Below are 57159 nucleotides of genomic sequence, written 5' to 3'. Positions count from 1 at the left end.
GGCTCCGAAGGACCCGGTCGCGTCGGCCCGCCCGGCGCGGGCGACGAGGACGAACTCCCCGCCGATCCACGGGCGTCCGCACCGCTGGGAACCGGCCCCTCCGGCCCCGCGCTCCCCGCACCCTCCGGTCGTCCTCCCGGCTTCTCTGGTCCCCCCGTTCCCGCCGCCTTCCCCGCCGTCTCCCCTGCCTCAGCCATCTCAGTCGACTCAGCCATCTCAGCCATCTCAACCGCCTCAGCCGCCTCAGCCGTCTTCCTCGTTCCCGCCGCCTTCCCCGTCTCCGCCGAGGGCACCGTCAGCCGCGCGACGCCGCACGGCACCTCGGCCGTGGCGTAGGGCAGTTGGAGCACGCCGTCCCTCGTCCAGCACCCCGAGCCGGTCAACCAGCCCGCGGGCGCCGGGAGATGGTCTATGTGCCGCCGGTCCGGGCGCCACAGCCCGACCCAGCTGCCCAGGGGCCCGTCGACGCGCAGCGCCACCCCGCAGCTCTCCGGGGTCAGCACCTGACCCGGCTGGATGGCGAACGGCGTGACCGTGCACTCCGGCAGCCGCAGGAACTCCGGGAAGCGCACCGGGAGCGTGCTGCCCAGCACGCCCCAGCCGAGCCGCTCCTCGCCCGGCGAGGGCGCGTCGGAGCTGATCAGCAGCAGGCCGCTGTCCGGGTCGGCGAGCAGCAGCCGGTCGTCGCTGCCGTCGGCGATCTGCAGCAGCGGCGAGGTCTCCCCGTCCCGCCGCAGGTCGACCACGACCGCCTTGGTGCGGCCGCCGACCTCCCGGTCCAGCGCCAGCATCCGCCCCGTGTGGTCCAGCCAGACCCCGCCCGAGCAGCGCCCCGGGATCTGGGCCACGTGCTCGGGCCCGAACTCGCCGCCCGCCACCAGCCACACCGCGCTGGAGCGCCGGCCCACGGCGAGGGCGTAGGCCCTCTCGCCGCCCGGCGCGGGCGGCAGCAGCCGCAGCCGGGTGTCCCCGTCCGGGCACTCGACCGAGCCGATCACGACCTCGCCGGTGCCGGGGCCGGTCGGATAGAGCAGGGAGAACACGTGCCGCCCCGCCGTCGCCCGGCGGATCAGCACCCGCCCGTCGCCCATCGGCTGCACCTCGGCGCCGGGCTCCTCGGGCTGGTTCGCGGGCAGGGGCACGGCGTACGGCTCCGGGCCGTCCAGTGTCCAGCGCTCCGGGAAGAGGGAGCCGCCGTCCAGGGCGAGGCGGGCGGCGTAGGCGCCGTCCGCGGTGATGGTGAAGCCCGGCTGCGGGGCGCCGTCCTCGGGGGCAGCCTCGGGCTCGATCGCACAGGCCGTCATGGTCTGGTCACCTCCGGCGACGAAACTAGTTTTCGCACGCACACGCGTGGGACGCCGGAGCGTGTGCTTCACACATAAGGGTGGCCCAGGAACGATTCGCCTGAGGAAACGGGAGCCGGTGTGCTGACGGAGGCCCGCGCTTCCCTCACGCCCCGGACGATCCTGCGACCCGGTACGGGCCGGACCGGGCCTCCGCCGGGGGGCGGAACCGGGCTTCGGTGCAGCGGCACAGATCAGGCAGGTAGCCTTTTGTCCGTGCCCCGTCTGTCTGAAGTCATCGCCGCGCTGGAGAACCTGTGGCCCGCCGCGCGGGCCGAGTCCTGGGACGCGGTCGGCACGGTCGTGGGCGACCCCGGCCAGCAGGTCACCCGGGTCCTGTTCGCCGTCGACCCGGTCCAGGAGATCGTCGACGAGGCCCTGAAGCTCGGCGCCGACCTGCTCGTCACCCACCACCCGCTCTATCTGCGCGGTACGACGACGGTCGCCGCCTCGCACTTCAAGGGCCGGGTCGTGCACACGCTGATCAAGAACGACATCGCGCTGCACGTCGCCCACACCAACGCCGACACGGCCGATCCCGGCGTCTCGGACGCGCTCGCGGGCGCGCTGGACCTCCGTGTCGTACGGCCCCTCGTACCGGACCCGACGGACCGCGAAGGCCGCCGCGGCCTGGGCCGGGTCTGCGAACTGGACCACCCGCGGCCGCTGCGCGAGTTCGCCGCGCACGTCGCCGCCCGGCTGCCCGCCACCGCGCAGGGCGTCCGCGTGGCCGGCGACCCGCGGGCCACGATCCGCACGGTCGCGGTCAGCGGCGGCTCCGGCGACAGCCTCTTCGACGACGTACGCGCCGCAGGCGTCGACGCCTTCCTCACCGCCGACCTGCGCCACCACCCGGCCTCCGAGGCCGTCCTCCACAGCCCCCTCGCGCTGCTCGACGCGGCGCACTGGGCCACCGAGTGGCCCTGGTGCGAGCTGGCCGCGACCCAGCTCGACGAAATCTCCGACCGCCATGGATGGGACCTCCGCGTCCACGTGTCCAAGACGGTCACCGACCCCTGGACGGCCCATGCGGCCTCCCCTGATTCGACTGCAGGAGCCCCCAACTGAACGCCGCGCCCGCCGACCAGATCCGCCTCCTCGACGTCCAGGCACTCGACGTCCGTCTCCAGCAGCTCGCCCACCGGCGGAGGTCGCTGCCCGAGCACGCCGAGATCGAGTCGCTGACCAAGGACCACACCCAGCTGCGCGACCTGCTCGTGGCCGCGCAGACCGAGCAGAGCGACACCGCCCGCGAGCAGACCAAGGCGGAGCAGGACGTGGACCAGGTGCGCCAGCGCGCCGCCCGCGACCAGCAGCGGCTGGACTCCGGCGCGGTCACCTCGCCCAAGGACCTGGAGAACCTCCAGCGCGAGATCGCCTCCCTCGCCAAGCGGCAGGGCGACCTCGAGGACATCGTCCTGGAGGTCATGGAGCGCATCGAGTCCGTGCAGGAGCGGGTGCGCGAGCTGACCGAGCGGGTCTCCTCCGTCCAGTCGAAGATCGACGACGCGACCGCGCGCCGGGACGCCGCCTTCGAGGAGATCGACGGCGAGGTGGCCACGGTGACCAAGGAGCGCGAGGTCATCGCCGGCACCATCCCCGCGGACCTGCTCAAGCTCTACGACAAGCTGCGCGAGCAGCAGGGCGGCATCGGCGCCGCCAAGCTCCACCAGCGCACCTGCCAGGGCTGCCGCCAGGAGCTGTCGATCACCGACATCAACGAGATCCGCGCGGCCGCCCCCGACACGGTGGTGCGCTGCGAGAACTGCCGCCGCATCCTGGTGCGTACGGCCGAGTCGGGCCTGTAGGCGCCGGTTCCGTTCGTTCGGGTTCGGTTCGTTGCGCGCGTTTTTGTAAGGGGCTTGTGCCGTGCGGGAGTTCATCGTCGAGGCGGACGGCGGGTCACGGGGGAACCCCGGGCCCGCGGGCTACGGCTCCGTCGTGCTCGACGCGACGACGGGGGAGACCCTGGTCGAGGCGGCCGAGTACATCGGCGTCGCCACGAACAACGTCGCCGAGTACCGGGGGCTGCTCGCCGGTCTGCGGGCGGCCCACGAGCTCGACCCCTCGGCGGTCGTCCACGTCCGCATGGACTCCAAGCTGGTCGTCGAGCAGATGTCGGGCCGCTGGAAGATCAAGCACCCGGACATGAAGCCGCTGGCCATGGAGGCGGCACGGGTCTTCCCGCCGGAGCGGGTGACGTACGAGTGGATCCCGCGGGAGAAGAACAAGCACGCGGACCGCTTGGCGAACGAGGCGATGGACGCGGGCGGCCGCGGTCAGCAGTGGTCGGCGGCGGAGTCGACGGCCGAGCTGGAGGCTGCCGCCACTGAGGCGGCCACTGAGGCGGCCACTGAGGCGGCCACTGAGGCCGCCACCGAGGCCGCCGCCGAGGACGGGGCCGAGGACGAGGCCGACGTGCGGGCCGCGAAGGCCGTGAGCGGTGTGAGCGGTGTGAGCGGCGGTGTGAGCCGGGTGAGCGGCGGTGTGAGCCGGGTGAGCGGCGGTGTGAGCCGTGTGAGTCGTGTGAGCAGCCCGGGGTGGGCTCCGGCCGACCTGGGCGCGCCCGCCACCTTCGTGCTGCTGCGGCATGGGGAGACCCCGCTGACCCCGCAGAAGCGGTTCTCCGGCAGCGGTGGCACCGACCCCTCCCTCTCCGGTGCCGGGCGGGAGCAGGCCGAACGGGCGGGCGCGGCGCTGGCGCGGCGCGGGACGATCCAGGCGGTCGTCGCCTCGCCGCTCGCGCGCACCCGGGAGACCGCCGGCATCGTGGCCCGCCACCTCGGCCTCGAGGTGAGCATCGAGGAAGGGCTGCGCGAAACGGACTTCGGCGCCTGGGAGGGCCTGACGTTCGGCGAGGTGCGCGAGCGCTACCCGGACGACCTGAACAGATGGCTGGCCGACCCGGCGGCGGAGCCCACCGGCGGCGGTGAGAGCTTCGCCGCGACCGGGACCCGCATCGAGGCCACCCGGAAGAAACTGGTGGCGGCGTACCCGGGCCGCACGGTCCTGCTCGTCTCGCACGTCACCCCGATCAAGACGTTCGTGCAACTGGCCCTGGGCGCCCCGCCCGAGGCCCTGTTCCGCATGGAGCTGTCGGCGGCCGCCCTGTCGGCGGTGGCGTACTACGCGGACGGCAACGCGAGCGTACGGCTCTTCAACGACACCTCTCACCTGCGCTGACCGGCGCGGGCCGGGCCCGCGGCACATCGCCTCTCACCCGAGCGCGGCGGCCTCGCGCGCCAGCGCCTCGATGCGTCCCCAGTCCCCGGCGCCGACGGCATCCCCGGGGATCATCCAAGTCCCGCCCACACAACCGACGTTGGGCAGCGCGAGGTACTCGGGTGCATCGGCGGCACCGATCCCGCCCGTCGGGCAGAAACGTGCCTGCGGCAGCGGTCCCGCGAGCGACCTCAGATACGGCGCCCCGCCCGCGGCCTGCGCCGGGAAGAACTTCATCTCCCGCACCCCGCGCTCCAGCAGCGTCACGACCTCCGAGGCGGTCGACACCCCCGGCAGGTACGGCACCCCGGACGCCCGCATGGCGTCGAGCAGCAGGTCGGTCCAGCCGGGGCTGACCAGGAAGCGCGCCCCGGCCTCCACCGACTCCCGCACCTGCTCCGGCGTGATCACGGTCCCCGCCCCGACCACCGCCTCCGGCACCTCACCGGCGATCGCCCGGACGGCGTCCAGGGCCGCCGTCGTCCGCAGCGTCACCTCGATCGCGGGCAGCCCGCCCGAGACGAGGGCACGGGCGAGCGGCACGGCGTCGGCGGCGTCGTCGAGTACGACGACGGGGATGACAGGGGCGAGACCGAGGACGGAGGCGGGCAGGGAGGAGGCGGATAGGGAGGAGGCGGGCAGGGAGGAGGCGGATAGGGAGGAGGCGGGCAGGGAGGAGGCGGGCGGCGGCGACGTCATGACGTCATCGTGCCGTTGAGAAGCATCCTGCGCAAAGCCCATTGCGCATACTGCAACGAGCGGTGAGTGGCGAGCCTGAGCGGTGACGTCCGGGCGGTCAGTGCACCTCGTCCACCAGTACGTCCAGCAGCCACGCCCTGCCCTTCCCCTTCGGCGCCTCCACCTCCACCACGTAACCGAGCTCCCGCAGCGTCGCGACCAGCTCCGCCGGCGTCCCGGGCGCCGCGCCGGCCGTCAGCAGGCTCCGTACGATCCGCCCCTTGGTCGCCTTGTTGAAGTGGCTGACGACCTTGCGCGTCGGCGCGTGCAGCACCCGTACGCTCGCCGTCCGCCCGGCCGGCTCGCCCTTCGGCTTCCAGGCGGCGGCGTACGCGGACGAGCGCAGGTCCAGCACCAGCCCGTCCCCGGCGGCCTCGGGCAGCACCTGAGCCATCGGCGCCCGCCAGTGCGCGCCCAGCGCGCCGAGTCCCGGCAGCTTCACGCCCATCGAGCAGCGGTAGGAGGGGATGCGGTCGTTGATGCGGACGGCGCCCCACAGCCCCGAGAAGACGAGCAGCGAACGCGTGGCGCGCCGCTTGGCCGCGGCGTCGAGCGAGGCCAGGTCGAGGGCGTCGTAGAGGACACCGGTGTAGATCTCCCCGGCGGGCCGGGTCCCGGCGACCGGCAGCCCGGCGTTCTTCGCCACCTCGCCGCGCAGCCCCTCGCTCAGCCCGAGCACCTCGCGCGCCTTCTCCTCGTCCCCGGCGCACAGCTCGACCAGTTCGCCGAGCACCGCCTCACGGGCCGGGTTCAGGCCGGGCAGCGACAGCGACTCCAGCTTCAGCGGGGCGCCACGGCCGGAGGTCGCCTTGCCTTCGGAGGGCGGCAGCAGGACCAGCACGGAAGATCTCCTTCACTTTGAGCTCCGGCCCAGCGTACGGGCACGGCGAGCCTCCCCGATCCGCACGGGACCGGTGGAGAGGCCGACGCCGCGGCAGGGCCGAGCGGGCGCTGCGCCGCCTGCCGAGGGCCCTGGTCGTGTGCCACGATCGGGGGAACGGTTCCCGATCTCTCGGACAGGTGATCTTCCGATGTCCCAGTCTGGCGAGCGACCGAAGGAGGGGCGTGACATGACTGCCATGGCCCACGAGCCGCTCACGCAGGAACAAGTCCTGCTGGAGGGCTTTCTCGCCCTGGACACGCCGGAGGGCTTCCGGGCCGAGCTGATCGAGGGGGAGATCGTCGTGACGCCGCCGCCGGACGGGGACCACGAGGATTGCATCGGGTTGATCGTGAATCAGGTGATCAGGCGTTCCCGGACCGAGATGCAGTTCTCCGGGAACAAGGGGTTGAAGCTGCGGAGCGGGAACGGTTGCCCGAAGGACCACGTGATTCCGGACGGCATGTTCGCTCCCATGAGACTGCGTCTCTACCGGGGCGCCGACTCCTGGATGCCCTGCGACGGCGTCACCATGGTGCTGGAGGTCACCTCCACCAAGCCCCAGGCCGACCGCGAGGCGAAACGGCACTCCTACGCCCGCGGAGGAATCCCCCTCTACCTGCTGGTCGACCGGGAGGCGTCGTCCGTCACGTTGTTCAGCGACCCCGGGAAGGACGACTACCGGGAGCACTGCACCCGCCCCTTCGGCAGACCACTGAGCCTCCCGGAGCCGTTCGCCTTCGACCTGGACACGGCGGACTTTCTCTGAGCCGTCCGGTGTTGCACCCGTAGGGCGGAAGGGGGTGCGGGGTGGAACAGGCACTGTGGACCAGGGCTCGGCTGGGCCGCTGCGGCCCCTCGCTCGACCTGCTGACCGCCCGCTTCGACAAGCACGTCTACGCCCCGCACGCGCACGAGGAGTTCACGATCGGAGTCTGCGTGGGCGGCTTTGAGGTGATCGACTACCGGGGCGGCCACATCCGCACGGGCCCGGGCTCGATCGTGGTCCTCGCCCCCGGTGAGATGCACACGGGAGGCCCCGGCAGCACCACCGACGGCTACGCCTACCGGGCCCTCTACGCCGACCCCGCCCTCCTCACCGACGGCACCCTCACCGACGGCCTCCCGCACTTCCGCGAGCCGCTGATCGACGACCCGGAACTGGCCGCCGCCATCCTCCGCACCCACACGGATCTGCGCGGGAACCCGGACCCCCTGGAGGCGGAGTCCCGCCTCCCGTGGCTGCTGACGGCCCTGGCCCGCCGCCACTCGGCGGCCCGCCCGACGTCCGACCTGATCCCCGGCGCGGACCGGACGGCACGGCTCGTACGGGACCGCCTGGCGGACGAACTACTCAACCCGCCCTCCCTGGCCTCGCTCGCGGCGGACCTGGGCCTGTCCCGCTACCAGCTCCTGCGGGCCTTCCGTACGACGATGGGCATACCGCCGTACGCCTGGCTGGCCCAGTACCGGGTGGCCCGCGCCCGCCGCCTCCTGGAAGCGGGAGGGCGTCCGGCGGAGGTCGCCGCACTCGTCGGCTTCGCGGACCAGGCGCACCTGACGCGCTGGTTCCGGCGGGTGCTCGGGGTGACGCCGGCGGCGTACCGCAACAGCGTTCAAGACGGCAGGCCGTAGCCGGGCGGAGGCTGTGTGCATGACTGCACGCGGCTGGTTCCTGTTCTCCCTGATGGGAGTGGTCTGGGGCATCCCCTATCTGATGATCAAGGTGGCGGTGGACGCTCCGCTGTCCCCGTCCGTGGTGGTGTTCACGCGCTGCGCGCTCGGCGCGGTCCTCCTGCTCCCCTTCGCGATACGCCAGGGCGGCCTGTTCCGCATGGTCCGGGGGCACTGGCTGCCGATTCTGGGCTTCGCGTGCATAGAGATCATCGGCCCGTGGTTCACGCTGACGGACGCGGAACGCGACCTCTCCAGCTCGACGGCGGGCCTGCTGATCGCGGGCGTGCCGATCGTGGGCCTGGTCCTGTCCCGCTTCTTCGGCAACGTGGAACACCTGAGCGCACGCAGGGTGACGGGGCTGGCGCTGGGGCTGGCGGGGGTGGGAGTACTGACGGTCCCGCACCTGACGGGCGGCGATGCCCGGTCGCTGGGCGAGGTCATGCTGACGGTGCTGGGCTACGCGACGGCTCCGCTGATAGCGGCCCGCTGGCTGAAGAACGTCCCCACACTCCAGCTGACGGCCCCCTGCCTGGCCCTGGCGGCCCTGGTCTACGCGCCGGCGGCGATGATGAGCCGCCCGGCGGAGATGCCGTCGACGTCGGTGCTGGTGGCGCTGATCGGCCTGGGCGCGATCTGCACGGCGCTGGCCTTCGTGGCCTTCCTGGAGCTGATCAAGGAGGTCGGCCCGACGAGGGCCACGGTCTTCACCTACGTCAACCCGGCGGTGGCGGTGGCGGCGGGGGCCCTGTTCCTGGGCGAGGACCTGACGCCGACGATCGGGGCGGCGTTCACGCTGATCCTGGCGGGTTCGGTGCTGGCGACGGCGGCGGGTCCGGCGGCCGCCGGACCCGGGGGTTCCGGCGGTCCGGACAAAGCCACCCGCACGCGCCGGGTAGCATGGTCATCACGGCAGACGAGCCGGGCGGACGGCCGCGTGGAGTCCTCTTGACGGAGGGCTTCCCGAGGAACGTCCGGGCTCCACAGGGCAGGGTGGTGGCTAACGGCCACCCGGGGTGACCCGCGGGACAGTGCCACAGAAAACAGACCGCCCGGCGCTTCGGCACCGGGTAAGGGTGAAACGGCGGTGTAAGAGACCACCAGTGCCCAGGGTGACCTGGGCAGCTAGGTAAACCCCACCCGGAGCAAGGTCAAAAGGGAGCGCCTTTTGAAAGAGGGGCGCTCCTGCGGGGACGTCGGAGGGCTGCCCGCCCGAGTCCCCGGGTAGACCGCACGAGGCCGGTGGCAACACCGGTCCTAGATGGATGGCCGTCTCCCCGGCCGCCGCGAGGCGACCGGGCGACAGAACCCGGCGTACAGCCCGACTCGTCTGCCGCTCGTTGTTTCCGCAGGTCAGAGATTATTTCCATCCGTCAGGGCGTTGATGCGGGCGGCGCAGGCCGGGCCGGGGACGGCCGTGGCGAGCCCGAGGCGGTGCGTTTCCGCGACGACCGGCTGTTCGGCCGGCACGACGGGCAGTGCCTGTGCCCTCTTCCGGGCTGCCGCGTACCTGGGCCGATCCGGCCCAGACGGCGCGGGCGAGGGTCGGCGGGCGGTGCCGGAGAGCGGCATCCAGGCCGCGCCGATGTTCTCCTCGACGCCCGTGGCGGGTCAGGTGCGGTGTTCGGAGCGGGCGGGGGTGTTGAGGCCGAGGTGGGCGACGGCCGGGTCGGTTTCCCACCAGGGGCGCATGTGGTCGGCGTCGGTTCCGTCGGGCGTCCGGGCGTCGATGCTCGCGTCGATGGCCCGGGCGGCCCTGCGGTCGTGGTGGCGTGCCTGGCGGAAGACGATGACCAGGTAGGGAACGCCGATGAAGTGGCCGAGGACCCAGTAGGCGCCGCCTCCGGTCTGCTCGTCCAGGCTCAGCGACGGGCCCCACGGGCGGCCGAGGGCCGCGTAGTAGCCGTGGGCGATGCCCGCGCCCACGGCGTAGATCAGGCACAGGCCCAGCACGGCGTTCAGGAGGACCTCGGCGAAGGCGATGAACAGGGAGACGACCGGGGAGAAGCGGCTGGGCACGGGGTCGAGTTGGAGGCGGCTCCAGTAGTAGACGAAGCCGATGGCGAACAGCAGCACGCCGGTGGCGGTGTCCACGGCCTGGTCGCGGAGCATGGCCGGGAGCCAGCCGGTGAAGAACACGGCCCAGGGCAGCCCCATGAACAGCAGTGCTCCGCTGGCCGGGTGGGCAAGGGCCCGGGCGGGGCGGCTGCGCAGTGCCCGGCGGCCCCGAGCCCGTGCCGGGGCCGGGAGGACGGCGGCGGCGAGGGACAGCGGGCGGGCCAGTGCCAGGAACGGCGGCGCGATCATGAAGAAGACGGTCAGCTGCACGGACCGGACCCAGAACAAGGTGTCGGCGTATTGGCCGAGGAACGAGGCGGTGGCGACCGCCACCGTGGCCAGACAGGCGGCGAGGGCGACGTGGCGGCGCACCGGTACGGCTCGACCGCGGCGTCGGGTGGCGCGTACCGCCGCGCTGTAGGCGACCGCCGCGGCCGCGAGCAGGACCAGCAGCGCGGGCTCGACGTGCCAGTCGGTCAGGGCGCGGTGATAGGTCAGCTCAGGAGGCCCGTGGTAGGCGCTCGCGGTGGCCAGGGAAATCCCCGCTCTCTGGACGTGCTGTTCGTGGCCCGGCCCGCAGGAGTCAACCGTACGGCCTGCCCCTGCCGCAAAGGCTGTACCGGTGATCGTTGTCAGTGCCGATAGAGGACCCTCCTTCGCAGGACTTCGCCGCACCGGGTGGGGTCCGGTCCGACCAGCACAGCGCGCACGCCATCCAGCCGGAACCCACCAGCCGTGCCCGGGCATGAGACCGGGCCCGTGGGACGGAGTCCCGGCCGTCCCACGGGCGCACACCGACGCGCAGGTGCACAGGCACAGCGCAGGTGCACAGGCCCAGCACAGGTGAACAGGCACAGCAGCGGTCCCGTATCCCTTCCCGCATGCCTGGTCGACGGCATGGACGGGAACACGGAGACGGAGAGACACGTGCGACAGCACCCCGAGCAGTCACAGCAGCCCCGGCAAGAACGCCGTACTCCGCTCGCGGCCCGCCCGGTTCGCGGCGCCGTGCTCGTGGCGGGCCTGGCCCTCCTCCCGCTGAGCACGGCCTGCGGCAGCGAGGCGGACGACGCCGCGGTCGACGGCGATCCTTCGCAGATCTCCGGGGCCCCGGCCGCCGGTGTCGTGGCACCGGCGAAGGTCGAGGTGATCGCCGCCCTCACCGGCTGCAAGGTCAAGATCCGCACCGAAGCGAAGGAACTGCGGGAAGGGATCTGCCACACCAAGGAGGGCGACTACCTCATCACCACGTTCCCCGAGGAGCGGTACAAGAAGTCCTGGCTGGACACGGTCAGCATGTACCGGGGGAACTACCTGGTCGGCTCGCGCTGGGTGGTCAGCGCCCCGCCGAAGGCGCTGAAGGCGTTCCGCCCCAAGCTCGGCGGCGAGATCGTCCGCATGAGCGGCACGGGCCCGGGAGTCACCCAGAGCCCGTCCTGATCCCCGTGCGCGGGCGGGGGACGGCGGGCGGGGCGGCGGATCCTGCTCGAAGGTCCCGTCCGCCGGGGCCGGTGGCCCCTGGGCCCGCCACGCGCGGCGGGCGGAGGCTGGCGCTGAATGCCGTCCCGGTGCGGGAGGTGGGTCGCGTCATGGGAAGGGCGCCGGTGCTCGTCGTCGACGACGAGCGCAAGATCCGGGACATGGTGCGGGCCTTCCTGGAACGGCAGCGCTACGCCGTACTGCAGGCCGCGACCGGGCAGGAGGCGCTGGACATGGCACTGCGGCTCAAACCGGACCTGGTGGTGCTCGACCTGGTGCTGCCCGACCTGGCCGGGGAGGAGGTGGCCCGCTCGCTGCGGGAGGTCTCCCAGGTCCCGATCATCATGCCGACCGCTAAGACCGGCGAGGCGGACCGGGTGGCGGGCCTGCGGCTCGGGGCCGACGACTACGTGGTCAAGCCGTTCAGCCCCCGGGAGCTGGTGGCACGGGTGGACGCGGTGCTGCGCCGGGCCCGGCCGGGCGGGGCGGAGGGCCGGCTGTCGTTCGACGGCGGTCGTCTGGTCATCGACCCGGCGGGCCGTGAAGTGCGGCTGGCCGGAGCTGAAGTCGCCCTCACCCGCAGCGAGTTCGCCCTGCTGGCGGCACCTCCAGGTGACTCCTTCGCCGAGGGTGAGGCCGATGCCCAGGTGGCGGTAGCGGGCGGCGGGCGCGTACCAGGTGACGTCGGTGCCGGGAACGACGCGGGGGACCTCGCCGATGGCTTCGCCGAGGAGACCGGCGATCTTCTCGCGGACCCGCAGGCGTGCGCCTTGCCCGAAGCCGCGTTCGCCGAGGTGTTCGAGACTCTGGTGGCCGGGGTGGGAGGCGAGCCACCAGCGCTCCACGTCATACAGCGGTCCCACACGCGTGGGGGCGGTGCTCGGACCGAGACGGTCTCGGTGAACTCGAACAGACGGGGGTCTTCCCGGTCGGCTCGGACAGCAGGCGGCGGACGGGACCGCATGGGAGACCGGTCAGGTACAGCAGTCGCAGCCGACCCGGCACCCGTACGCATCCGCGTGGTCGGCCCGCTCGGGTGCGGGCGCCGCCACAGCGATCACCGGTACGACCGTCAGTACCGCCAGGTACCCTCGGACACATCGTCAACGCGGCCCGACGGGCTTCCGCTCCGCCTCGGTGGAGCATCGAAGGACACGCCCCCACCCGCACGAGTCTCTTCGTGCTGCCTGGGGGAAGTCCTTGCTGTTCCGCGCGTCCGCGAAAACGGTCGCCGTCATGGCACTCGACGGTTCGCTGTTCCTGCACCTCACCGACAACTTCGTCCATATGCACGGCTACCGGCCCGGCGCCTCGGAAGCGCGTTCCTGGGAACGCAGCATCCCCGTCCTGGCCGCCGCACTCGCCGACGCCGGTCTGGGCGACGTGGAGGTCATGCTGGAGTACTCGCTCCCGCTGAACAGCAAGCGCGCCGACGCCGTCCTCGCCGGAGTGCACCCGGCCACGGGCGAACCGTCCTACGTCGTGGTGGAGTTGAAGCAGTGGAGCCAGGCACTGCCCCATGAGGACGATCCCACCCTGTGCCATGTCGACGCCTACGCCCAGCCGGTCCTCAACCCCATCGAGCAGGTGCGCCGCTACTGCGCCTACCTCGTCAACTTCAACGGGGCGGTGGCGGAACACGGGCACCGGGTGGCCGGAGTGGCATACCTCCACAACGCGACCGAGTTCGGCGTGACCGGGCTGCGGGAGATCGAGCGTGACGGGTACGGGCTGCTCTTCACCGCGGAACGCCGCGGCGCCTTCCTCGACCACCTCCGGACGCGGCTGAGCGACAGGCACCCCGGGGCCGAGGCGGCGGACGAACTCCGCGCAGGCGCCACGGTGCCGTCGAGACAGCTCATGTCCGTGGCCGCCGAGGAGGTGCGCGAGCGTACGCAGTTCGTCCTCCTCGATGAACAGCAGGTCGCCTACCGCATGGTGCTCAACGCGGTGGAGAAGGCGAAGCACGCCGACCGCAAGGAGGTCGTGATCGTCACGGGCGGCCCCGGCACCGGCAAGAGCGTGATCGCGCTCCAACTGCTCGGCGAGCTCTACCGGCGCGGTATTCCTGCCCTGCACGCCACCGGCTCGCAGTCGTTCACGAAGACGATGCGCAAGGTCGCCGGAGCCCGCAAACGGGAAGTCCAGGACCTGTTCAAGTACTTCAACAGCTTCATGACGGCCGAGAAGAACAGCCTGGGTGCCCTGATCTGCGACGAGGCGCACCGCATCCGGGAGACCTCGGCGAACCGCTACACGCGTGCGGCACACCGCACCGGCAGGGCGCAGATCGACGAACTCATCGATGTCGCGTACGTACCCGTCTTCCTCCTCGACGAGCACCAGGTCGTCCGCCCCGGCGAGATGGGTACCGTGGCCGACATCAAGGCGGCGGCGGCCAAGCGCGGCATCCCCTGCCATGTCGTGCCGCTGGACAGCCAGTTCCGTTGCGGCGGCAGTGACGCCTACCTGCGCTGGGTGGTCCGCCTCCTCGGCCTCGAGCCGGGTGGGCCGGTCGGGTGGGAACCCGACGGCCGCATGCAGTTGCTGGTGGCCGACAGCCCGCGGGAGATGGAAGCCTTCCTCGAAGCCCGCCGGACACAGGGCTACGGCGCCCGTATGTCCGCGGGTTACTGCTGGCGCTGGTCCCCGGAACCCAAGCCCGGCGATCCTCTCCCGCCCGACGTCGTCATCGGCGACTGGGCACGTCCCTGGAACCTGCGCGGCGACCGTGCAGTCTCGGGTGCGCCCCCGGCCGCCCTCTGGGCCACCGACCCGGCCGGCTTCGGCCAGGTCGGCTGCGTCTACACCGCCCAGGGCTTCGAGTACGACTGGTCCGGCGTCATCATCGGCCCCGACCTGGTCTGGCGCGGCGACCGCTGGGTCACGGACCGCACGGCGTCGAAGGACCCGGTCTTCAGGAAGTCCACCCCCGACACCGACGTGGACCGCCTGATCCGCAACACCTACAAGGTGCTGCTGACCCGGGGCATGGTCGGCACGATCGTGTACTCGACGGACCCGGAGACGCGGGAGAAGCTGCGGGCACTGGCGGACGGGACGGCTCGGGAGGCGGTGCGCGCCTGACGCGCCCGGCGGACATCGGCCGAACCGGTCAATGCACGCAGAAGCGCAACCCGCCTTCCACCCACCGCGCCCTGCCGGCGTGCGCCGTTCGCCCTCTGGGACGGCCCGGGTGTGCGGCCGTTCAACACCTACGCCAGCGACCTCCGCACCGCCTCGACCAACGTGCTCGCACGCAGATCCTCGGCCCCCTCGATGATGTTGTTCATGACGTAGCCGAAAGCGATGCCGTGCTCGGGGTCGGCGAAGGCGAGGGAGCCGCCTCGGCCCATGTGGCCGAAGGCGCTCGGGCCGGTCATCGGGAGGTCCTCGGTGGGCAGCATGTAACCGCAGCTGAAGCGGCTCGGGAGGAGTATCACCCGGTCTTTTCCGCGGGCCTGTTCCTCGGTCGCCGACCCCAGGGTCTCCGGGGTGAACAGGCGCACGCCGTCCACCTCGCCGATCAGCGCGGCGTACATGCGCGCCAGGCCGCGAGCGGTGCCGATGCCGTTGGAGGCGGGGATCTCCGCGGCCTGCACCTCGGGCGAGTTGAAGTCGATCTCGGCGGGATCGGTGACCGCGAAGGCCCGGTTGCTGAAGGAGTCCGGGTCGCCCATGGCGGCGATCAGTTCGCGGAACTCCTCGGGAACCGACTCGGCCGGCACGGTGGTCGGGTCGAACTCCGGCTGCCGGTACACCATGCGGCTGACCCGGTGGCGTTCGGTCGCCGGCAGTCCGATGAAGAAGTCGAGCCCGAGGGGGCCGGCGATCTCGTCGGCGAGGAAGCGGCCCGGCGTGCGGCCGGACACCCGGCGGATCACCTCGCCGACCAGCCAGCCCCAGGTCCGGCCGTGGTACCCGTGCGCCGTGCCCGGCTTCCACAGGGGGCGCTGCGCGGCCAGTGCGGCCACCATGGGATCCCAGGCCAACGCATCGTGCAGCGGGACCGGTCGGTCCAGCGTGATCAGGCCCGCCCGGTGGGACATCAGCCAGCGCACCGGGATGTCCGCCTTGCCGTTCGCGGCGAACTCCGGCCAGTACGCCGCCACCGGCGCGTCCAGGTCCAGCATGCCGCGCTGGACGAGCACATGGGCGGCGGTCGTGGTCGCGCCCTTGGTGGCCGAGTAGACCAGTTGCAGCGTGTCCCGCGTCCACGGACGGCCGGTCTCCGGATCGGCGACGCCACCCCACAGGTCCACCACCGGTCGGCCGTGCCGGTACACGCACACCGCCGCGCCGATGTCCCCACGCTCGGAGAAGTTCGCCTCGAACGCCTCGCGTACCGGCTCGAACCCGGTCTCGACCGCACCGTCGATCATCGTCATGCCGTCCATCCTGGCACCGACGGAGGCGGGCCGGCTCCCGGATTCCGAGGCGCCGTCGAGCAGTTGCCCGTCGCCGTCGCCGTCGCTCACGAGGCTCGGCCGGGCAGTCAGCCCGCAACCCTCCGCGTCCGTCCGTGCAGCGTGAGCCAGAACGTCTGCAACGAGTCCTCGGGGCTCCCCGCCTCGAAACGGTTGCGGACCTTGCCGAGCGGGTTCCACACCCGGCCGTCCGGCATGCGTACGCCGACCGGCTGGCCGAAGTAGGCGCGCTGGTCCGCGTCGAAGTCCACCCAGACCGCGCCCGCGCGGCGCACGAGCACCTCACCCACGTACGCGCCGAGGCCGAACAGGGTCTCCCGCACCCGTTCCAGGTCGACCCCGCCCTTGCGCAGCCCGTCGACCAGGAAGTCGATGATCCGCAGGCTGCGCTCGGAGTAGTCCAGCGGCAGCCGGTTGCGGGCGGTGACGCGTGTGACGGCGGACGCGGCGTACGACCGCATCTCGCTCGCGCGCGGGCGTCTGTCGACGTCGCCCATGGATCCGTTCCCCCTTCGCTCGGCTTCAGGGGGAGCTCGGAGCATATTCCCCCTAGCTGACCAAGCGCATACCGGCTCTTGAACATCACCGGTGACGGGCGTGCCGAATCCCACACGGGCAATTCGTGTGCGGCGTACAACCTTTGTCCCTGCCGCGCGTCTCGCGTCCTCGGCCCGAGCCCAACATGCCTGCGGCAGACCTCAGTACGCCGTCCACGGCCCTCGGCGGGACTTCGATCGGTCTTCGGCGAACGTCACCGAACGAGCTCGATGTCCGCTTTGCTCCCTCGCTTGACGGCGGGCGAGCCGGATGTCTACAACCCCGTGCTGGTTGTACACGACCTCTCCCGGACCGTGCGCAGACCGCGCGGCGCACCGCCGCGCGGTCCTGCCGCCCTGCCGTGCCTCCTTGCCGGGCCGGGCATGCGCTCACACCTCCAAGCCGTTTCCCGTCCTTCCTTTCCCCGTCCTTCCTTCCCCCCGTCCTTCCGTTGCCCTCCTTCCGTTCCCCGTCCCCCTGTTCTTCCGTCCCCCCGTTCCCCGTCCTCCCCCCGTTCCCCATCCCCACCCCCACTCCCATTCCTCTGAAGGAGCTCAGCGTGCAGGTCTTTCCCCGGCAGGTTCTGATCACCGCATCCGTCCTCGGTGCTCTGGTGATGACGTCCGCCTGCGGTGGGCACGACGACCGGCAGCGGGCCGCCTCGGACTCGGTCGAGGGGTCGCAGATCCCGGAGGCGGAGGCGGGCACTGCCGACGCCTCCGGGTCCGCCTCGCCGAGCGCCTCCGATTCCGCCTCCGCCGGTCCGTCGCCCTCCGGCAGCGCGTCGGCCAAGGCATCGTCGTCCGTCTCCGCCTCCGCGTCCGGCGGCGCCGCGAAGAAGGCCGGAGGCTCGGTGAGCGGCACGGGCGGGGGGTCCCGCGACGCCGCGGTGGCCCCGGCCGCGCCCGACTTCCCGGTGCCGGTGCAGGTCGGCGACGCCACCCAGTTGATCACCGTCAGGGCCAGCGGTTCCTACGCCACCGTGACCGCCTGGGCCAAGGGCTCCGCCGGTTGGAAGGCGCAGTTCAGCACCAGTGCGGGCCGGGTCGGTTCGCGCGGTGTGACCGACGGGGCGACGCGCCGGCAGGGCACCTACACCACCCCCACCGGCACGTACACGATCACCGAGGGCTTCGGCAACGAGGCGAGCGGCACCGCCATGCCCTACCACCGGGTCACCGACGACGACTGGTGGGTGGAGGACCCCGAGTCGACGTACTACAACTCCATGCACGGGGAGCAGGGCGCGGACTTCCCGCTCACCGAGTCCGGCGACCGCGGGAGTGAGCACCTCGTCAACTACCCGACCCAGTACGCCAAGGCGCTCGTCGTCAACTTCAACCGCTGGCCCGCCACGCCCGGCCGGGGCGCCGGCATCTTCCTCCACGTCAACGGCAGCGGCGCCACCGCCGGCTGCGTCTCCGTCCCACGGGCCACCATGGACCGGATCATGGGCTGGATCACGCCCTCCGCCCACCCCCGGATCGCCATCGGCTGAGCCGAAGGCGGGTCTCCCGCCTCGCCCGGCCGGGCGTCACCCGTGGTCACCGGAGCCCGCTGAGAGCATCTCCCCGGCCGCGCGTTCGACGTCCGCCTCCGACACGAGCACCAACTGTGCCGCCCTGCCCAGCGGTACGAAGCTGTCCGCGCTCGTGACCCGGCGGATCGTGCCGGTGAAACCGGCGTCGACCAGGGCGGTGACGACTCCCTCCGACACCCCTCCGCTGCGGCGGGTCTCGTCGACCACGAGGACGCGGCCCGTCGCTCCGGCTTCGCGGAGGAGGTCGTCGAGCGGCAGCGGGGCCAGCCAACGCAGGTCCACGACACGGCAGTCGACGTCCCGCCGGGCCAGTCGGCGGGCCGCCCGGAGCGAGAGGGGCAGGCCGTTGCCGAACGTCACGAGGGTGAGGTCCGACCCCTTGCCGTAGGTGCGGGCCCGGCCGATCGGTACGTGCCCCGCGGGTGGTGGGTAGGCGGCGAGCCAGGCGTGGTCGCCCTCCTCGTGGAGATCCCGCGTGTGGTAGAGCGCGATCGGTTCGAGGAAGGCGCTGACGGTTCCGTCCACCTTTGCCGCCGCCACGCACGTACGGAGCATCGCGGCGGCGTCGTCGGGGCGGGACGGGGAGGCGACGACCAGGCCGGGGATGTCGCGCAGGGCGCCGAGCGCGTTGTCGTTGTGGAAGTGGCCGCCGAAGCCGCGCTGGTAGCCGTAGCCGGCGATGCGGACCACCAGGGGGTTGCGGTAGCGGCCCTGGGAGAAGAACTGCAACGTGGCGGCCTCGCCGCGCAGTTGGTCCGCGGCGTTGTGCAGGTAGGCGAGGTACTGGATCTCCGGCACCGGGAGCAGCCCGGACAGGCCCGCCCCCAGCGCCAGGCCGAGGATGGACTGCTCGTCCAGCAGGGTGTCGAAGACCCTGGCCGTGCCGAAGCGCCGCTGCAGGCCCCGGGTCAGTCCGTAGACCCCGCCCTTGCGGCCCACGTCCTCGCCGAAGACGACCATCTCCGGGTGGCCGCCGAGCAGGTCGGCGAGCGTGTGGGTGATGGCCTGGGCGAGGGTGACGGGCTCGCCCACGGGCGCGGTGGGTGGTTCGGTCCTCCGGCGCGCCGTCGCCGCCACCAGGCGGGGGCGGCGGGGGGCGATGGGGGCGGCGATCTGCGTGGCGGTGGTCAGCGGCTCGCTCTCCAGGGCCTCCTTGGCCACGGCGGAGACCCGGCCGCCCACCTCGTCGTAGCGGTCGATGACCTGCCGCGGGGTGAGGACGCCGGCCGCGGTGAGCAGCCGGGCCGTGGCCAGGAGCGGGTCGCGATCCAGGTCCGCGGTGACCTCGGACGGCGTCCGGTAGGCGGCTTCGGCGTCCGAGCCCGCGTGGCCGAGGAAGCGGACCATCGACAGGTGCAGGAACGCGGGGCGCCGGTACCTGCGTACATGGGTCACCGCCTCGCACGCGGCGGCGAAGGCGGCCCGCGGATCACAACCGTCCGAGGCGAAGTACGCGAGAGGAGGCCGGGTGCCGTAGGTCTGCCGCACCCAGTCGCGCGGTGTCGGGACGCTGATGCCCAGGCCGTTGTCCTCGCAGACGAACAGGACCGGCATCGGCAGGCCCTGGTAGGCCGCGTGGCAGGCGCTGTTGACGGCGCCCGTGGCGGTGGAGTGGTTGACCGAGGCGTCGCCGAAGGAGCAGCAGACGACGGCGTCGTCCGGCCAGGCGCACGCGGCGCCGAGGCGCTTGGCGCGGGCGATGCTCCACGCCACCCCGACGGCCCGCGGCAGATGGGAGGCGATGGTCGACGTCTGCGGTACGACGGCCAGCTCGTGGCGCCCGAACACCTTGTGCCGCCCGCCGGCGATCGGCTCCTCCGCCCCGGCGGCCACGCCCAGCAGCAGGTCCCCGACCGCGTCGACGCCGCCCGCCTGCCGGGCGCGGGCGCAGTAGAAGGCGCCGGAGCGGTAGTGCAGCAGCGCCGGGTCGGTGGGGCGCAGCGCGAGGGCGAGAGCGGCGTTGCCCTCGTGCCCGCTCGATCCGATGGTGTAGTAGCCGCGGCCCTGCTGCTGCATCCAGCGGGCGGCGAAGTCGGTGTGCCTGCTCTCCAGCTGGGCGTCGAACAGGTCCAGTGCGGTGCGGGCGTCCAGTCCGCCGGAAGGCAGCCGGACCGGCGTGTCCGGAGCCGGTGGACCGGCCACCGCCTCGCGGAAGTGCCGGTCCAGGTCCTCCACCGTGCTCACAGGCGGAAGGAGAGGTCGGGCTCGAGGACGGCCACGTCCATCTGCGCCTTCTGCAGGCGGCCGGAGTGGTCCCAGTTCATCGACTGCCAGCGGGTGAACTGGTCCAGCACCCACTGCCCCGACTGCCGGCTGCCGTTGCCCGACTTGCCGTTGCCGCCGAACGGCAGGTGCGCCTCGGCTCCCGAGGTGGTGTTGTTGACGCTGACCATGCCCGCGGAGACGCCGCGCCGGAACGTCCACACCTCGTGCGGATCGCTGGTGTAGATCGCGGCGGACAGGCCGTAGCCGTGGGCGTTGGCCAGATCGACAGCCTCGTCGAAGGTCCGGTACGTCGTCACTCCTACGACGGGGCCGAAGGTCTCGGTGCGGAACAGGTCGTCGTCCGGGCGCACTCCGTCGACGATCACGGGGTGGTAGAACAGGCCGGCTTCCGGGTCCCCGACGAAGCCCTTGCGCGGGTTGGCGGCCGTGATCCGCCCGACGCCGTCGGAGCCGTAGGTGCGGTGGTGGTCCTTGATCCAGCCGAGGAAGGTCTCGTAGCGCCGCGCGAAGCGCTCGTCGAGCATCGGGCCGTAGAGGACGTCCTCGAACGCGTCGCCGATCCGGGCCGCTCGGGCCGCGGCGTCGAAGCGGGCGAGGAAGTCCTCGTGCACCGACTCGTGCACGACGAGCGTCCCGAGGGAGGTGCAGCGCTGTCCCGCGGTGCCGAATCCGGAGAACAGCGCCCCCTCCACCGCCAGGTCGAGCTGTGCGCTCGGGGTGACCACCTGGGGGTTCTTGCCGCCCAGCTCCAGGCACGGGGTCTGCAGGTGGCTTCCGCACAGCGCGCCGATCTTCCGGCCGACGGCCGTGGACCCGGTGAAGCCGACCTTGTCGACCAGCCCGGCGTCGAGGGAGGTCTCCAGACCGGCGTACGTCTGCTCCCCGTCGGCGAGCACGAGGTTGAGGACGCCGTCGGGCAGGCCGCCTCCGTGCACGAACAGCTCGAAGAGGGCCTTGGCGCTCGCGGCGGCGTACTCGGCAGGCTTCCACACCACCGTGTTGCCGGTCACCAGCGCCGGCACCAGGTACCAGGACGGCACGGCCACCGGGAAGTTGCCGGCGGTGATCACCGCGACCGCGCCCACCGGGTTGCGGAAGGTGAACAGCTGCTTGTCGGGCATCTCCGAGGGCACCGTCTGGCCGTAGAGCCGGCGTCCCTCGCCCAGGAAGAAGTCGCAGGTGTCGATGATCTCCTGGACCTCGCCGAGCGCCTCGGCCAGCGGCTTGCCGATCTCCTCCGTCACGATGCGGGCGAGCCGGTCCTTGTTGGCCTCGACGAGCCGGCCGATCTTGCCGATCGCCGAGCCGCGCACCGGCGCCGGGACGTCCGCCCACGCGCGCTGAGCCGCCTTCGCGGCCCTGGCGGCCTCGGTGAACGTCGACGCGTCCCCGAGCGAGACCTCGGTGACGACCTCGGCGGTACGGCCGGGACCGGGTCGCCGGAGGGTCCCGCCGGGAGCGCCGGCGACCGGACGGCCGGCAACGATCGAGGCGACGGAACGGGCCATGTCTGTGCTCCTTGTCGGCGGGGGTGGGGGCGGGTGCGGGGTGGGTCCGGGGACAGCTGATGCCGGGGCGCGCGGTACGGGTCAGTGCAGGCCGGCGAGGACCCGGTCCAGGGCCCGCAGCGCGACCTCGAGCTCATCCTGGGTGATGGACAGTGCTGGACGGAAGCGCACCGTGCGCCCGCCGCAGGGCAGGGCGATCACATGTTCCTCGGTCCGCAGGCGGCGCACCACCTCGTCGCGGACGGCGCCGTCGGGCAGGTCGAGGGCGCACATCAGTCCGCGTCCCCGCGCGTTGGCCGCGACCGGTGCGTGCCGGGACTCCAGTTCACGCAGTCCGTCCAGGAACCACGCTCCCGTGGCGGCGGCACGGGGCACCAGCCCTTCCCTCTCGATGATCTCCAGGATGCGGCGGGAGCGGACCATGTCGACCAGGCCGCCGCCCCAGGTGGAGTTGATCCGCCCGGAGACCCGGAGGACGTTGTCGGGCACCTCCTCGACCCGGCGGCCGGCCATGATGCCGCCCAGCTGGACCTTCTTGGCGAAGGCGACGATGTCCGGCTCGAGGCCGAGCTGCCGGTACGCCCAGGTGGTGCCGGTGATCCCCACCCCGGTCTGCACCTCGTCGAGCACGAACAGGGCGTCGTACTCGTGGCAGAGCGCCTGCATCGCCCGCAGGAACTCCGGGCGCATGTGGTTGTCGCCCCCCTCGCCCTGGATCGGCTCGGCGATGAAGCAGGCGATGTCGTGCGGGTTGTCCTCGAGCGCCCGCCGCGCCTGCTCCAGGGCCTTCCGCTCGGCCTCCTCGACCTCGGCGAGGTGGCGTTCGAGGGGGAAGCGCACGGCGGGTACGTCGATGCGTGGCCAGTCGAACTTCGGGAAGCGGTCGGTCTTGTTGGGCTCGGTGTTGGTCAGCGAGAGGGTGTAGCCGCTGCGGCCGTGGAACGCCTTGCGCAGGTGCAGGACCTTGGTGCCGAGCCCGGGGGAGCGGCCGGCGGCCTCGTTGCGGCGGCTCTTCCAGTCGAACGCCGTCTTCAGCGCGTTCTCGACGGCGAGTGCCCCGCCCTCGACGAAGAACAGCCTCGGCAGGTCCGGGTCGCCCAGCACCCGGGCGAACGTCTCGACGAACTCGGCGTAGTGCGTGGTGTAGACGTCGGGGTTGGCGGGCTTGTTCGCCGCCACCCGCGCCAGCAGGGCCATGAACTCCGGGTCGTCCACGATGCCCGGCGCGTTGAGCCCCAGCGGAGCGGACGCGAAGAACGAGTAGAGGTCGAGGAACCTCTCACCGGTGCGCGCGTCGACGATCCACGAGCCCTGACTGGTGAGCGGGTCGAGCACCAGCTTGAAACCGTCGGTCAGCACATGCCGGCCGAGTCTCTCGTGCACCTCGTCGGGGTGGACCGTCGACACTGCGGCAACCGTCATGGAGGCACCTACTCTCGATAGCCGTGCACGCCGTGAACCGAAGAAGTTACGTTGCATGTGAGAATTGGCGAGAATATTTTAGATATGGCGCGCCAGAGGCCGCAAGGTTTCGTTCGCTGGAAGATTTCCCCGGCGGCCCGGCGGCCCGGCGGCCCGGCGGCCCGGCGGCCCGGCGGCCCGGCGGCCCGGCGGCCCGGCGGCCCGGCGGCCCGGGAAGGCGAGCGGTGCGGGGGCCGCGACGGCCGGATACGGCACCGCCGTCACCGGGCGGGGTGACGGCGGTGCCGTATGTCTCCGGTGCGGCCCGGCTCAGTGCCGCCTGCGGCTGCGGGCCAGTGCGATGCCGCCTCCGCCGGCCACGATGAAGACGGCGGCCGCTCCCGCGAGGTACGGCGTGAGCGGGGTGCTGCCGGTCTCCGCGAGGTTCGCGTCGTCGTGCCGGCCGGCGGGCCGGGGCTGGTTGTCGGAGCGGGCCGGCTCCGCGGCGGCGGACGGCTTCGTCGCGGACGGCCCCGATGCCGCGGACGGCTTCGCGGCCGCGGACGTGCACTTCGCCTCCGCCAGCGTGACCGTGCCCTCGACGCGCGCGACATTGAGCTTCAGCGGGTCGATGGAGACGTGCAGCCGCAGCGCGGTCGCGGCCGCGGTGCTGCTGGTGGTCTCCGTCTGGGACAGGGCGAGCTGCACCGTGCCGACGCCGGGAGCCTGCACCGTCCTGGTGCCGTGGAGCGTGAGCGGGATCCGCTTGCCCAGAACGGTGATCGGGCCGGGAATCGCCGACGTGGCGACGGGCTTCTCCCCGGCCTCGCAGACCGCGGTGGAGGTCACCTCCTCGACTTCCACCAGCGGGAGCTGCGGCACCCCCGGGGCGTGGACCCGCGCCTTGACGAGGTGCGTGGTCGCCTTGGCCGCGTCGTGCGTGACCTCGGCCCTGGCCTTGGCGACGTCCGCCCGCAGCAGCTTGACGGGCTGCCCGTTCTCGACTCCGTCGAGATTGATGTCGAGCAACTTCTTCTCGGCCGTCGCCGGGGCGTGGACCTCGTTGAGCGAGGTGTTCAGCGGCAGCGGGGTGAGCCCGTCGAGGCGTGAGACGTCCAGGCTGGTGCGCAGGACGGTCGCGGAGGCGCTGCCCTTCTTCGCGTCGGCGGCGTGGGCGGACGCCGCGGTCCCCAGTACGGCCGGCCCGGCGGCGAGGGCGCCGGCGGCGAGCAGGGCCGCCCAGCTGCGAGCGGGTACGGACGGGAGAGAGACAAAGCTGTTCAAGATGAGGAGTCCCCTAGATGAAAACACTTCAGAACGATGAGAAGGCACACCGTGCCTCGGTGCCGCCGAGACGGCACCGGCCCAGCCCATCCTGTCGGCACCGATAGCGGTCAGTCGGCAGCGAAATGCCCATTCGTCACAAAGAGTTGGTTTCGGGTCTCCAGTTCGATCCTGCGGCACCGCCGGTCGAGCTACCTGCCGGTGACAGACGCCTGCTGGTGACAGACGCCTGCTGGTGACAGACGCCTGCCGGTGACAGACGCTTGCCGGTGGTGAGTGCCTGCCGGTGGCGAATGCCTTCCGGTGGTGAACGCCGTCGCGGCAGCCCCGCGCCGTCCGTCCCCGGCCGGTCGGCCGGAGTGCGGAAGCGACGGAACTGCCGCTGCCCTAACGGGAGTTGACGGTCCCCGCGGCTGCCGTCAGGAGCGGCGCGTGCGGCGGGCCGTGTAGAGCGCGCCGGCGCCGAGGGCGATCACCGCGGCGGCGCCGCCGGCTATCAGGCCGACCGGTGCGCTGGAGCCGGTCTCGGCCAGCGGCGGGGTGCTGGCGCTGGGCGAGGGCTTGGGCGTGGCGGGCGGTGTCGACTTCAGCGGGGGGACGTGCGAAGTGGTCGGCGGGGTGGTGGCGGTGGACGGCTTGGTGGGGGTGGCGGGCGGCGTCGTCACCTTGGTGGGAGGCTGTTTGGCGGGCGGCGTGCCCGGGGTGGTCGGGGTGGCCGGGACCGACTGCGAGGGCGTCGGCTTGGCGGGGGTGCAGGGCTTGTCGCCGCCGTTCCACGCGGCGATGAGGTGGTACGGCGTGACGACGTTGCCGGGCTGGTACGGGGCGGGGCCGTGCCCCGGCTCCGACTTGCCGTCGTAGACGGTGTCGTCGCCGTACAGGTCGATCTGCCCGTAGCAGTCGGGCGCCTTCACCGAGAGCTTCTGCCAGGTCTGCCCGGCGCCGTCGGCCTTTGCCAGGTCGGCGGCGGTGAGGTACACGGTGGCGTGGTCCACCAGGGTCTGGTGGCCCGAGGTGTACCAGTTGGAGCCCTCGGTGGTGTATTCGGCCAGCGAGACGGGGTATTTGCAGCCGTCACCGACGGTCTGCCCGGGGGCCAGGCGCACCTCGACGGTGCCGGGGACGGTGTCCCACTGGTGGAAGCCGCCCTGCGAGGTCCAGTCGGCGCCGACCGGTTTCCCGTCGGCGCCGACGATGCGGTACTGCACGGTGGCCGACTGACAGCCGCCGGCGGTCGTGGCGCTCGCGCTGGTCGCCCCGATCAGGGGCGCGGCGCAGGCGAGGAGGGCGGTGGCGGCGAGGGCGGCCGACGTTCTGGAGCGGTGGGAGCGCGTCAAGATCTGCCTCTGTGGAATGGAGAGTGTGGGAGGTGGCTGGGCGCGGGTGACCGCGGTCCCAGGGGACCGGGAAGGTGATGTCTGGTCACTCGCGTCACTGGGCTCACTTCAGCAACAGAGTGAGCAACCTGAATTCTTGTCGTCTTTCACAACCCCCGTCAATCCTTTGCGAGTTCATCACAATCCCAAGTCGGTGACGGTCGTGTGCCTCGGGCCGGTCCCGGTGCCGGTCCCGGTGCCAGTGCGCGGCATCGAAGTCGCGCGAAGATTGCCGGAACCAGGCAATGATGCGGGCGGCCCCGCCATGTGAACATGCTCATGTCCACGGGGGAGAGCAAGGAGAGGCGGTGTGTGCGGATGGCCTGGTTTCTCGGTCTCGGCATGACGGGGGCCGCCCTCCTTGCTCTGGCGCTCGTTCTCGACGGTGTGCTCGAAGGGCTCTTCGACGGCGTCGGCGTGCTGGACGGGCTGTTCGACGGATGGCTGTCCCTTCCGGTGATCGCCGGGTTCGTGTCCATGCTCGGGTTCTCGGGCGCCATCGTGACCGGCACGACCGGGCTGGGCGCGGCCGGGGCCACCGCGGTCGGGGTGCCGGCCGGCGCGGTCACCGGCTGGCTCACCTGGCGCTTCAGCAGGGTCCTGATGAACGACCGCTCCGGGGCGGCGCCCCGCGACGACGATCTGATCGGCGCCTCGGCGTCGGTGGTCACCGCGATCCCCGCCGACGGATTCGGCGAGGTGCTGGTGCGGCGGGCCGGGCAGCCCGTGAAGCTCGCCGCGAGGAGCCCGGTGCCCATCGCCCGCGGCGCCGAGGTCTGGGTGGAACAGGCGCTGTCGCACACGGCGGTCGCCGTGCGCCCGGTCGAACGCTGACCCGCCGAGCCCGCGCCCGCCAACTGCCCACGCTCACCTCCTGCCCGCGCTCACCCCCTGCCCGCGCCCGCTTCCTGCCCACGCCCGTCTCGTCCCTGCGCCCGTCTCGCCCGTCTCGTACCTGCGCCCGTCTCGTACCCGCACCGGTCTTCCGGGCGCGCTCGTCCCGACCGCGCCCGGCGCCGCTCCCGCGGTGTCGTGCGTCCGTACCACTTCCTCGTCCACGTCTTCCTTTTCTTACTTTTCTTCCTTTTTTCCTTGTCTACTTCGCCGTCCCCTGGGAGGGCTGAGGGGAAAACGCCATGAGTTCAGTCGTCATCGCCGTAGTGGGAGTCGTCGTACTCCTCGTCCTGATCGCGCTGGTCGTGATCACCCGTTACAAGGTGGCCGGCCCGAGCGAGGCGTTCATCGTCACCGGGCGGCGCGGCAAGAAGGCCACCGATCCGGAGACCGGCCGGGTCTTCACCGACAACAGCGGGCAGAAGGTCGTGGTCGGCGGCGGTGTGTTCGTCGTGCCGTTCGTACAGCAGAAGTTCAGCCTCGACCTGTCCTCACGGCACATCCCGGTCGCGGTGCGCGGCGCGGTCACCCTGCGCGGGGTGAAGGCCAACCTGGACGGCGTCGCGATCGTCAAGGTCGGCGGCAGCGAGGACGCCATCCGCGCCGCGGCGCAGCGGTTCCTGATGCAGCAGGACGGCATCGTCGGCTTCACCCAGGAGGTGCTCTCCGGCGCGCTGCGCGCGATCGTGGGCCGGATGTCGGTGGAGGACATCATCCGCGACCGGGCCGCGTTCGCCGGGCAGGTGGCGGAGGAGGCCGAGGCGAGCCTGTCGGGACAGGGACTGGTGCTGGACGCCTTCCAGATCCAGGACATCACCACCGAGGGCTCCTACCTGGAGGACCTCGGCCGTCCCGAGGCGGCCCGCGCCAGGCAGGAGGCCGACATCGCCGAGGCCGCCGCCCGGCGCGCCGCCGAGCAGGCCCGGCTGAAGGCCGAGGAGGAGATCGCGGTCGCGCAGCGGACGTTCGCCCTGAAGCAGGCGGAGATCAAGGCCGAGACCGACGAGGCCGGAGCCCGCGCCTCCGCCGCGGGGCCGCTCGCCGAGGCCGCCCGGCAGCAGGAGATCCTCACCGAGCAGGAGCGGGTCGCCGAGCGGCAGGCCGCGCTGACCGACCGTCAGCTCGACACACAGGTCCGCAAGCCCGCCGACGCCGCCCGCTACCAGGCCGAGCAGGAGGCCGAGGCCCGCCGGATCGCGCTGGTCAAGCAGGCCGAGGCGGACGCCCAGCGGTCCCGGCTGACCGGTGAGGGCGAGAAGGCGCACCGTGCCGCACTCGCCGAGGCGGTACGCATCGAGGGCGAGGCGGAGGCGGCCGCGATCGGCGCCAGGGGCGCGGCCGAGGCGGAGGCCATGCAGAAGAAGGCCGACGCGTTCGCCCAGTACGGCGACGCGGCCGTGCTGCAGATGCTGGTCGAGGTGCTGCCGCAGGTCGTCGCCAAGGCGTCCGAGCCGCTGAGCGCGGTGGACAAGATGACGGTGATCTCCACCGACGGGGCGAGCCGGTTGTCGCGCACGGTCGCCGACAACGTGGCGCAGGGCGTCGAACTCCTCGGCTCCACCACCGGAGTCGACCTCGCCGAGCTGCTCAAGGGCATCACCGGGCGGGCCGGGGGCGCACAGGTCGCGGCCGCGGCGAGCGGCCCCGAGGCGGCCAACGGAAAGATCGAGATCAGCGGGTGACGCCGCCCTCTCCCGGCACCGGGCCGCCACGACGGCCCGGTGCCGGGAGTGCGGGTTTCCGGGCTCCGGGGGGCAGGGACCGCCACTGCTCCCGGTCGAGCGGTGCTCACGCGTCCACCCGGGGCGGTGCCGGCCCGGCGGCGGGGGTGGCGCCCGACGGGGTGGCACCCGACGGGAGCCACGACAGCCAGCGGGGCAGGTACCAGGTGCGCTCGCCGAGCAGGGACAGGACCGAGGGCAGCAGGACACCCCGTACGACCGTCGCGTCCAGCAGGATGGCCACGCCGAGCCCGACCCCCATCTGCTTGAAGTCCTGCATCGACAGCGTGGCGAGCACGGCGAACACGGCCACCATGATGACCGCCGCGCTGGTCACCACTCCGGCCGTGCTGCGGATGCCGTGCGTGACCGCCTGCCGGGTGGACAGGCCGGATTCGTGCGCCTCCCGGATCCGCGAGACGACGAACACGTGGTAGTCCATCGACAGCCCGAAGAGGATGACGAACGCGAACAGCGGCAGCCACGACTCGATGGCGTCCACCCCGTGCGTGCCGACCAGCGAGGCGCCCCAGCCGTGCTGGAAGACCGCAACCATGACGCCGAAGGCGGCCGCCACCGACAGCAGGTTGAGCAGGATCGAGACCACGGCGATGGTCACCGACCGGAACGACACCAGCATCACCAGGAAGGCCACCGCCATCACGAACGCGACCACCGGCACGATGCTCCGGCCCAGCTGGTCGTTGAAGTCCATGGAGAACGCGAGGTCACCGGCGACGTACGCGTGGACACCGGACACCGTGCCGAGCGTCGCCGGCACCACGTCGGTGCGCAGCGTCCGCACCGCGTGCCGCGAGGTGGCGTCCGAGCCGTCGCCCGCCAGCGGCACACTGAGTTCCACGACGTTCTGCCGCTGATGGGTGGTGACCTGGACCGGGCGGTTGACGAGCCCGGTGTCCAGGGCGGCGGCGGTGAAGCCGGTCAGCGCCCGGCGCACCGCCGGGGAACGGACGTCGTCGGCCTTCACGACGACCTGGGCCGGACTGGCCCCGCCGGGGAAGGCGGCGCTGATGTGGTGGTACGTCTGGATGATGGAGGTGTCCGACGGCAGCTGCTTGTCCAGGCTCAGCTTCTCGGTGTGGATGCCGAGGACGGGGGCGGCGAGCAGGAGCAGGAACGCCCCGGCCGTCACCGCCGAGACGGCCGGACGGGCCAGCACCCGCCGCAGGATCGCGGCCCACACCCGGCTGCCGCCCTGGGGGCGGCGCAGTCGTCCCAGGCCGGGGGCCCGGCCCCACTCGACCCGGTCGCCGAGCAGGGACAGCAGGGCGGGCAGCACCGTCACCGAGCCCAGCATGGCGACGAGGACCACCAGGATCGTGCCGACCGCGAACCCGTCGAAGAGCAGCATGCCGGACAGGAACATGCCGGACATGGCCACCACCACGGTCAGCCCGGACACCAGGACCGAGCGTCCCGAGGTCGCGGCGGCGACGCGCAGGGCCGCCGCCGGGTCCCGTCCGTTCGCCCGCTCCTCCCGCTCCCTGCGCAGATAGAACATGCAGTAGTCCACGCCGACCGCCAGCCCCAGCAGCAGCACCACCGAACTGGTCGTGTCGTCCACGTGCATACGGTGGCTGATCACCGCGAGCAGGCCGTTGGCGGCGAAGAAGGCGGTCATCGCCAGCACCACCGGCAGCGTCGCGGCCAGCAGGGCACCGAAGGCCGCCAGCAGGATGCCCAGGGCCAGCGGGATCGCCGTCCACTCGGCGCGGTGGAAGTCCTTGAGGATGGTGTCCTGGAACCACTTGCTGCCACTGGCCTGGCCGTACTGCTCGACGCGCAGCTCCGGATGGGCCGTCCGCACCTGCTGCACCGAGGCCAGCACCGGCTGGACCCGCTCGTAGGCGGTGCTCGCCTTGCCGGTCATGGAGAACTCCACGAGCACGCTGTGCTTGTCGGCCGAGACCAGGCCCGCGGTGTACGGGTCGCGCAGGTCGGTCACCTCGCCGGTGGCCCGGAGTCCGTCCGTCAACTGCCGTACCGCAGACCTGAATCCGCTCGCGGTGGCGAGGCCGGTGTCGCTGCGCACCAGCACCATCTCGCCCGCGGGCGGCAGCAGACCGTTCCGGTCCAGCACCCGCCACGCCCGGGCGGTCTCGCCCGTGGCGTACTCCTGGTCGCTCATACGCTGTTGGCCCGCGGCCGAGCCGATCAGCGTGGCCGCCACCACCATGACCAGCCAGCCCACGATGGCGGCGGTCCGGTGGCGGGCGCTCCAGCCGCCCAGCCGCGCGGCGAGATTGCGTCCGGGTGTCATGGCAGCCCCCTGCACGGTCGCCACCGCGCGGCTTCACTCCGGGTTCGCCCCCGCGCGGTGCCCGTCATACCCACCCTTCCGAGGACCGGCGCTCGCACGCAGTGGGCCGAAGGTCCCGTGCCGGGGGGCCGTTCGCCGCCGACTCCGTTTGAACCCCAGGGCACCCGGCCGCCGTTGTGCGGTCACGACCGGCACGGTGACCGGCCGGTCGTCGAGATGGGAGGTCGCGATGCCCGCGCCACTGTTCACCCCGCCGGAGCCGACCGGCCGGTCCGCCCGGTCCGCCCGGTCCGCCCGGTCCGGCGTGTTCCCCCAGCCGGGCCCCTACGTCTCCTCCGGCCCCTACGCCCCCTACGTTCCCTCCGGCCCCTCTGAGCCCTCCACCTCTTCCTACGACCGCTCCCGCCTCGGCCCGCGTGGTCTGCTCAGCCGGCGGCGCGGGGCCTCGTCGGACCTGGACGGATCCGGATGCCGGCGTACACGGCCGCCGCGCGTCGGTGACGGTGCCCCGGAACGCCCCGCCTCGCCGCTGCCCGCCCCGCTGCCCTCCGCCCTGCTGCCACTGCCGGCCGGGTTCGAGCTGAACCGTGACCCGGCCGCATCCGTCGTGCCTGCGTAGGCGACAGCTGATCGCCGATCCGGCGCAAGCGCGATCTGAGAGGCACGTTCCATGCGCAGACGCTCCATCCTGCTGGCCCTGTTACTGGTCGTCGTCGGTGCGACCACCACGACCTCGGTGTTCCTGAGCCGGCACCACGACGCCGCACACCTCCACGGGGCGCCGGCCGCCGACGTGGGCTCCGCCGAGCACACCGTCACCTTCCAGAACAGGACGGACGGCCGCATCTGGGTCGGCAGCAACGTCAACGCCGACGGCTCGGCCGCACTGACCGGGCTGCCCGCCCTGGACCCGGGCCAGTCCGCCACCATCACCGTCCCCGAGCACGAGGGCGCCGGGCACTGGCGCGGCACGTTCTTCGCCCGGCAGGGCTGCTCCGGCGAGGACGGCACCACCTTCCACTGCGCGGTCGGCGACTGCGGCCCCTACGCCGACCACTGCACCACCGGTCAGCAGCCCACCAGCCTGGCCGAGTTCAACTTCGACCCGAGCGACTCGCTGGCACCCTGGTACGACGTCAGCTACGTCGACGCCGTGTCGACCGCCGTCACCATCACCCCGAACGACGTGACACCGCCCGAGACGGGCGAGTGCGCGGTGGCGGGCTGCGCCGTCGACCTGCTGTCGTCCTGCCCGCCCGAGGACCTGACCAAGGACGGGGCCACGGGCAGGCCGCTGGTGTGCGTCAACCCGAACCGCGACGCGAAGACCCCCTACAGCGACGCCATCAACCAGAAGTGCCCCACCGCGTACGCCTGGTCCAAGCAGGACGCGGAACCCGGCAACCGGACCATGTACCAGTGCACCAAGTGCAACGGCATGACCGTCACCTTCAACGGGTCCGGCGCCGGCGCGGCACCCGCCGCCAGCACCCCGCCCGCCTCCGGCACCACCACCGCTGCCTCGACCCGCAAGGGCGTCAGCCTCAACCCGGTCGACGGCGCCTCCCAGGCGCTGGCCGACTCCGGCGCGTCCTGGTACTTCAACTGGGCCTCGTCGACAGACGGCGTCACCAAGCCGAACGGTGTCGAGTACGTCCCGATGATCTGGGGCCCCGGCTCGGTCACCGACGAGCAGCTGAACAGCGCCAAGCAGCAGGGCACCGAGCTGCTCGGCTTCAACGAGCCGGACTCGGCCGGCCAGGCGAACATGACCCCCGAACAGGCCCTGGACCTCTGGCCCAAGCTCCAGGACACCGGTCTGCGCCTGGGCGCTCCGGCCGTCTCCCACGGCGCCGACACCCCGGGCGGCTGGCTGGACCGCTTCATGCAGGGAGCCGAACAGCGCGGCCTGCGCGTCGACTTCATCCCGCTGCACTGGTACGGCGGTGACTTCGGCCCGGACGCGGCCAACCAGCTGCGCGGCTACATCCAGGCCGTGCACGACCGCTACCACAAGCCGATCTGGCTGACCGAGTACAGCCTGATCGACTTCTCCCACGGCAGCCCCCGCTACCCGAGCCGGCAGCAGGAGACCGACTTCATCCACTCGTCGGCGCGGATGCTGGACGGACTGGACTACGTGGAGCGTTACGCCTGGTTCACGCTGTCCACGCAGACCAGCCCGACCGGACTGTACGACGGTACGACCGCGAACGCCGCGGGCCAGGCCTACCGCGAGGTGAGCTGAAGGGAGTGCAGCCTCTCCTCGATCTTCGCGGCGTCCGGGTGATCGAACTCCGCGAAGATCGCCAGGGCCTGGCGCCAGCTGCCGCCGGCCGCATCCGGTTCACCGGCGGCCAGCTGGACGTCGCCGAGATGGCCCAGGGTGTGGCCCTCGCCCCACCGGTTGCCGATGTCCCGGTGGGTCGCGAGGGCCTGCGCGTAGTACTCGACCGCGCGGTCACGGGCACCCAGCCGGTGGTGCACCGTGCCGAGCACGTCGAGGGCGACACCCTCGACCCACCGGTTGCCGCTGGCGCGCAGCACGACCAGGGCCTGCTCCAGACAGGCCACGGCCTCGTCGAACCGGCCGAGCCGCTGGTAGGCGTCGCCCAGGTTGCTCAGCGCGATTCCCTCGCCCCAGGCGCTGCCGACGGCCCGGTCCAGGGCCAGCCCGCGGCGGCAGTACTCGACCGCCTTGCGGAGCCGGCCGGTCTGGAGGTAGGCGTCGCCCAGGTTGCCCACGGCCCGCAACCGGCCTTCGGCGTCCCCCAATTCCCGGCAGACGGACATCGACCGGTGGAAGTGGTCGATGGCCTCCTCGTAGCGGCCCGCGCAGCGCAGCGCCGCGGCAGTGTCCGCGAGCGCCTGCGCCTCGCCCGCGCGGTCGTGGGCGGCGCGGGCGGCGGCCAGGCCCGTGCGAGCGGTGTCGAGCCAGTCGCCCAGATGACTGCGGAGGTAGAAGAACCCCCACAGGACGGCGGGCAGCCGCCAGGCGATGCCCGGCTGCCCGGACGCGGCGGCCTGGTGTACCGCGCCGACCAGGTTGGACCGTTCGGTCTCGCACCAGTCCAGGGCCTGGTCGTGGGCCGTGAAGGACAGCGGCCGGCAGGAGGCCGGCGGGGACTCGAGCGGGATCCGGCCGCGGTTGGGGGTGATCAGCGGATAGGCGGCGTCCGCGGTGTGCAGGTACCAGGACAGCAGCCGTTCCTCTGCCAGGTGCCGCTCCCGCGGTGTCTCCTCGGCGGCGACGCGTTCGGCCGCGTAGACACGCAGCAGGTCGTGCAGGGTGTAGCGGCCGGGGAAGTGCTCGGTGAGCAGGTGGGCGCGGGTCAGCTCGATGAGCAGGGTGCGGGTCTCCCGTGGGGTGAGCCCGGCGAGCGCGGCCGCGGCGGGCGAGGACAGGTCCGGTCCGGAGTGCAGGCCCAGCAGCCGGAACAGCCGCGCGGCGGGTGGGGACAGGGCTTCGTAGGAGGAGGAGAAGACGGTCCGTACGTCGATGGTGATGTCGTCCCCGGCGAAGGCGTCGAGGCTGTCGTCGCTGTCGCGCAGTTCCGCGGCGATGGCGCTGAGCGGGAAGTCGGGGTGGGTGGCGGCGCGGGCGGCGACCACGGCGAGGGCCAGCGGCAGCAGGGCGCACCGCGTGACGATCTCCTCCGCCGCCTCCGGCTCCTCCGCCAGCCGCCGGGTGCCGAGCCGGCGCGCCAGGAACTCGTGGGCCTCGGCGGACGTCAGCTGGTTCAGCGTCAGCGGGTGCGCTCCCTCGCCGGCGACCAGGCCGGTGAGCTGGTTGCGGCTGGTGACGATGACGAGGCAGCCGGGCGAACCGGGCAGCAGCGGGCGGACCTGCTCGCTGTCGCGGGCGTTGTCGAGCAGGATCAGTACCCGCCGCTCGGCCAGCACGCTGCGGTAGAGCGCCGTCTGCGCCTCCAGACCGGCCGGGAGCCGCTGCGGGGGGACACCGAGGGCGTCGAGGAGAATGCGGATCGCCTCCTGCGGGGGCATGACGGAGCCGGTCGGATCGAAGCCGCGCAGGTTGATGCAGAGCTGTCCGTCGGGGAAGCGGTCGGCGACCTGGTGGGCGAGGTGCACCGCCAGGGTGGTCTTGCCGATGCCCGCCATGCCGCCGATCGCGCTGATCAGCAGCGTGCCGGGAACGCTTCCGTCCAGGGGCAGCAGCCGCCGGGTCCGCTCCAGTTCGGCGTGGCGTCCGGTGAAGGCGGGCAGGTCGGCGGGGAGCTGGGCGAGACGGGGGGCGTAGCCGGGCCGGGCGGCGGCCGGCCGGGAGGGTGTCCGGGCCGGGCCGGTGGCGGAGGTCTCTTCGTCCGGGGACGGGCGCTGGTGCGGGACCCGGCTGGTGCCGTCCTGAGCCCGGTGACCCAGGACCGCCTGGTCCTCCTCGCCCGGGCCGGCCCGGCCGGAGCCGGCCGGGAGCCGGCTCGGCGAGTCGGCCTCCGTGGCATGCGCGGGATCCGCGGCTCCGGCCGCGGCCGCACCGGCCGTACGGTCCCCGGCGCCCTGCACGGTCCTCGCGCCGACCGCTGGGGCCGCCGGGTCGCGCGGCGCGGAGTCCGTGGGCAGGACCTGCGGGTCCGAGTGCGGTGGCAGGAGAGAGGTCAGGGACGTGTCGGACGCCAGGATCCGCGCCTGCAGGTCCCGCAGGGGCGCGCCGGGCTCGATGCCCAGCTCGGTCACCAGGGTGGTCCGGGTCCTGCGGTAGGCCGCAAGCGCCTCGGCCTGTCTCCCGGAGCGGTAGAGGGCCAGCATGAGCAACCGGCACAGTCCCTCCCGCAGCGGGTGCTCATCGCTCAGCGACATCAGCTCGGCGATCACCTGCCCGTGGCGGCCGAGTCGTACGTCGAGGTCCAGACGGCTCTCCAGTGCGTTCAGCCGTTCCTCGGCCAGCCGGGAGCGCTCGGTCTCCGCCAGCGGACCGGGCAGGCCGGCCAGCGCCACGCCCCGCCACCGGTCGAGGGCGTCGTGCAGCAGTTCCGCCGCCGTGGACTCGTCGCCGGCGGCGGACGCCCTGCCCGCGTCCGCGACCTGTCGTTCGAACACGGCCAGATCCAGGGCGTCCGCGGGTATCTGGGCGCGGTACCCGTCTCCGACCGAGACGATCGTCCGGGGCGGCTCGGCCGGGGCGCGACCGGGTTCCAGCACTTTGCGCAGACGCGAGACGTACGTGCGCAGGACGGACACGGCGGCCGTGGGCGGCTCGAGGCCCCAGACCGCGTCGACGAGTTCGGCGCGTGTGACGGCCTGGTCCCGCCGCAGCAGCAGTGCGGCCATTACGGCTCGTTGCTGCGGCGAACCCAGGTCCAGTTCCCGGTCTTTGTGCCAGGCCCGCACCGGGCCCAGCACGGAGAAACTCAAGGCAGTTAAGTTCGCGGCGTTCACCCTGCGGACTCTAGTGACACTTCGTGTGCCCGATGTTGCACAGGTGTTGAACTGTTTCTGTCCGGGGACCGTTGCGGTACCCCGTAACCGGCTGGCCGGAGCGTCCCGCCGGACCGGACCGGATCGAACTAGACCTAACCTAACCGAACCGAACCAGACCGAACCGGACCTCATCGGCGCGAGGCCCGGCCCGCGGGGCTCACACCGTGAACTTCACCGCGTCGAGCCACAGGTCGTTGCTCAAGGTGCCGCCGAAGACGAAGTCGGGGCGCGGGTTGACGCAGCCCCACTGACCCCAGGCGGCACCGCGGACGTGGGCGGACTGGCAGATCTGCCCGCCGCTGCCGATGTTGATGGCGAAGCCCAGCATGTTCGGGGCGCTCTTCTTCGCGCTGCCGATGTAGATGTCCTTGCCGTCGGCGGTGTTGGCGGTCCAGTGCGGCTTCCAGACTCCCTTGCCGTCGGTCGACTTCGGATTGTGCACGAAGGCGTTGGCGGCCACCCCTCCGGTGCCGCGCACCGCGATGTTCAGGGCCTTGATCGCCCGGTTCTGGTTCGTCGTACCGGCCACCGTGCCGTCGCACACGGGCTTCTGCCAGCCCCGTCCGGCCACGTACGCCCGGTAGCAGATGTGCCGTCCGGGATCGTCCTTGGCGAGCCGGTTCACGGCGGTGGCGGCGGTGTCCGGCGCCGGCTTGGCGGTCACGGTCTCCGTGGCCTCCGGCGGCCGGACGGTCACGGTGGTGGTGACCCCCGTGGCGCCGCCCGCGTGCGCGGTCCCTTTCGGCTTGGGCTTCTTCTTCCCCTCCGGCGAGGCACTGGGCGACGGCGACAGGCTCGGCGACACCGAGACGGTCGGCGTCGCCGTCGGACGGTGGCTCGCCGGGGGCCTGCTCAGCTCGTCGCTGGCCCCGGCGGCCTTGTCCTTCTGCCCGTCACCGTTCGAACCGCCGCCCAGCAGCGCGAGCGGCACGATGACGAGGGCGGCCACACCGAGGGCCACCGGCCCTACGACCAGGGGGCGGTGGAGCAGACCGGGTGACCGGTACTCGTCGTCCGACTGCCGCGTCGCACGCCCGTCGCCGTCCTTCGAGCGGCGCGGCAGCGACAGGGAGGGGACATTGCGGGAGAAGGAGGACAGCGAGGGTCGCGGCAGCGCGAACCGCGATTCTCCGAGGTCGTCGTCGGCGGGGCCGTCGTTGAAGTCCTCGTGAAGGCCGTCCTCGTGGAGGCCGTCCTCGTGGAGGTCGTCGTCAGGATTGCCGCCGGACGGAGCGCCGAAGTCCGAAGGCTCGGCTCCGGGGACGTCCTGGGTGCCGGAACCTGACCGCGCGGTGTCGCTCTGCTCGAAGGGTGCCGGGGGAACTGCCGTCTCGGCCGCGTCCTCGGCCCGCCCCGGCGGGGGCGGCATGACCGGCTCCTGCACCAGCTTGCTCGAACCGTCGGGGGCGACCTCGACGAGCGTCACCTCCGCGACAGAAGGATCGGATATGGCCGCCGTCACAGGGGAGTTGCGCTCGCGTGCGTGGCGGTGCAGCGTGTCGAGGACCGCCTCGTCGACGGACTGCCCGCCCGCCGCGTGCACGGGCACCCCGTCGATGGCGGCGGAGCCGTCGGCGTCGATGAACACCGAGAAGTGCGAGGAGGGTCCGGAAGCCTCCGCGAAGGGCTCCCGCTTGCTGAAGTTCACCGGATCCCCGGGCACAGCGCGCTGGCCCGCCACGATCGCGTCGTCCGTCTCTTCGTCCCGGCTCATGCCTTGTCCTTCCTGGCGTTGAGGCTGTGAGCTACAACGGCGGGTGTGGGGGCACGGTTCAATGGCCGCGCGGGGTGCGGTGGGGCGTGTCGCTCGGCGGGCGTCGGGTCAGCGTCGGCGTGGCCTGTTGGCAGAAGAGGCCGAGGTTGTCTGCGGTGCGGCGGCGGGTGTCGTGGCGCTCGTGGCGCTCACCGAGGCGGAACGGGGCCCTTGCTGCGTCACGTTGACGCTCCCGGCGCCGACGTACGTGATATTGACGTTCGTCGCATGGAAGGTCAGTGCCCGCGTGTCGGATACGGGATTCGACGGGGGCGAACCGACGTCGGCCCCTGGGGCGGGCGTGGCGGGGTGGGCGGTGCTTTCCGCGAAGTTCACCGTGGCAGAAGGGCCGTCAGGCCGTGACGCGGGGTGGGCGGTGGCCGCTGCGAAGTCCCCCACCGTGGCGGACTGCTGCACCGTGGGGGAGTGCTGGGCACTGTCGGGGACCGCGGGGGTGGGGAAAGGAGCGTCGAGACGGGAATCTGCAGCCTCCTCCCCCGGATCTGGGCCGTCCTGCGGCTGAGTTCCCCTGCCGGCCTGTGTGGACATGTCCTGCTCTCGGGGGTCGAACAGCGTGACCGCGTCAGCGTCTCGCGACCGCCACTGCGGATCCCTGGCCGGTTCGTTCACCGGGCCCTGCTGCGACATCCCGGGAGCCGGCGCCGATTGCGACGCCTGATCCCTGCGCGGCGGTTCGGTCCTCCGGAGCAGGTCCTCCACCACCGGCAGTTTTCCGGCCTCGTATGCCTGCTGCAGCACGGGGTCATCGGAGATCCGCTCCAGGACGGCCTTCAGGACTTGCTCGAGCTCCGGAATCGAGAAATCGGCCACTTTCCGGCGCGCCGAGTTCTCGGAGGCGTCGGCGGGCGGAGTGCCGTCACCGCGTCCGGGCGGCGACTGCTTCGTCAACCGGTTGCGGCCGGCAGACTCTGAGGCGCGGGGTGCGTACCCGTCGCCGCGGGAGGAGGGACGAAGATCCCCTTGTCGGGGCGGGTAGCTCGCTTGCTCCGGCCGGCTCGGGGTGGGCCCTGCAGTGCCTGAGCCTGAGGAGAACGTCCTGCGCAGCCATTCCCCCAGTCGGGCCAGCGCCCCCGACCGGCCGGGCCGACGTTGCGGCCGCGGTTCACTTGCTCGCAGATCCTCGCCGATCAGCTCCTGTGCCAGTTGCTGCGGAGCCGTAAGAGGTGGGGGCCTGGTCCACCTGGATTCGGGACGTGCCGGCCGGCTGCCCGGACTGTCAACGGCCATGCTGGCCCTCCCTCTCGCCTGTTCCGTGAACGGGTCCCCTCGGGGCACGGGTCCTGACACGAGACACGACGGGAGGCGGAGACGAACGGTTCAATACTGGCGGGAGGGACGGCAGGTCGGCGTGTGTTCGCCGACCTGCCTGGCTGTTTCAGGCTTGACCGGGCGGTGGGGGCGGCGGAGGCGGAGGCCCGAATGGGTCAAGGGCGTCGACGGTGGGCTTCTCCTTCCCGCGGTGGACACCGGGCTTGCAGCCGGCGAAGGGCCCCATCGGATCCCGCAGGGAGTTCATCACCGGTACCAGGTAGTCGCGGTGCCAGTTCGCGGGCCCGCACATCCCGGAGCCGGGACCGGTCAACTCGCCCCAGGCGAGCCAGAGACCGTGCAACTGGGCGACCGCTTCGGGATGCTCCCACCAGCGGGAGCACCAGGGCTGGGTGGAGGTCACCTCCCTGCCGTAGACCGGCAGCAGCACGTGGTGTGCCCACAGGGTCAACTGGCGCAACGCCTCCACATATTCGGGCCCCTGCTTGTAGAGGATGAAGTGCGAGGGGCTCGGGGGTTCCTCCTGAGGGGCCGTGCTGTCCGCCTTCGTGTCGGCCTCCTCGGTAGCAGCGGCACCCCGCGCTTCTGCGGAGACCGCGACGGCCTCAGTGGGCATGGCAGCCCCACCTTCTCTCGGCAGCTATGGCTTGGTTCGTGTGTCGACACCACGTGCACACACCGCGTCCGGTTCAACGGCAACTGCGGACCGGCGTCCGTGCACGGAGCCGAGCCCGTGCCGCGTCCGCTTGAACCGTCCCGAACCCGGCCCCGTTGTAACCCTTTGAAAGCAGGTTTCATGATCTGCGGAAGGGCACCCGACATGCCGACACAACCTGTACGCGGCTTCTCGTTCAACCGGGGCGACGGCCCAGGAAGACGGAATTCGATCCAAGCCACCGGTGACGCTGTGATAAACATGCCGTCCCCATCGGAGACGCAGCCCTCAGCGATCATCCACGACCAGCGGTCCGGGTTGTACTACGCGGCTGTCATGGGCAGCAAGGGCATCGAGGTGCTCAAATGGGGCGCGGAACACGCAGGGGGCGCCGCCAGGTGGATGTGGGAGCACGACACGGAAACCAAGCAGTTCGTCAAGCTGACGGCCGAAATCCTCCAGGCCGCGGGCAAGTTCGTGCAGGCGTATGCGACGTCCGAGCAGTACAAGACATACGGGAACATCGCGCAGCAGTTCGGGGCCGGCACGGCGAGTATTGTCAACGGTTATGACACGGCGAAATTCGCACACTCTTCCTGGCAAACGGGCAGCGTGATGGACGGTGTCAAGGCGGGGGCCGCGTTCATGGGCGCCGTCGGGGGAATCACGAACGCCACGGGACAAAGTAGCGCATTGCCCGCCGATCAGGGGAAACAGCAGCAGGCGATCGGACACACCTTCTCGGCCATCGGGCTCACCGCCTTTGGTGACACAGAGGCCAAAAAGCAGGCAGCGGCGCTCGCGAACCAGTCCAAGCGGCTCAACTTCATGCTGCAGGACGATGATTCGCAGCTCGACCTGACCCAGCCGATGGAATCGCCCGATGCGATCGAATCGTCAAATGACTCGTACTTCCAGTCGAGTTCGGCAGCCCTGTCGAACTCGGTGGCGTACCCGAAGCGGCAGCCGACCCAACGAAATCGCCCTCCGCTGACACAACAGCCCCCCTATATGTCCGGAGGCCTCCCCACGGTGCCGGCAGGCAGGACACTGCCGCCGAGTCCTCCGAAGAGGAAGGGGTCGAACGGCAGTAGTGACGGTGGCAGCGCAGAACGGCCCAAGGGGAAAGAAAGAGAGAAGGGAAACCGAAGGAACGGGACAGCGCGGCGCTGACCCTGACGGAGCGTCTTCCCCACCCGCGCGAAGTCCCCCATCAAGATCCCTGGCAGATACGAGGCTGGTGGTGTCGGTCCGCGTCTCGGCGTGCACGGCGGAGGTGAGGTGACCGGCGGCATGGGCGAGGTCGTGAAGGCGCCCGCAGACCGACTGCCGCGCAGTGGCTCCGGGCGGACGCCGTACACGTGTGAACCGGTACGGCCCCGTCCACGTTGTGGTTACCAGGAAGATGACCACAACGAAGGGGCCAAGGGAAAATGGACAAAGTATGGGGCCTGTTCAAGATAACTCAAGACGCGGCTCCCAGCAGTCGCACACCGCGTGCAGACGCCCAGCAGCATATCCGTAGTGTGCTGGCGCAGAACGGCGTGGACCCGGACAGGGGCGACACTGTGGGGCACGGCGTCGCGGCTGCTATCGGCGCCATTCAGGCATTCGCCGGGGAAAAAGGTGCCCGCCGGGTCGACACCGTGTTCAAGGATCCGAATCTGTCGCAGTACTACGCTCTCCCCTCCAACCATCCGAACGCGCCGGCAGCGCACGCGTACATAGCACAAAAGGAATTGGAATACTGGCAGGGCGAGCACGCGAAGAATCCGTCAGAAGGCACCGCAGCTGCCCTCCAGTTCACGAGGGACGAGCGTGTCTCGTTGCAGCGGGGCTTCGCCCAGTTGGACAGTTACGGAAGAATGTTCAACCGGCAGTACCAGCAGGAGTTCAATCCGTCGGGGGGCCACGCCCAGACCACCGGGCCGAACGCCTACTACGCCCAGCAGTCCGCGTACGCAAGCCAGTCCGCGACGTCCCAGGCAGGGGTGCAATACCCGGGCCAGAACGCCAGGCAAGCCCCGAAGAAGGGAAACTCTCACTGAGTGTCGTCTCGTAAGAGTCCAGAAATGGGCGAGATTGCATGTGGGAGCAGACAAGGTGTGCTGAAACGGCCCAGTGGTGCTTGACGGCCGGTAATCGGTTCATCGGCTCTTGCGGCGGAACGGCGCCCCCGGTCAACCGGGGGCGCCGTCTTCTGCGTGATGCCCAGGCGATGACCCGGCGTCAGGACGTGGACCACGGTGCTCGCCGCGCGTCGCGCCGCACTGATGGAGAACAAAGAGCCGGTGCTTTCGAGCAGCGCGTCACCACCGCGATGCAGTTCTCACGCGTCCGGCCGCACCACCCCCAGGATCTGCATCGACCCCGCCGGCGACACATACACCCAGCGCCCCGGCCGCGGCGCCTGGATGATCTTTCCGTCGCCGATGTAGAGCGCGACGTGGCTGGCGTCGGCGAAGTAGATGATGAGGTCGCCGGGGCGCATCCTCGACACGGGGACGTGCTTGAGGCGGGCCCACTGTTCCTCGGAGGTGCGGGGGATGGCGATGCCCGCGTGCAGCCAGGCCTGGGAGGTGAGGCCGGAGCAGTCGAAGGAGTCGGGGCCCTCGGCGCCCCAGACGTAGGGCTTGCCGAGCTGCTTCGTCGCGTAGGCGATGGCCTTGCGGCCGGCCGCGGTGGCCTTGGTGCCGGCCTCGTCGAGGACGCCGGTGCCGACCCACTTCGCCTGGGCCCTGGCCGCGGCCTGCTTCTCCAGCTCGGCCAGGCGGCGCAGTTCGTTCTTCTGCAGCCGGGACTCCAGGGCGCGGGCGGCGGCGATCCGCTTCTCGATCTTGTCGCGGTTCTCGGCCATCGCCCGGCGGCTCGCCCGGAGGTCCTTGAGCTCGGCGGTGGCCTCGTCGGTGCGCCTGCGCAGTTCCTTGCGGACCGCCTCCAGGGCGCTCAGCTGCTCCTGCGTGCCCTGCTGCGCCTGCTGTGCCAACGCGGCGTCGTCCAGGGCGTGTGCGGGGTCGGCGGCGAGGGCGAACTGGACCTCGGCGGGCAGCCCGCCACCGCGGTACTGGGCCCGGGCGGCCGCGCCGAGCAGCGCCTTCAGGCGAGCCTCCTTCCGCCCGGCGCGCTTCACCTGGCCGTCGAGCGTGTCGACCTTCTTCTGCTGCGCGGTGGCCTTCTCGTCGGCGGCGTTGTACTTGTCGGTGGCCACCTCCGACTGGTGGTACAGGCCGTCGAGCCGCTGACGCACCTCGTCGAGGGTCGCGGCGCCCGGGTTGGGGGCGGCGTGGGCGGGCGCCGGCGCCGTCGCCGCCGCGGTCAGGGCGCACAGCAGGGTGAGGGCCGCCGCCGTCCGGTGGCCGTGTGCGCGCGGGGTCCGTGTCATGCCGTCCGAAGCTCCCTTCGCAGCCGACGTGGTGACGGCTTCGCCCACACAACGGCCCCGCTTCGCACGGTGGTTCAAGTGATCGCGGGTGGCGTGAACCACGGTGGGCCGCCAGCCGTTGTGGCCTGTCGTGGGGGCCCACGCCGGTCACGGGACATCCAGGACAGGGCCATGGAGCGGGGCCCTCGACGGGCCGGCCGAAGAGGACAGGGAGACCGGATGGATGCGGAGTTGGTGCTGCTCGCGCTGTGCACGGGATTCGGCCTCGGCTTCATGGCGCTGGCCGTGCGAGCGGTCCTGACGGCCGTGCGGCTGTGGGCGCGCGGTCTGCGCGTGACGGGCCGGGTCACCGGGCGTGCCCCGGCCGACCGGCGGCGCGGCGGGGTGGTGCACTTCTTCGATCACCTCGGGCGCGAACTGGTCCTCGATCCGGGGCCGTACGCGCCGTGGTGCGGGCTGCCTCCCGTCGGCGGCACCGTCCCCGTGGTCTACGTACGGGACAGGCCCACCGCGGCCCGGCTGTGGACCCTGCGGCATCTGCTCGCCCCGTCGTTCGGGTGGTTCCTGTCCTCGACCGTCGCGTTCGGTACCGCCGTGACGGTGACGTCTTGACGGACGGGGACTCCGGACGTCTCCCCGAACTCGACGTCCTGCGCGGCTTCGCCCTGTTCGGGATCCTGCTCGTCAACGCCGAGCTGATGGCCGGACCGTACGCGGCCTTCGGCGGGGGACCGGGGGCCGGTGCACTCGACCGGGCCGTCGCCTGGACGGTGACGGCGCTGACCGACACCCAGTTCTATCTGCTCTTCTCCTTCCTGTTCGGCTACAGCTTCGTGCTGCAGCGGCGGTTCGCCCGGCAGCAGGGCGCCGCCTTCGCACCGCGTCATCTGCGGCGTACGGCGGGGCTGTTCGGGCTGGGGATCCTGCACGCTGTCGTGCTCTACCCGGGCGACATCCTGATGACGTACGCCGTCCTGGCGCTGGTGCTGTACGGGCTGCGTGACCTGACCCCGCGGACCGCGTTGCGGCTGGCGGCGGGCCTGGCCGTCGCCCTCGCGGTCCTCCTGCTGGCGTACGGCCTGCTGACCGTCGCCGCCGCCGAGCCGCTCACCCCCGCCCAGTACGCGCCCCGTGTCGCCGGCACCGTCGCCGCCTACCGCGGCGGCGTCCTGTCGGTTCTCGGCGCCCACCTGCACGACCTGCCGTCGACGCTCGGCACGGATCTCCTGTACCTCCCCCACTTCCTGGCCGCCTTCCTGGCGGGACTCGCGGCGGCCGAGCTGCGGCTCGTGGAACGGTGCGGACGGGACCGCGCATGGCTGCGCCGCGTCGCCCTACGGTGCCTGCCGGCCGGTCTGGCCGGCGGCGTGCTGACCGCCTGCTGCGCCGACTGGCCGCTGGACAGCCGCTGGTTCCTCGTCGGGCACGCCGTGGCGGTGCTGGCGGCGCCCGCACTGGCGGCCTCGTACGCCTGCGGGCTGCTGCTCCTGGTGCGCGGGCGGGCCGCCCGCGTGCTCGCCGCGGCCGGGCGGATGTCACTCACCCACTACCTCACCCAGTCGCTGGTCCTGGCCCTGGTGTTCACCGGGTACGGCTTCGGGCTCTACGACCGGGCAGGCACCGCCGCCGTGACGGCGGGGTGCCTGCTCCTGTACGGCCTGCAACTCGCCGCCGGCCACGCCGTCGCGGCGCGGGTGCGGTACGGGCCGGCCGAACTGCTCCTGCGTACCGTCACATCGGCGCGGCGTCCCGCACCCAGCGGCTCCGCTTCTCCAGTGCGACGCCACCGGTCAGACGAGCCGCGGCCCGTGCGGTGATGGCCTCCGCCTCCGCCTTCGCCTGTGCCGAGATGAGACCCGCGCCGGGCTCCTTGTACCAGGGGCGCAGCCGGATCAGCGCGGGCCGGATGCCGGTGGCGAGCAGGAGGGCGGTGCCCTTGGGCAGGGCACGGATCTTGTCGGGCGGCAGGATCGACTCCTGGCGGTAGGAGTACGAGCGCTGCGAGCCGTCCTTGCTGCGGGAGACGCTCGGCGTCCTCACGTCGTGCTGGCCGACGAGGGTGGAGATCTTCTGCACGAAGTCGGCGTCGTCCAGGCCCGCGCCGAGCAGCTTGACGGTCGCCGCGCTCCACAGCGCGTCCATCCCGGGCTCGCCCCACACCCGGACGCCCTGGCGGTAACTCTGCAGCAGGGTCACCACGTTGATGCCGCGGGAGCCGAAGTGCGAGTACAGGTCCGGCAGATCGGAGATGCGGCACACGTTGGCGGCCTCGTCGAGGACCGCGGTCAGCGGCGGGTCGAGACGCCCGCCCATCCGCTCGGCGGCCACCACGCCCGCCCGCATCGTGGCGTCCGCGAGGCCCGCGATGACACCGGCCGCGGAGCCGCCGCCGTCCTTGGACAGCAGGTAGAGGGTGTCCTTGCCGACGACATGCCGGTCGGGGCGGAACTCGGGCAGATACGGATCCGGGGTCACCCAGGCGAGGATCTCCGGGTCGAGCAGGCAGGACACGGTCTGCCGGGCGGTCTCGTAGATGCCGTCCCTGGTCTCCACCGCGCCGCGCACCGTGCCCTGCAACTGCTCGGCCATCGCGATCAGCCGGGCGTCGCGCAGCAGGTCGATCGGCGTGCGGTCGGCGGGGTCGGCGAGCCAGCCCAGCAGGTCCTGCACCGGGGCCCCGCCGCGCGCCGCCGCCAGGAAGAGCGCCGTGAGGGTGTTCTGCGCGGCCGAGATCCAGAAGTCCTTCTTCGCGGTGTCGTCGTTGACGGACGCGACGAAGTGCCCGGCCAGCCTGCGGGCGCCCTCGATGGTGCCGCAGTCGCCCAGCAGGTTCCACCACATGGCGCGCTCGGTGTGGGCGATGCCCTGCGGGTCGAACGTCCACACCCGGCCCGCCTTCTCGCGCTCTGCGCGGGTGACGGCGTAGACGTCGGACTTGTTGGAGGTGAGCAGGACGGCGCCCTGGGCCCGCAGCACGCGCGGGATCGCGATGCCGGTGGACTTGCCGGCCCGCGGGGCCATCAGGTCCAGCTCGACGTCCTCGTAACTGCTGCGCAGCTCTGGCCCGCCGGGGTCGAGGTCGCCGAGGAGATTACCGGTCTCGTCCTCATGGAGGTCCGCCCGGCCCTTGAGACTGGGGCGCAGTTCGCGGGCCCGCGCCTCGATGCCCTTGGGGCACATGCTCGCCAGCTCACGCCGGCCGGCCAGGCCCTTGGTGCGGCTCGCGCGCGCCAGCAGGAACCGTACGAGGAACGCCGCGGGCACCGCGATCAGGGCGAGCAGACCGAGCATGCCGCCGTAGACCGCGGCCGGCGACGTGCCCGGCCACACGCCGCCCGCACCGTCGGAGACGAGGTGCCCGGCGGTGGACAGGGCGAACGGCGGGGCGTCCCAGCCGTGACCGGTGACCCCGGCGCCGAGCGTGCCGCCGGCCCAGCCGACGGTGAAGACGGTGAGGGAGGCGGCGGCCACGGCCACGATCGCCCACGGGGCGAGGTCGTGCAGGGCGCCGGTCGAGCGGGGCCGGCCGGTCACGCGGTCCACCTTCCGGGCAGGGGCTGTGGTCCTTCCTGGGCGGCCCGCGCCACCTCGCGGGTGGCGTGCGCGACGGCCTGCTCGACGGCCTCCTCGTCGGGCGTCCAGCGGGTGTTGGTGTTGTGCAGCCGGCGTTCGGCGTCGGTGATGGCCACCTTGATCGGGATGCCCGGCCGGCCGCCGACCTTGATGAGGAAGCGGCCGCGGCCGGGCGGCTCCTCGTGTTCCCCGGAGACGCCCCAGCCGGGGGGCGAGGACCAGGACGACACGAGTTCGATCTCGCGCCGGGACAGGCCCACCACCCGGCCGAGCTCCTCCATCTCCTGCTTCGGCAGCCCCGCGCACACCACCATCCCGGCCCGCTCGACGAAGCCGCGGGCCTTGGCCCGGTCGGAGTCGGTGCCGAGCGCCTCGGCGTCCTTGAGGGTGTGGGTGATCTTGGCGTCGCCCAGGCCCAGGGAGCGGTTGAGACGGGTCAGCGCGTCGATGCGGTCGACGATGCCGGAGGCGGCGCGCAGCGGGCGCCACAGCTCGTCCAGCACGGTGAAGAACCAGCGCCGGGGCGCGAGTCCGGCGTCCGCCAGGGCGTGCGAGGCGGCCACCGTGCCCAGCCCGTCCGACCAGGCGGCGAGCATCGCGGCCGCGGTCAGCTGGGTGTCGGCCTCGCCGATGCCGGAGATGTCGATGCACACGGCGGGCGCGTCCGGGTTGATCCGGGTCGACGTCGGGGAGGCGAAGGTGTCGCCGAGCGGGCCGTCGAGGATGCCCAGCAGGGAACGGTGCAACGGGTCGACGGCGTCCCGGTAGCGGGCCTCGTCCCCGCGGTCGAGCGTGACCGCACGCACCCGGTCGGGCCCCTCGCTGAGCACCCGCAGCACATCGGGCAGCAGCGCCGGCCGGCTCAGGGCGGTGCGCTCGCGGATGTGGTGCAGGACGGCGGAGAGCACCGACTGCTCGTGGTCGTCCATCGGGCGGCCGCGCACGATGGTGACCAGCGCGGCCACCATGTTCAGCACCCGGCCGTGCGTCTCGGCCTTCAGGACCTCGCCCGCCTCACCGCCGATCTTCGCCGCCGCCGCGCCCATCGCGCCCGGATCCAGGACGTTGATGCCGCCCCGGCCGCGGCCGATGGAGATCACCTGGCCGCCCAGCGCGCGCACGGTGTCGGCGTAGTCGGGCTTGAGGTCGCCGAGCACCAGCGGCACCACGCCGGTCGCGGTCAGCCCGATCAGCATCCGGTTGACGAGGGTGGACTTGCCCAGGCCCGGCATGCCGAGCATGAACAGGGACGGGTTGGAGATGTAGCGGGCACGCGTGAACCAGTTGAGCGGATCCCCGCAGACCGTGGCACCCGTGAACAGATGCTGCCCGAGCGGCACCCCGGTCATCGGCGAGCCGGAACCGGCGGCGAACGGCCACATGCCGCAGGCCTGCACAGTGGTGGCACGCCACATGGTCGGCGGATCCAGGTAGCCGACGCGGCCGCCGCCGGGGCCGTACCAGCCGCGCGGCGGGACGTACGGCTCCTTGGGGCCGGGGTCCTTCTGCTTGCCGGACCGGTTCTTCCGCTCGGGCCTCTCCTTCATCCAGTCCGCCTCGACGTCCGGCAGCGGAGCGCCGGGGCCCGCGCGCCACGCCAGCTCCTCGAACTGCCGGTCCGCCTGCTCGGCCCTCTTCTCCTCGCTCCGGCGGCTCACAGCGCCTCCTGCAGTTCACTCGGGATCATGGTCTGCTCCCACGGGAGGATCCCCGCGGGGAGCGTGCAGCTGAACGCCGCCGCCTGCATCCGGTCGGCGGGGCGCATCAGCACCCGGGAGGCCGCGGTCAGATTGCGTACGGCGACGGTCGCGTCGGCCAGCTGGTCCACGTCGTCGACGGTGACGGTCAGCATCAGCGAGAACTCCACGAGCCCGGCGCCCGCGGCCTCCTCCGTCGCGGTCTGCTCGGCCGCACGCATCTCGGAGGCGGCGCGCGCCTGCATCATGCCCCGGCGCGAGGTGGCCATGAACTGGGCGGCGCGCCGGTCCGACTCGACGATCCGCGCCGACGTGGCCGGGTCGAGGGGCTTGTAGACCAGCGCGACCCGCTTGCGGCGGGTGCCGGGGCTCGCCTCCAGCAGGCCCCTGAGCACCGAGGACCGCACGGTGCCGCGCGGTGCCAGCGTCAGCATCCAGGTCCGGGACACCCCCGAGTCGTGCTGGTAGCTGTTCACCGTCTCCACGGCGGCGGACGGTCCGGCGTCCTCCCACTCCAGGCCCGTGCCGCCGTGCTGGGCACGGGCGTCGAGCACGTCGCCGGCGACCGCCGGGTCGTAGGCGACCCGGACGACCTCGGCGATCCGCTCGGCCGACAACGGGTACGCGGCCCCGCCGCCGGCCGCGACGAGTCCGCTGAGCAGACCCGGGATGCGGATGGCGAGGTCGGTGACCACATCCTCCTTGCTGCGCCGCTGGCCCGGGTGCGGACCGTAGGTGAGGGTGACGTAGGTGTGCATCTCGGAGGAGGCCGTCGGGTAACGCTCGACCACCTCCTCCATCACCGCGCGGGCGGAGGGCGGCGCGTCGGGCCGGATACGGGGCAGCACCTCATGGGCGAGCGTGGTGCCGGGGTCGGGCGCGGTCTCCACGATCAGGGAGGCGCCGCGCAGCCCGGGCTCGTGGGCCAGCCGCGCCAGCCACTCGCCCCACAGGGCGACCCAGACGTCGACCTGGTCGGAGTCGACCAGGGAGCCGCCGTCGGGATCGCAGCCCAGCACGATCGTGTACAGGTTGCGTGTCGGGTGGTGCAGGATGCCGAAGGGCCGGTCGTAGGCGTCCCGGCCTTCGGTGGCGGTGACCTTGTTGAGCAGGCCCGGCGGGCGGAAACGGCCGCCGGGCCGGGCGGACAGCGGGCCGGAGACGTACAGGTGCGCGCCCCTGGCCTTGCGGCGGCGCCAGCTGATGCGCAGGGCGACCAACTGGTAGACGTTGCGCCCGTCCTGGGTGCGGACGGCCAGCGGCACCAGGAACAGCAGCATCATCAGGATGACGAACAGTGCCGCGTACAGCGAGATCAGGGACGCGATCAGGGCGACGACGAGCCCGCCGAAGACACCGATCGTGCCGACCAGCCCGAGTGGCCCGAGCCCCGGCCGCCGTGGCCGGCGCCAGTTTCCGTAGGTCGGCTGGGAGACGGCTTCCGTGGACATGGGCGTCCGGTTTCCCTTCGTGAGGTGATGGAGCTGCGGGGGTGGATGCCGGGGAGCAGGCGGGGCCGCCGGACTCCCGGGGGAGCGGGGAGTCCGGCGGCCCGTTCAGGGCGGCGGCGGTGTACGGGTCCGGGCCGCCGCCCGGGTCAGCGGGTCACTGGTGCCGGCTCGGGTTGTGGCCCTGGTCGCCGTCGGCGCCGTCGACGGCACCGGAGGCGGCCTTGCCGAGGATCTGCACCCCGGTCAGCACCGCGCCGGCCACCGCACCCACCGGTCCGGCCGCCGCCGCGGCCCGGCTGCCGGCAGCGGCGCCGCCGCCACCTCCACCGCCTCCACTGCCCATACCGCCCGGGCCTGTCCTGCCGCTGCCGCCCGAGGTTCCCTGGGCACCGTTCGCCCCGGACGATCCGCCACCGCCCGTGGTTCCCGACGCGCCGCTGGGCCCGGCAGGCCCGGCGTGGCCCCCGCTGCCGGAACCGCCGCTGCCGCCCAGCGACTTGGCGCCGCTGGCGAGCTGGCCGCCCACGCCCTGCATCGCGTCGGAGTACGCGGAACCTCCGCCGAGTGCGGCGGTGGCGGGCACGATGAGTTTCAGCAGAGCGGGCAGGGCGACCGCGGACAGGAGCATCACGCCGATGCCGGCGATGCGTTCGTCGATCTGGGGGTCCTTGCCGGCCTTGCTCTGCGTGAACATGGCCGCACCCGTGTACAGCACGAGACCGGCCGCCGGCTTGTACAGCAGCCAGGCGATCATCCAGCCGATGTGCTTGCGCCACCATCCGGCGCCCCAGTCGGTCATCGAGGCCGACGCGGCCAGCGGCAGGGTGCCGAGCAGAAGGATCATGACGCCGAGCCGGATGTACATCAGGATCGTCTGGATGATCCCGCCGATCAGCAGCAAGAAGGCCAGGACCAGGAGCAGGATGGCCTCGGAGGTGGAGCCGGTGCTGCAGGAGCCGACGTTCGACAACACGTTCTGGGCACCGTTGTCGAACAGGTACTTGGCGTAGTCGTCCGCCACCCTGGCGGCGGCCAGGACGACGGTGGTCGCCGCGCCCGAGACCAGGACGACCCGGAGTATGCCCTTCAGAGCGGTCGTGCCCGCGGTGGGTTTCCGCTCCAGGGCCATGCGGGTGCAGGCGACGAGGATCGAGCCGACCGCGAGGTAGACCACGAGCCACTGGGTCTGGTTGCTGACGTCCTTCGGCGTGCCCGTTCCCGTCAGGGTGGGCACGTTGACCGTCAGGGTCGCGAACACCTTGATCGCGGCAGCGAGGATGGCCTTGGCGATCTGGTCCAGGATCGTCCCGATGGGGTTGCCGAGGAAGCTGAAGAAGCCCGTGAAGAAATCCACGATCGGATTGCCGGACGAGTCGCAGTTCATGCCGCACCTCCCCACGGGATGTAGCCGCTGGGGCTGCCCTGGACCGGTGCCACGGTCGTGTACAGGGAGCCGTCGTCGGTGGGCACGAGCTTCCAGTCGCCGCTGCTCCAGCGCACCACGATCGTGGTCGTCCCGTAGCCCTGGGTGGACGCGAGCAGCAGGCGGATCTTCGCCGTCCTGCTCGTGTACGAGGTCACCGAGAAGCCGACATATGAGGCGACCGGAGCGCCGCCCGTGTCGGCGGCGCTGTCCATGTCCTGGTAGGCCGAGCGCTGGAACTCGAACAGCTTGCGTCCATTGCCTTCCACCACCTGTTGCCGACTGACGGTCTTCCAACCGGACCCGCTCATCTGGGAGGGGATGACGGTGGCGGCCAGCGCGGCACCGACGGGGGTGTGCGCGAAGCACCAGTGCACCGGCCCGTCCGTCCGGGTGGGCCCGGCCGACGCGGAGACGGGTATCCGCCCGACACCGAGCTTGTGCCAGGTGATGTCCTTCGGTGCCGACTTGGGCAGCGTGCTGCCCGCACCGTCGTCGGTCCGGCAGCCCTGGGGACGGCCGTTGCGCGGCCCGGAGTTGTGGGACAGCGGGCCGTCGGCCGCCGCGTTCGCGTCGTCGCCGCCGGACGTCAGGGCGATGAACCCGCCGACCAGCACGACCAGGCCGAGGAATCCCGCCGACCACTGCCAGCTGCGCTGCTTCCAGTACGGTCCCGGTTCCGGGGCCCGCCGCAGCCTGCGTAGGCGATTCTCCACGGGACGGCTCACTGGAAGACGAAGGTCATCAGCGGACCGGCGCTGGAGATCAGCACGCAGCCGCCCAGCACCATGCCGAGCCGGCTCATGTGCTCCGAACTCTCGCCGCGCTTGAGGGAGACGGCCATCATCGCGCCGGTGATCAGCACACCCAGCACGCCGGCTGCCGTACCCGCCCAGGAGACCGCGCCGAGCACCTTGTCGACCTTGTCGCTCAGCCCGGGGACGGACTGGCTCTTGGGCTGGGGCACGCCTGCGGCGAGGATGTTGTGGGCTTCGAAGAGTAGCGAGGACATGGGGATCTCCAGGGAATCGACGCCCGCGCGAGCGGTGGGCGAGAGATTGGTGTCGGTACGGAAAGGTGTGCGACGGGCCTACGGCCCGAGGTACGGCCCGAGGAGGGACAGGTCGCCGAGCAACACGACGAGCGGCTTGGCCGACGTGGCGACCACACAGGCGAGGAGAATGAAGAAGGCGCCGCGGAAGTGGGCGCCGCCCTCGCCGGGTTCACCGCGGTTCAGCTGGATGGCCATGTTGATGCCCACGACCATGATCCCGAAGACGCCCGCGGCCGAGACGCACCACGCGAGGAGGTTGATGATCACGCCGGCGTCGGCCGGCGGGCTGTAGGAAGCGGCGGCCGGGAAGCCGGCACCCGGCAGCGACGGGGTCATGACGCGGCCTCCTCGCTGTGGAGTCCGCTTCCGGTGAGCTCGGCGAGCCTGTCGAGCTGTCTCGGCAGGACCTTCGGGGTTCCGCCGGTCCGCCAGGCCGGTATCCATGGCACTCGGTGCACCCGCGCGACCGAGCGCAGAACCCGGATACGGCGCAGCAGTGCGAGCGGCAGCCGGCCGGGGGCGTCCGCGACGAGGACCACGGCCAGCAGCTCGACCCCGTGCGGGGCGCGCCCGTCGTTCAGTGCGCCCAGTGCCTGGGACACGGACCTGAGGCCGCGCGCGCTGGTCCGGCCGACCAGCACGACCCGCCGCGGCTCGCCCCGGGACGGGTCGGGCCAGCGGGCCCCCACGTCCACTCCGCCGAGCACCTCGACCAGCGAGCTCACCCCGGCCCCGCCGTGCGCCTTGACCCAGCCGACCTCGTTCCGCGACCTGCCCCGGGCCGCCGCCCTGGGCCGGCGGGGCTCGCCCCAGGCCGGCTCGGTGGAGGGCGCGGCGGACAGGCGACGGCTCCGCGGCTGCGGCGCGGACCGTACGGCGGTGTGCGGAGCGCTCCGGTCGGCGGTGTGCGCCGGCACGGCGGCGCGGGGCGAGGCGGGCGGGGCGGGGGCCGTTGCGTGCACGGCGGGGGGTGCGGGGGCCGTTGTGCCTACGGCAACGGGTGTGGCCTGTACGGCTGCCGGGGCCGTGGTCCGTACGGCGGAGGCGGCCGTGGGGTGCGCGGGTGGCGCCGGGGCGGCCGCGGCATGCGGGTGTGGTGCCTGGGTGGCGGTGGGGTGCGCGGGTGGTGCCGGGGCGGCGGGGGCCTGCGCCTGGGGCGCCGGGGTGGCCGTTCCGCCGGCGGGTCCCGCCGCCGTGCCGGTCGTGGTGCCTTCAGGGGCGGGGCGCGGAGGCGGGGGAGCGGGTTGCGGGGGTTTCGGCCCCCGGACCCAGCCTCCCTGACCCGTCGGCGTCGCCGAAGGTGTGCCCATGTGTGCCCCGCCCCCCTCTTGCCTCGTACGTCCGCTGTGCTGGCTCATTTGGTTTCCACCGGTTTGAACTAATTCGCTCCCGGGCCCGTTTCGATCTGCCGAGCCCGTCGGACAGCACAACGGGCTGTTCGGCCACGGCGGTTCAAGGCGAGAGGAAGAAGGCGGGCACCCATGAGCGCGGGTACGGGCGAGGAAGGCGACGAGGGCGGGTCGAACGCCGTCAGGAACACGGCCATAGCCGCCGGCGGCGCCGGCTGCATGCTGCTACCGCTCGGCGTGGCGGGCGGGACCGTCCTGATCATCGTCTTCTGCGGGTTCGGTGTGCTGCTGGCCCCGCTGATCGCGATCTACCTGCTCTTCCACAGCATCTTCGGCGGCGGCGGAGGAGGCGGCGACGACCTCCCGGGCCCGAGCGACGCGAGTTCGGTGATGGCCATCTTCCAGGGCGACGGCCACGGCGACCTGGACACCTCGACGGTCCCCGAGGACCTGGTGGACCCGATCCAGAAGGCCGGCCAGATCTGCTCCGCCATCGGCCCGATCGTGATCGCCTCCCAGATCGAGAGGGCGTCCAACTTCGACGCCTCCCTCGTCGGCCCGGACGGCAAGCAGGGCATCTCACAGCTGCCGCCCGACGTCTTCACCAAGTACGGCAAGGACGACGACGGCAATGGCAAGACCTCCGCGCTGGACGCGGAGGACTCGATCATGGCGCAGGGCCGCTACCTGTGCGACCTGGCCGACCAGGCGCAGAAGATGATCGACGCCAACGAGGCCACCGGCAGCGTGCTGGACCTCGCGCTGGCCGGCTACGACGTGGGGATGGACGCCGTCCGCGCGGCCAAGGGCGTGCCGCAGACCGCCGAGGCGCAGGGCTATGTCGCGGCCATCCGCGCCCAGTTCGCCAAGTACGCGGGGGTCGCCGCCATCCCGTCCGGCACTCCCACGCCGACCGGCATCCAGACCTCCCTGCCCACCGCCGTTCCCACCGAGTCCCTGACCCCCACGCCGACCTCATGAGGAGAACGACAGCCATGGCCCGGTTCGAGGTGTACATCTCCGACGAGGGGCTCGCCGCGATCGACGGGGAACCCCTCGTCCCCGCGCCCGGCCAGTCCGTGCACGAGGCCGTTCTGGACCAGTTGCAGCGGTACGCCGTCGCACGCTCCGAGGTCGTCGAGGCAACGGTGACCGACAGCCCCGACACCGGCCACTTCATTCTGGAGGTCTCACCGGACGGCTCCAGCCGCCTGCTCACCACCGGGGATGCGGGGGACGAGGATCCCGAGCCCGGGTACGGGCCCGATCCCGGGTACGGGCCCGAGCCCGCCGCGCCCGAGCCCGCCGCGCCCGAGCCGGGAGCCGGTCCGGAGGCGGAGCCGGGAGCCGGCTCGGAGGCGGTGCCGGAAGCCGGGCCCGAGGCCGTCGCCGGTTCAGGGACGGGGGTGACCTCTGATCCCGGTCAGGTCGTCGCCGGTTCAGGGACGGGGGTGACCTCTGATCCCGGTCCGGCCGTCGCCGGTTCAGGGACGGGGGTGACCTCTGATCCCGGTCCGGCCGTCGCCGGTTCAGGGACGGGGGTGACCTCTGATCCCGGTCCGGCCGTCGCCGGTTCAGGGACGGGGGTGACCTCTGATCCCGGTCCGGCCGTCGCCGGTTCAGGGACGGGGGTGACCTCTGACCCCGGTCAGGTCCTCGCCGGTCCCGGGCCAGTCGTCGTCACCCGCCCCGGCCCGGTGGTGGCCGCTGACCCCGGTCCGGCCGTCGTCACTCACCCCGGCCCGGCCGGCCCGGCGGTCGCCGCTGACCCCGGCAGCTCCGGCCGGGCGGTCGCCACCGGCTCCGAAACCGGGGGCGCCACCGGTTCCGGCCCGGCGGCGCCCACCGGCTCCGCCACGGCCGTCGCCACCGCCGTGGCACGGGCCACCGCCGCCGCCCGGGCCGCCGCCCACGCTCCCTCCCACCCACCGGCCCTCTCTCCCTCCCACCCACCCGCCCCCTCGTCCTCCCACGCTCCCTCCCCCGTACCCGACCGCGTGCCCCCGCACGTCCCCGCCGTGGCTCTCCCCGCCGAACTGGCCGGACGGATCAGCCGTATCAACGCACTCGCCGCACGTGGCCGGCTGGACGAGGCGTACGCCCTCGCGACCGAGCTGCGCGAGAGCCTGACCGGCGCGGTGGGTGCCGAGGATCCGCACGCGGTGGAGGCGCGGGCCGTCGAGGCCTACATCGCGCACCTGTGCGGCGACCACCGTGAGGCCATCGTGCTCGCCCTGGCCGTGGCCCGGATCCGGTGCCGTGCGGGGGACCCGCGCGCGCCCGAGGAGGTGGCGCGGGCGGCGGCCGCCTGGCAGTGGCTCGACGACGAACACGTGGCCGTGGCGCACGGGCGTGAACTGCTGCACATGTGGGACCGGTTGGGCCACCGCGGTCTGCTGCCGCCGGCCCACGCCGAGCTCGCCGGACGGATCCGCAGGCGCGTGGACGCTCTGGGGGCACTCGTCTGAGCCCTCTCGCTCCAGAAGCCGGACGACCTGCGCGTATATCGGCGTCATCGCGACGTGGACCGATCGTGGACCGGTCCGTGGACGGCACGTCAAACCGACATGCATCGCAGGTCGCGACACTCCGAGCTCCAGGAGGCCCCGCCCCGGTCCGTGGACCCGGGCGCCGGGCCACACCGAGGAGCAGGAGCACACACCATGAACGTGACGGTCATCGGATCGGCGAGCGCCGTCTCCCCCGAGGAACGGGCACTGCGGGATCTCTACCTGGAACACGGCCCGGCGCTCTACTCGTACGTGCTGCGCATGCTGGGCGGGGACACGCACCGCACGGAGGACATACTCCAGGAGACGCTGCTGCGCTGCTGGAACAAGCAGACCCTCGCCGACAGCGAGGGGATGGCGGTACGCCCCTGGATGTTCCGGGTCGCCCGCAACCTCGTCATCGACGCGCACCGGACCCGCATGGCGCGGCCGGTGGAGATCGGCGGCAACACCTGGCTGAGCGACATGTGCGCCGAGGTGGACGACATCGAGCGGATGCTGTCGTCGATGGTGGTGCAGGACGCCCTGCGGTCGCTGACCCCGGCGCACCGCGAGGCGCTCCGCGCGACGATCTTCGCCGACCGCACCACTCAGCAGGCGGCCGAGGTCCTGGGCGTCCCGCAGGGCACGGTGAAGTCCCGCGTCTACTACGCCCTGCGCAGCCTGAAGTCGGCGCTGGAGGACAACGGCGTGCGGTGAGTGAGCGCCCGGCGTCAGCCGCGCGGCCGCCCCGGTTCCAGCGCGCGCAGTTCGCGCCGCACCTCGTCCGCCGCGGCGTGGCCGACCTCCTCCAGCCGTGCGAGGGCCGCCCTCAGGGCCGTACGCGCGGCGTCGCGGTCGCCGGTGGCGAGGTGGGCGTCGGCGAGGTGGCGCAGCACCTCGGACTCGAGATAACGGTCGCCGATCCCCTGGAACAACCGCGCCGACCGCTCGAAGTGCTCGATGGCCTCCGGGTACTTGGCGAGATGGTGCAGGGCGTAACCGAGGGTGTCCT

At 72.3% G+C, this 57159-nt stretch carries 45 protein-coding genes, 1 other RNA gene and 2 pseudogenes (2 of these 48 running past the window's edge); 22 read left to right on the top strand and 26 right to left on the bottom strand.

From position 1 onward, the window contains the following. Positions 1–1304: the 5' portion of a hypothetical protein gene (locus tag ACJ9NR_RS12275; protein WP_412487575.1), read on the bottom strand. It extends 61 nt beyond the left edge of the window; only the first 1304 of its 1365 coding nucleotides appear in the window; its start codon is at positions 1302–1304; its stop codon lies off the left edge, out of view. Between the two features lie 255 nt (positions 1305–1559). Between ACJ9NR_RS12275 and ACJ9NR_RS12270 the strand changes: the two genes are divergently transcribed. The 3 genes from ACJ9NR_RS12270 (at position 1560) to ACJ9NR_RS12260 (ending at position 4526) form a co-directional block, all read left to right on the top strand. Continuing rightward, positions 1560–2411, top strand: a complete 852-nt coding sequence (locus ACJ9NR_RS12270) for a Nif3-like dinuclear metal center hexameric protein (protein WP_412487574.1) — start codon at positions 1560–1562, stop codon at positions 2409–2411. Further along, positions 2408–3151: a zinc ribbon domain-containing protein gene (locus ACJ9NR_RS12265; RefSeq protein WP_412488811.1), complete on the top strand. Its 744-nt coding sequence runs from the start codon at positions 2408–2410 to the stop codon at positions 3149–3151. The genes ACJ9NR_RS12270 and ACJ9NR_RS12265 overlap by 4 nt, the downstream gene beginning before the upstream one ends. Positions 3152–3212: 61 nt before the next feature. Beyond that, complete coding sequence (locus ACJ9NR_RS12260; RefSeq protein WP_412487573.1) at positions 3213–4526, top strand: bifunctional RNase H/acid phosphatase; 1314 nt, start codon at positions 3213–3215, stop codon at positions 4524–4526. A 33-nt stretch (positions 4527–4559) separates the two neighbouring features. Here the strand turns inward: ACJ9NR_RS12260 and eda are convergent, their stop codons facing one another. Together eda and yaaA are read right to left on the bottom strand one after the other, a co-directional pair. Next, positions 4560–5264, bottom strand: a complete 705-nt coding sequence (eda, locus tag ACJ9NR_RS12255; RefSeq protein ID WP_412487572.1) for a bifunctional 4-hydroxy-2-oxoglutarate aldolase/2-dehydro-3-deoxy-phosphogluconate aldolase — start codon at positions 5262–5264, stop codon at positions 4560–4562. 97 nt (positions 5265–5361) lie between these two features. Then, complete coding sequence (gene yaaA / locus ACJ9NR_RS12250; protein WP_412487571.1) at positions 5362–6144, bottom strand: peroxide stress protein YaaA; 783 nt, start codon at positions 6142–6144, stop codon at positions 5362–5364. Positions 6145–6373: 229 nt separating this feature from the next. On the opposite strand from yaaA, the gene ACJ9NR_RS12245 reads away from it, so the two are divergent. From ACJ9NR_RS12245 to rnpB, 4 genes and pseudogenes are all read left to right on the top strand, one after another. Further along, positions 6374–6952 carry a Uma2 family endonuclease gene (locus ACJ9NR_RS12245; protein ID WP_412487570.1) on the top strand — a complete coding sequence of 193 codons (579 nt, stop codon included), beginning with the start codon at positions 6374–6376 and terminating at the stop codon, positions 6950–6952. Positions 6953–6993: 41 nt separating this feature from the next. Next, entirely contained in the window at positions 6994–7818 is an 825-nt protein-coding gene (locus ACJ9NR_RS12240; RefSeq protein ID WP_412487569.1) for a helix-turn-helix domain-containing protein, read from the top strand. 19 nt (positions 7819–7837) lie between these two features. After that, a pseudogene (locus ACJ9NR_RS12235) lies at positions 7838–8620 on the top strand (DMT family transporter); the annotation flags it as partial. A gap of 154 nt (positions 8621–8774) precedes the next feature. Next, positions 8775–9190, top strand: an RNA gene (rnpB, locus tag ACJ9NR_RS12230) — RNase P RNA component class A. Between the two features lie 278 nt (positions 9191–9468). Here rnpB and ACJ9NR_RS12225 read toward each other — a convergent pair. Next, the gene (locus ACJ9NR_RS12225) at positions 9469–10590 is read right to left on the bottom strand and encodes a cytochrome c oxidase assembly protein (RefSeq protein ID WP_412487568.1); all 1122 of its coding nucleotides are present in this window, start codon (positions 10588–10590) and stop codon (positions 9469–9471) included. A 252-nt stretch (positions 10591–10842) separates the two neighbouring features. Here ACJ9NR_RS12225 and ACJ9NR_RS12220 point away from each other — a divergent pair, with 252 nt between their 5' ends. The 3 genes and pseudogenes from ACJ9NR_RS12220 to ACJ9NR_RS12210 all read left to right on the top strand — a co-directional run bounded on the left by ACJ9NR_RS12220 (position 10843) and on the right by ACJ9NR_RS12210 (position 14481). Next, complete coding sequence (locus tag ACJ9NR_RS12220) at positions 10843–11355, top strand: hypothetical protein (protein WP_412487567.1); 513 nt, start codon at positions 10843–10845, stop codon at positions 11353–11355. A gap of 149 nt (positions 11356–11504) precedes the next feature. Next, positions 11505–11834, top strand: a pseudogene (locus ACJ9NR_RS12215) (response regulator); the annotation flags it as partial. Between the two features lie 760 nt (positions 11835–12594). Beyond that, entirely contained in the window at positions 12595–14481 is a 1887-nt protein-coding gene (locus tag ACJ9NR_RS12210) for a DNA/RNA helicase domain-containing protein (RefSeq protein ID WP_412487566.1), read from the top strand. Between the two features lie 128 nt (positions 14482–14609). Here the strand turns inward: ACJ9NR_RS12210 and ACJ9NR_RS12205 are convergent, their stop codons facing one another. Together ACJ9NR_RS12205 and ACJ9NR_RS12200 are read right to left on the bottom strand one after the other, a co-directional pair. Further along, positions 14610–15782, bottom strand: a complete 1173-nt coding sequence (locus tag ACJ9NR_RS12205; RefSeq protein WP_412488810.1) for a serine hydrolase domain-containing protein — start codon at positions 15780–15782, stop codon at positions 14610–14612. A 107-nt stretch (positions 15783–15889) separates the two neighbouring features. After that, positions 15890–16318 carry a hypothetical protein gene (locus ACJ9NR_RS12200; protein WP_412487565.1) on the bottom strand — a complete coding sequence of 143 codons (429 nt, stop codon included), beginning with the start codon at positions 16316–16318 and terminating at the stop codon, positions 15890–15892. Positions 16319–16917: 599 nt separating this feature from the next. Here ACJ9NR_RS12200 and ACJ9NR_RS12195 point away from each other — a divergent pair. Further along, positions 16918–17856, top strand: coding sequence for a L,D-transpeptidase family protein (locus ACJ9NR_RS12195; protein ID WP_412487564.1), 939 nt, complete (start codon positions 16918–16920; stop codon positions 17854–17856). Positions 17857–17892: 36 nt separating this feature from the next. Here the strand turns inward: ACJ9NR_RS12195 and ACJ9NR_RS12190 are convergent, their stop codons facing one another. The 5 genes from ACJ9NR_RS12190 to ACJ9NR_RS12170 all read right to left on the bottom strand — a co-directional run bounded on the left by ACJ9NR_RS12190 (position 17893) and on the right by ACJ9NR_RS12170 (position 25654). After that, entirely contained in the window at positions 17893–20082 is a 2190-nt protein-coding gene (locus tag ACJ9NR_RS12190; protein WP_412487563.1) for a thiamine pyrophosphate-dependent enzyme, read from the bottom strand. Continuing rightward, positions 20079–21632, bottom strand: coding sequence for an aldehyde dehydrogenase family protein (locus ACJ9NR_RS12185; protein WP_412487562.1), 1554 nt, complete (start codon positions 21630–21632; stop codon positions 20079–20081). Before ACJ9NR_RS12185 ends, ACJ9NR_RS12190 begins: the two co-directional genes overlap by 4 nt. Positions 21633–21713: 81 nt before the next feature. Then, positions 21714–23054 carry an L-lysine 6-transaminase gene (gene lat, locus ACJ9NR_RS12180; protein WP_412487561.1) on the bottom strand — a complete coding sequence of 447 codons (1341 nt, stop codon included), beginning with the start codon at positions 23052–23054 and terminating at the stop codon, positions 21714–21716. A gap of 309 nt (positions 23055–23363) precedes the next feature. Then, positions 23364–24317 carry an SCO1860 family LAETG-anchored protein gene (locus ACJ9NR_RS12175; RefSeq protein ID WP_412487560.1) on the bottom strand — a complete coding sequence of 318 codons (954 nt, stop codon included), beginning with the start codon at positions 24315–24317 and terminating at the stop codon, positions 23364–23366. Between the two features lie 419 nt (positions 24318–24736). Beyond that, positions 24737–25654 (bottom strand): hypothetical protein, encoded by a 918-nt coding sequence (locus tag ACJ9NR_RS12170; RefSeq protein WP_412487559.1) that lies wholly within the window; start codon positions 25652–25654, stop codon positions 24737–24739. Positions 25655–26011: 357 nt separating this feature from the next. Here ACJ9NR_RS12170 and ACJ9NR_RS12165 point away from each other — a divergent pair, with 357 nt between their 5' ends. Beyond that, the gene (locus ACJ9NR_RS12165) at positions 26012–26527 is read left to right on the top strand and encodes an NfeD C-terminal domain-containing protein (RefSeq protein ID WP_412487558.1); all 516 of its coding nucleotides are present in this window, start codon (positions 26012–26014) and stop codon (positions 26525–26527) included. Between the two features lie 302 nt (positions 26528–26829). Beyond that, entirely contained in the window at positions 26830–28269 is a 1440-nt protein-coding gene (locus tag ACJ9NR_RS12160) for a flotillin family protein (protein WP_412487557.1), read from the top strand. A gap of 106 nt (positions 28270–28375) precedes the next feature. Here the strand turns inward: ACJ9NR_RS12160 and ACJ9NR_RS12155 are convergent, their stop codons facing one another. Continuing rightward, on the bottom strand, positions 28376–30589 hold the full coding sequence (locus ACJ9NR_RS12155) for an MMPL family transporter (RefSeq protein WP_412487556.1): 2214 nt from the start codon (positions 30587–30589) through the stop codon (positions 28376–28378). Between the two features lie 229 nt (positions 30590–30818). Here ACJ9NR_RS12155 and ACJ9NR_RS12150 point away from each other — a divergent pair, with 229 nt between their 5' ends. Both ACJ9NR_RS12150 and ACJ9NR_RS12145 read left to right on the top strand, forming a co-directional pair. After that, entirely contained in the window at positions 30819–31208 is a 390-nt protein-coding gene (locus tag ACJ9NR_RS12150) for a hypothetical protein (protein WP_412487555.1), read from the top strand. A 51-nt stretch (positions 31209–31259) separates the two neighbouring features. After that, positions 31260–32837, top strand: a complete 1578-nt coding sequence (locus ACJ9NR_RS12145; RefSeq protein WP_412487554.1) for a glycosyl hydrolase — start codon at positions 31260–31262, stop codon at positions 32835–32837. On the opposite strand, the gene ACJ9NR_RS12140 is transcribed toward ACJ9NR_RS12145, so the two are convergent. The 4 genes from ACJ9NR_RS12140 to ACJ9NR_RS12125 all read right to left on the bottom strand — a co-directional run bounded on the left by ACJ9NR_RS12140 (position 32819) and on the right by ACJ9NR_RS12125 (position 39687). Then, positions 32819–35962, bottom strand: a complete 3144-nt coding sequence (locus ACJ9NR_RS12140) for an AfsR/SARP family transcriptional regulator (RefSeq protein ID WP_412487553.1) — start codon at positions 35960–35962, stop codon at positions 32819–32821. The genes ACJ9NR_RS12145 and ACJ9NR_RS12140 overlap by 19 nt on opposite strands. 223 nt (positions 35963–36185) lie before the next feature. Then, positions 36186–37742 carry a hypothetical protein gene (locus ACJ9NR_RS12135; protein WP_412487552.1) on the bottom strand — a complete coding sequence of 519 codons (1557 nt, stop codon included), beginning with the start codon at positions 37740–37742 and terminating at the stop codon, positions 36186–36188. A 108-nt stretch (positions 37743–37850) separates the two neighbouring features. Beyond that, complete coding sequence (locus tag ACJ9NR_RS12130) at positions 37851–38690, bottom strand: hypothetical protein (protein ID WP_412487551.1); 840 nt, start codon at positions 38688–38690, stop codon at positions 37851–37853. 487 nt (positions 38691–39177) lie between these two features. Then, positions 39178–39687 (bottom strand): DUF4913 domain-containing protein, encoded by a 510-nt coding sequence (locus ACJ9NR_RS12125; protein ID WP_412487550.1) that lies wholly within the window; start codon positions 39685–39687, stop codon positions 39178–39180. A 375-nt stretch (positions 39688–40062) separates the two neighbouring features. Between ACJ9NR_RS12125 and ACJ9NR_RS12120 the strand changes: the two genes are divergently transcribed. Both ACJ9NR_RS12120 and ACJ9NR_RS12115 read left to right on the top strand, forming a co-directional pair. Further along, on the top strand, positions 40063–40899 hold the full coding sequence (locus ACJ9NR_RS12120; protein ID WP_412487549.1) for a hypothetical protein: 837 nt from the start codon (positions 40063–40065) through the stop codon (positions 40897–40899). A gap of 260 nt (positions 40900–41159) precedes the next feature. Further along, complete coding sequence (locus ACJ9NR_RS12115) at positions 41160–41774, top strand: hypothetical protein (protein ID WP_412487548.1); 615 nt, start codon at positions 41160–41162, stop codon at positions 41772–41774. 281 nt (positions 41775–42055) lie between these two features. Here the strand turns inward: ACJ9NR_RS12115 and ACJ9NR_RS12110 are convergent, their stop codons facing one another. Beyond that, positions 42056–43108: a C40 family peptidase gene (locus ACJ9NR_RS12110; RefSeq protein WP_412487547.1), complete on the bottom strand. Its 1053-nt coding sequence runs from the start codon at positions 43106–43108 to the stop codon at positions 42056–42058. A 219-nt stretch (positions 43109–43327) separates the two neighbouring features. Between ACJ9NR_RS12110 and ACJ9NR_RS12105 the strand changes: the two genes are divergently transcribed. Together ACJ9NR_RS12105 and ACJ9NR_RS12100 are read left to right on the top strand one after the other, a co-directional pair. Continuing rightward, positions 43328–43720, top strand: coding sequence for a DUF3592 domain-containing protein (locus ACJ9NR_RS12105; RefSeq protein ID WP_412487546.1), 393 nt, complete (start codon positions 43328–43330; stop codon positions 43718–43720). Further along, entirely contained in the window at positions 43717–44925 is a 1209-nt protein-coding gene (locus ACJ9NR_RS12100; protein ID WP_412487545.1) for a DUF418 domain-containing protein, read from the top strand. Before ACJ9NR_RS12105 ends, ACJ9NR_RS12100 begins: the two co-directional genes overlap by 4 nt. On the opposite strand, the gene ACJ9NR_RS12095 is transcribed toward ACJ9NR_RS12100, so the two are convergent. The 8 genes from ACJ9NR_RS12095 to ACJ9NR_RS12060 all read right to left on the bottom strand — a co-directional run bounded on the left by ACJ9NR_RS12095 (position 44840) and on the right by ACJ9NR_RS12060 (position 53268). After that, entirely contained in the window at positions 44840–46651 is a 1812-nt protein-coding gene (locus tag ACJ9NR_RS12095; RefSeq protein WP_412487544.1) for a type IV secretory system conjugative DNA transfer family protein, read from the bottom strand. The two genes, ACJ9NR_RS12100 and ACJ9NR_RS12095, sit on opposite strands and share 86 nt — an antisense overlap. Beyond that, positions 46639–48228, bottom strand: a complete 1590-nt coding sequence (locus tag ACJ9NR_RS12090) for an ATP/GTP-binding protein (RefSeq protein ID WP_412488809.1) — start codon at positions 48226–48228, stop codon at positions 46639–46641. The genes ACJ9NR_RS12095 and ACJ9NR_RS12090 overlap by 13 nt, the downstream gene beginning before the upstream one ends. A gap of 107 nt (positions 48229–48335) precedes the next feature. Continuing rightward, complete coding sequence (locus tag ACJ9NR_RS12085) at positions 48336–49829, bottom strand: SCO6880 family protein (RefSeq protein WP_412487543.1); 1494 nt, start codon at positions 49827–49829, stop codon at positions 48336–48338. A gap of 154 nt (positions 49830–49983) precedes the next feature. After that, the gene (locus ACJ9NR_RS12080; protein ID WP_412487542.1) at positions 49984–51213 is read right to left on the bottom strand and encodes a hypothetical protein; all 1230 of its coding nucleotides are present in this window, start codon (positions 51211–51213) and stop codon (positions 49984–49986) included. Next, positions 51210–51968, bottom strand: coding sequence for a DUF8175 domain-containg protein (locus ACJ9NR_RS12075; RefSeq protein ID WP_412487541.1), 759 nt, complete (start codon positions 51966–51968; stop codon positions 51210–51212). Before ACJ9NR_RS12075 ends, ACJ9NR_RS12080 begins: the two co-directional genes overlap by 4 nt. An 8-nt stretch (positions 51969–51976) precedes the next feature. Continuing rightward, entirely contained in the window at positions 51977–52264 is a 288-nt protein-coding gene (locus ACJ9NR_RS12070; RefSeq protein WP_412487540.1) for a hypothetical protein, read from the bottom strand. Positions 52265–52342: 78 nt separating this feature from the next. After that, complete coding sequence (locus ACJ9NR_RS12065; RefSeq protein WP_412487539.1) at positions 52343–52642, bottom strand: hypothetical protein; 300 nt, start codon at positions 52640–52642, stop codon at positions 52343–52345. Next, the gene (locus ACJ9NR_RS12060; RefSeq protein ID WP_412487538.1) at positions 52639–53268 is read right to left on the bottom strand and encodes a DUF6668 family protein; all 630 of its coding nucleotides are present in this window, start codon (positions 53266–53268) and stop codon (positions 52639–52641) included. The genes ACJ9NR_RS12065 and ACJ9NR_RS12060 overlap by 4 nt, the downstream gene beginning before the upstream one ends. Before the next feature lie 519 nt (positions 53269–53787). Between ACJ9NR_RS12060 and ACJ9NR_RS12055 the strand changes: the two genes are divergently transcribed. The 3 genes from ACJ9NR_RS12055 (at position 53788) to ACJ9NR_RS12045 (ending at position 56864) form a co-directional block, all read left to right on the top strand. Beyond that, positions 53788–54636 (top strand): lysozyme family protein, encoded by an 849-nt coding sequence (locus ACJ9NR_RS12055; protein ID WP_412487537.1) that lies wholly within the window; start codon positions 53788–53790, stop codon positions 54634–54636. Positions 54637–54650: 14 nt separating this feature from the next. Then, complete coding sequence (locus tag ACJ9NR_RS12050) at positions 54651–56123, top strand: hypothetical protein (RefSeq protein WP_412487536.1); 1473 nt, start codon at positions 54651–54653, stop codon at positions 56121–56123. Positions 56124–56318: 195 nt separating this feature from the next. Continuing rightward, positions 56319–56864: a sigma-70 family RNA polymerase sigma factor gene (locus tag ACJ9NR_RS12045; RefSeq protein ID WP_412487535.1), complete on the top strand. Its 546-nt coding sequence runs from the start codon at positions 56319–56321 to the stop codon at positions 56862–56864. A 14-nt stretch (positions 56865–56878) separates the two neighbouring features. Here the strand turns inward: ACJ9NR_RS12045 and ACJ9NR_RS12040 are convergent, their stop codons facing one another. Further along, positions 56879–57159: the final stretch of an AfsR/SARP family transcriptional regulator gene (locus ACJ9NR_RS12040; RefSeq protein WP_412487534.1), read on the bottom strand. Its footprint extends 2998 nt past the window's final position; the window shows 281 of its 3279 coding nt (coding positions 2999–3279); its start codon lies beyond the right edge, outside the window; the stop codon is at positions 56879–56881.

The organism is Streptomyces sediminimaris (assembly GCF_047049295.1).
Classification (GTDB): domain Bacteria; phylum Actinomycetota; class Actinomycetes; order Streptomycetales; family Streptomycetaceae; genus Streptomyces; species Streptomyces sediminimaris.
The sequence above is the reverse complement of the archived record's forward strand: the minus strand, read 5'-3'. Positions and strand labels throughout refer to the sequence as shown.

Bases quoted from the DNA above. Each gene is read 5' to 3' on its own strand.
- eda (WP_412487572.1), bottom strand. From the start codon at position 5,264: ATGACGTCGCCGCCGCCCGCCTCCTCCCTGCCCGCCTCCTCCCTATCC.
- ACJ9NR_RS12245 (WP_412487570.1), top strand. From the start codon at position 6,374: ATGACTGCCATGGCCCACGAGCCGCTCACGCAGGAACAAGTCCTGCTG.
- ACJ9NR_RS12205 (WP_412488810.1), bottom strand. From the start codon at position 15,782: ATGACGATGATCGACGGTGCGGTCGAGACCGGGTTCGAGCCGGTACGC.
- ACJ9NR_RS12200 (WP_412487565.1), bottom strand. From the start codon at position 16,318: ATGGGCGACGTCGACAGACGCCCGCGCGCGAGCGAGATGCGGTCGTAC.
- ACJ9NR_RS12185 (WP_412487562.1), bottom strand. From the start codon at position 21,632: ATGGCCCGTTCCGTCGCCTCGATCGTTGCCGGCCGTCCGGTCGCCGGC.
- lat (WP_412487561.1), bottom strand. From the start codon at position 23,054: ATGACGGTTGCCGCAGTGTCGACGGTCCACCCCGACGAGGTGCACGAG.
- ACJ9NR_RS12165 (WP_412487558.1), top strand. From the start codon at position 26,012: ATGGCCTGGTTTCTCGGTCTCGGCATGACGGGGGCCGCCCTCCTTGCT.
- ACJ9NR_RS12160 (WP_412487557.1), top strand. From the start codon at position 26,830: ATGAGTTCAGTCGTCATCGCCGTAGTGGGAGTCGTCGTACTCCTCGTC.
- ACJ9NR_RS12155 (WP_412487556.1), bottom strand. From the start codon at position 30,589: ATGACACCCGGACGCAATCTCGCCGCGCGGCTGGGCGGCTGGAGCGCC.
- ACJ9NR_RS12150 (WP_412487555.1), top strand. From the start codon at position 30,819: ATGCCCGCGCCACTGTTCACCCCGCCGGAGCCGACCGGCCGGTCCGCC.
- ACJ9NR_RS12145 (WP_412487554.1), top strand. From the start codon at position 31,260: ATGCGCAGACGCTCCATCCTGCTGGCCCTGTTACTGGTCGTCGTCGGT.
- ACJ9NR_RS12135 (WP_412487552.1), bottom strand. From the start codon at position 37,742: ATGAGCCGGGACGAAGAGACGGACGACGCGATCGTGGCGGGCCAGCGC.
- ACJ9NR_RS12125 (WP_412487550.1), bottom strand. From the start codon at position 39,687: ATGCCCACTGAGGCCGTCGCGGTCTCCGCAGAAGCGCGGGGTGCCGCT.
- ACJ9NR_RS12120 (WP_412487549.1), top strand. From the start codon at position 40,063: ATGGGCAGCAAGGGCATCGAGGTGCTCAAATGGGGCGCGGAACACGCA.
- ACJ9NR_RS12115 (WP_412487548.1), top strand. From the start codon at position 41,160: ATGGACAAAGTATGGGGCCTGTTCAAGATAACTCAAGACGCGGCTCCC.
- ACJ9NR_RS12110 (WP_412487547.1), bottom strand. From the start codon at position 43,108: ATGACACGGACCCCGCGCGCACACGGCCACCGGACGGCGGCGGCCCTC.
- ACJ9NR_RS12105 (WP_412487546.1), top strand. From the start codon at position 43,328: ATGGATGCGGAGTTGGTGCTGCTCGCGCTGTGCACGGGATTCGGCCTC.
- ACJ9NR_RS12090 (WP_412488809.1), bottom strand. From the start codon at position 48,228: ATGAAGGAGAGGCCCGAGCGGAAGAACCGGTCCGGCAAGCAGAAGGAC.
- ACJ9NR_RS12085 (WP_412487543.1), bottom strand. From the start codon at position 49,829: ATGTCCACGGAAGCCGTCTCCCAGCCGACCTACGGAAACTGGCGCCGG.
- ACJ9NR_RS12080 (WP_412487542.1), bottom strand. From the start codon at position 51,213: ATGAACTGCGACTCGTCCGGCAATCCGATCGTGGATTTCTTCACGGGC.
- ACJ9NR_RS12070 (WP_412487540.1), bottom strand. From the start codon at position 52,264: ATGTCCTCGCTACTCTTCGAAGCCCACAACATCCTCGCCGCAGGCGTG.
- ACJ9NR_RS12065 (WP_412487539.1), bottom strand. From the start codon at position 52,642: ATGACCCCGTCGCTGCCGGGTGCCGGCTTCCCGGCCGCCGCTTCCTAC.
- ACJ9NR_RS12055 (WP_412487537.1), top strand. From the start codon at position 53,788: ATGAGCGCGGGTACGGGCGAGGAAGGCGACGAGGGCGGGTCGAACGCC.
- ACJ9NR_RS12050 (WP_412487536.1), top strand. From the start codon at position 54,651: ATGGCCCGGTTCGAGGTGTACATCTCCGACGAGGGGCTCGCCGCGATC.
- ACJ9NR_RS12045 (WP_412487535.1), top strand. From the start codon at position 56,319: ATGAACGTGACGGTCATCGGATCGGCGAGCGCCGTCTCCCCCGAGGAA.